Source organism: Flavobacterium algicola, from assembly GCF_022399565.1.
Lineage (GTDB): Bacteria > Bacteroidota > Bacteroidia > Flavobacteriales > Flavobacteriaceae > Flavobacterium > Flavobacterium algicola.
This window is the reverse complement of the sequence record NZ_JAJTUT010000001.1, coordinates 1-57,671: the sequence shown is the minus strand read 5'-3', so window position 1 is coordinate 57,671 and position 57,671 is coordinate 1. Positions and strand designations below refer to the sequence as shown.

Here is a 57,671-nt window from a genome sequence, read left to right as displayed (position 1 = left end):
GGTAATAAAATAACTTTCGACTGTGTATTCAATGCCATACATGGTACACCTGGCGAAGACGGGCTCATGCAAGCTTATTTTGAATTGATTAATATGCCACAAACAGCATGTGATTATTATCAAGCGGCTCTAACTTTTAATAAAAGAGATTTACTATCTGTCTTAAAACCATACGGAATCAAAACGGCTATTTCCTATTATCTAAATTTGGGAGATGCGATCAATACTGACGAAATAATTAAAAAAGTTGGTCTGCCTTGTTTTGTAAAACCAAACAAAGCCGGTTCTAGTTTTGGTATCTCCAAAGTGAAAACACTTGAAGAATTGCCAATCGCAATTGAAACAGCATATAAAGAGGATAACGAAATCATTATTGAAAGCTTCCTTGATGGTACAGAAGTATCGGTAGGGGTTATTAAATACAAAGGAGAGGTTACCGTTTTACCTATGACCGAGATTGTATCCGAGAACGACTTCTTTGATTATGAAGCAAAATACCTTGGCAAGTCACAAGAGATAACGCCAGCAAGAATTTCAGACGAAATGACTGCAAAAGTAGGAGCTATAGCCAAACGTGCGTATGAAGTTTTGAAAATGAAGGGCTTCTCTCGTTCTGAATTTATAATTGTAGGCGATGAACCTTTTATGTTAGAGATGAACACTATTCCAGGAATGACAAACGAGAGTTTACTACCCCAACAAGCAACGGTAGCCGGTATTTCATTACAAGATTTATTTGGTAACGCAATTGAAGAGGCTCTAGTATAATTGCAGTTTATTATTTACCGACTAGTGCAGTTCCAATTTATTTTAGAGAAAAAGTAACTGCTCTATCTAGTTAAGTAGTACTGCGTTTTAATTCATCACTAAAATTTATATTCGAGTCGGATTATTGTAACTATAAAACAGCTTTTCATGGAGATATTCGAATGGAAGAGAGTACTATTAAATGATTTACCGCCTGCATTTTTGCTAGAAGTTTTGTTTCGGTCGGTAGTTATGTTTTCAGTCTTGCTTTTGGCATTAAAAATAGCAGGAAAAAGAGGTGTCAAACAACTTTCTGTTTTTGAGACAGTCATCATCATTAGTTTAGGTTCTGCAGCAGGCGATCCTATGTTGTATGATGATGTTGGTTTGCTACCGGCAATTGTCGTAGTGCTAGTTATTATTATCTTTTATAAATGCATTACTTGGCTTACAGGTGTTAGTCCTAGATTTGAGCAATTTATGGAAGGTAAAACACAATGTATTATCGAAGAAGGAGAATTTTCATTAGAGAGTTTTAAAAAGGAAACGCTTGCTCAAGATGAATTTTTCCTAGAATTAAGAATGAAATCCATCGAACATTTAGGACAAATCAAAAATGCTTATATAGAGACAAACGGTGAAATTAGTGCATTTTACTATCCAGATGATGAAGTGAAATATGGCTTACCTGTGTTGCCTCAATTGTACAATAAAAAATCAGAGGTTGTAAGCGAAACAGGAAAGTATGCTTGCTCTTTTTGCGGAAACATTCAAGAGGTAACCACAAACGGTGCTACCTGCGAGAATTGCGAGAAAAAAGAATGGGTACGAGCCATAAAAACGATTAGAAAGTCATAAAATCGCATTTTCCAATTAAACTTTTACCTTTGTAAAATATACATCAATACTTTCAATAATGAGAAAAGCTATATTCCCAGGTTCTTTTGATCCAATTACACTCGGTCACGAAGACATTATCAAGAGAGCTCTGCCGCTTTTTGACGAAATTGTAATCGCTATAGGTATCAATGCCGAAAAGAAATACATGTTCTCACTCGAAGAAAGAAAGAGATTTATCGAAGAAATATTTAAGGACGAACCAAAAATATCGGTAATTACCTATGAAGGTTTGACAATCGAGTTATGCCAAAAAATAAATGCTAATTTCATATTGAGAGGTTTGCGTAATCCTGCCGATTTCGAATTTGAAAAGGCTATCGCGCATACCAACAGGTATTTGTCAAAAATAGAGACAGTTTTTCTGTTAACTGCCGCAAGCACATCTTACATCAGTTCAAGTATTGTGCGTGATGTTATACGTAATAAAGGAGAATATCAAAAGCTAGTACCTTCGGCGGTAGTCGTAACAAACAAATAATATTAGAATATAGAAAAATAGCTGTCTAAAACTTAGAAACTAAAATTCTTAGTACATTAGCAACTTAAAACATAACAATGAGCATCGATAGAGAATTAATTAAACGCAGTGGATCAAAATGTGAACTTTGTACTAGTACAGAAAATTTGAAAGTATATACTGTTTTACCAACTCAAAAAGGAGGACTAGACGAGAGTATATATGCATGTACTACTTGTATTGATCAAATCGAAACTCCCGGAAATGAAGATTTAAATCACTGGAGATGTCTTAATGATAGTATGTGGAGCGAGCATACTCCTGTACAAGTTGTGGCATGGAGAATGTTAAGCCGTTTGCGCTCTGCAGGCTGGCCTCAAGAATTATTAGAGCAGATGTATTTTGACGAAGACACTCTTGCGTGGGCGCAGGCAACTGGTGAAGGAGAAGAAGATGAAAACAAAATTATACATCGTGATAGTAATGGTGTTATCCTAGAACACGGAGATTCTGTAGTGCTTATTAAAGATTTAAAAGTCAAAGGTTCTAGTATGGTTGCCAAACAAGGAACGGCTGTTAGAAATATTCGTTTGGATCATGAAAATGCAGAATATATTGAAGGAAAAGTAGATGGACAAACTATTGTAATTATCACGCAATACGTAAAGAAAACCTAGTCAAAACTTTTTGGCTCTGTATAGGGACATATAAGATTGTAAAAAAAAGCGTTGGTAGAAATTTTCTACCAACGCTTTTTGCTTTTACAGTGCCTTTAATCGTAACAATGTTTCTAAGAAATAATAATCTCCATAAACAATGGGCTCATCAATCTCATCTTTTTTAGGCCAGTTTCCTGTACTATGGTCTAATATAAATGGACCCTTTTTGGTAATCGGAATCACATAATTAGGACTATTGAGTGTGGTGATTACTTTTTTTGCATAGTCCAAATACATTTTGTTTTTGGTATAGGTATATAATTCTACTAATCCTGAACTTACAGTGGTGGCAGCTGATACATCTCTAGGCGCATTTGGAATTGATGGATCTTTGAAGTCCCAATACGGAATTCCGTCAGCTGGCATATTTTTATTTGTAATAAAATAATTAGCCGTCGCTTCGGCTTGTTTTAAATAGGCCACATCTTTTGTATAACGATACGCCATTGTGTATCCGTAAATTGCCCAAGCTTGACCGCGAGCCCATGACGATTCATCACTAAATCCTTGATGTGTAACTTTAGACTTAGCATTACCAGCTTGTGGATCATAGTCTACAACGTGATAACAGCTATTGTCTTCTCTAAAATGATTTTTAAGTGTCGTATTTGCATGTTGAATGGCAATGTCACGGTACTTTGCATCGTTAGTAATAATAGAAGCTTCAAATAATAATTCGAGATTTAGCATATTATCGATAATAACGGGAAAGCTCCATATGTCTTTATTAAAATCCCAAGAGCGAATCGCATGTACCTTTGAGCTATAGCGAGTTATTAGTGTATTGGCACTTTCGACAATTACCTTATCGTAAGCTGCTTTTTTTTCGGGAGCTAGTGACGCGCCTTTACCATAACTTGAATACACTTTAAATCCCATGTCATGTGTATTCCCATTGTGCTTTTCTTTTTCGATAAAACTGGTCCAAAGCATTGCTTTTTCTTTAAAGGCTATGTTTTGTGTCAATTCATATAATTGCCACAAATTACCTGCAAAAAATCCGCTGGTCCAGTCTTTTGATTGAACTTTATGAATTTTACCTGTCTGGAGGGACATACTTCTAGGTATTGACATAGAATCGACAGTTTGCTCTAGTAAATAGGAGTATCTTGATTCGTACAGTTTAACCTCTTCGATATTTTTGACTTTGCACGAACAGAGTACAGCAAAAATGGCGACAAAATAAATCTTTTTCATATTATAAATTTTATTAGACATTAATTCAAATAGGAGAGAAGTTAGACTAATGTAAACCTTAAAGATACCTTATTGTGAATTAATATCTACTTAATCAGAAGGTTAATGATAAGTGTCTAAATAGCAATGAGCCCGATAGGGTTTCGGGCTCATCTCTAATTAGCTATTATAAATCAGTAATTTGAACATATTTAGGAACAAGGGCTTTCATAACGATCCATGCGGTTAAGTAGGCGATGGCGCAAATGACAAACATAATGGTATATCCGGTTTGAATATGACCAAGAGCATCATAATAATCAAATAGAGCTCCACCTAATTTTGATACTAAAACACCACCAATTCCTCCTGCCATTCCACCAATCCCAATGATAGAAGCAATCGCTTTTTTAGGAAACATATCAGATACAGTTGTAAATATGTTGGCAGACCAAGCCTGGTGAGCTGATGCTCCAACACCAATTAGAACTACGGGTATCCAATAAGTTAGATAACCTAATGGTTGTGCAAGAAGTACAACTAGAGGGAATAAGGCAATGACAAACATCGCTTTCATTCGACCTTCATAAGGATTGTATCCTTTATTTATGTAATACATAGGGAAATAACCTCCATAAATACTACCAATCATTGTCATACTATATAGCACGGTTAGAGGTAAAGTAATATCTGTCTTTACCAATCCAAATTGTGCTTCTAGATATTTGGGCAACCAAAAAAGAAAGAACCACCAAATACCATCGGTCATGAATTTACCAAAAATAAATGCCCATGTTTGTTTGTATTTTAATAATTTAATCCAAGATATTTTTTCCTTTGGTAAACTGTTATCTGTTGCTGTTTCAGCTATTTCACCATCTAGAATATAATTTAGTTCAGCTGCAGATAATCGCTTTTGTTTTTCTGGTTTTTCATATAAAAAATGCCAGAAAAACATCCAAACAAATCCGATAGCACCGATGATGATGAAAGCACTTTCCCATCCCCAATTGTCAGCAATCCACGGCACTGTTAACGGAGCTAAAATTGCCCCGACATTTGTACCAGAATTAAAAATACCGGTAGCTAGAGAACGTTCTTTTTTTGGGAAATATTCTGCAGTTGCTTTTATGGCAGCCGGAAAATTTCCAGATTCACCAAATGCTAAGAAGGATCTAGAGAACATAAAACCTACAATAGATACTGGGACAGCGCCTATTCCTACCCAAACAAATATGTTATTTAAGGAGGTTCCGATCGGAATAGCGTAGGCATGCATGATAGCACCTATAGACCAAAGCGCAATGGCAATCGAATAACCTGCTTTTGTACCTATCTTATCAATTAACCTACCAGCAAAAAGCATCGAAATAGCATATACAAATTGAAATATGGCAGTAATATTAGCGTAATCTGTGTTGGACCAACCAAATTTTTCAGACAGACTGGGCGCTAATAAGCTTAATACTTGTCTGTCTAAATAATTGACTGTAGTGGCGAAGAAAATTAATGCACAAATTGTCCAGCGATATTTTCCAATCGTTTCATTTTTGGTATTCATAGTTTTTTTGGGTTAGTTAGTGGTTTAATAGTTTGACAAATGAATAGTCTACTCTTTTTGGAAAGTAAAATAATCAACTGCATTTTTGCTGCATATTCTAGTAACTAAATCACCTATGAGATTCATATCATTGGGTAATTCTCCTTTTTCAACTTCTTCGCCTAAAACATTACAAAGAATACGGCGGAAATATTCGTGACGAGGAAAAGATAAGAAGCTTCTAGAATCAGTTAGCATTCCGACAAATCGGCTTAATAAGCCAAAGTTTGAAAGTACATCGAGTTGTTTTTGCATTCCATCTTTTTGGTCCAAGAACCACCAAGCAGCTCCGTACTGCATTTTACTGGGAGTGGAACCATCGTTGAAATTGGCCACCATCGCAGCAATCATTTCGTTATCACGAGGATTGAGGTTGTATACGATAGTTTTAGTCAATGCATTTTCGATACTAAGACGACCAAAAAAACGACTCATGTTATCTGACATAACTTGATCACCAATAGAATCAAATCCTTGGTCAGGACCGATTAGTTCCATCATTTTAGCATTATTATTTCGAATAGCACCCACATGAAACTGCTGTACCCATGATTTGCTATGGTTTAAGGTTGCAATTTTGTTTAATAGTGCCGATTTGTATTTTTCGATCTCCAAATTAGTTAAAGGAGCCAACTGTATTCCTTTTTTGAAAATAGCATCTACTTCTTCAAGGGTGAAATCTGCGCCATAGTAATTAGAATGTCCATGGTCTGATATGCGACAACCAACTTCATGAAAATAATCATGACGTTCTTCAATAGCCTTAGTTAGTGCAGCATAATCCAAAATCGAATAGCCAACTACGCCTTCTAATTTCTGAATCCATTCTACAAAAGGTCTACCTTTCTCGATTTCAGTGGCTTTGTCTGGTCGAAAAGTGGGTAAGACAGCGATTTCAAAACCTTCTTCTTTTAATTGCTTATGATAGTGTAAATCGTCTGTTGGATCATCCGTCGTGCCCACCATCTTGACATTCATCTTTCTCAATAAAGATCGCACACTAAAAGCAGGACTCGTCAATAATTTATTGCAGGTATGAAAAATCTTTTCGGCAGATTCTGCATTTAGCAATTGGGTAATTCCAAAATAATTTTTAAGCTCCAAATGCGTCCAGTGGTACAATGGATTTCTTAAAGTATAAGGAATTGTTTCTGCATATTTAATGAATTTCTCCAAATCGGTAGCGTCTCCAGTTATGTACTTTTCATCAATGCCGTTGGCACGCATGGCTCTGTATTTGTAATGATCGCCTTCTACCCAAAGTTGAGTGATGTTTTCAAACTGTCTGTCTTCGGCAATATCTTTTGGGGATAGGTGCGAATGGTAATCATAGATGGGTTGCGTTTTAGCGTACTCATGGTATAACTTTTTTGCAACGTCATTATGTAGTAAAAAATCTTCGGTAATGAACGTTTGTGACATAATTGTAGTTTTTTAAAGGCTTCTTTTTATTCCCATTTCAAGACCGCGCAATTCAGCAAGACCACGTAAGCGTCCAATCCCTGAATATCCTGGATTTGTTTTCTTTTTTAAATCATCCAACATTTGATGGCCATGATCAGGACGCATTGGTAAATTAGTACCGTTTTTTTTCTCAACTTCTAAAATAGCTTTCACTACTTCATACATATCCACATTACCTTCTAAATGATTTGCTTCATAAAAATTTCCATCTGCGTCTCTTTGTGTGCTGCGTAGATGAATAAAATTCATTTTGTCTCCATGTCGTCTTATCATTCCAGGCAAATCATTATCTGCTCGCACACCATAAGAGCCTGTGCACATTGTAAAACCATTTGAAGGTGAGTCGTAAGCTCTCATTAATTCGATTAAATCTAACTCGGTGCTAACAACTCTAGGTAAACCTAAAATAGCGTACGGTGGATCATCAGGATGAATTGCCATTAAAACTTTATTTTCTTCAGCAACTGGAATAATTTCTTTGAGGAAAAAAAATAAATTTTCTTTTAATTTCTCGCTGTTGATTCCGTTGTAAGCAGCAAGTGTGATTAAGAAATCTTCGACTGTATACGCTTCTTCAGCACCTGGCAGACCAGCTAATATGTTTTGCTGTAATTTCTTTTTTTCATCTTCTGTTGCTCCTTCAAAATAAGCGGTTGCCGCTTTTATTTGTGCACTAGAATAATTTTCTTCAGCTCCAGGACGTTTCAATATAAACAATTCAAATGCAGCAAATTGAGTTTTGTCAAAGCGTAAGGCTTTTGAACCGTCTGGCATTTCATAAGAAAGGTCGGTACGTGACCAATCTAAGACAGGCATAAAGTTGTAACATACACGGTAGATTCCGCATTGTGCTAGATTTTTAATACTTTGCTTATAATTTTCTATATATTCTAAATAGTTTCCTGTTTGTTTTTTGATGTCTTCGTGTACAGGAATACTTTCTATAACAGATAATGTCAATCCGGCAGCTTCAACTTCGTTTTTACGCTTCATGATTTCCGCAACTTCCCAAACTTGACCATTAGGAATGTGGTGTAATGCAGTAACAATTCCAGTAGCTCCCATTTGTGCTACATCTGATAAAGAAACGGGATCATTTGGTCCGAACCATCTTAATGTTTGTTCCATTTTGTATGTTTTTATTTTTTTTCTTAAAAATTTTAAAAGATGTGGATTAGATGCTTTTTGCTCCAAAACCACCATCTACATGAACAACTACTCCGGTAACAAATTTTGAAGCATCGCTACACAACCAAATTAAAGTTCCGTTGAGGTCATCTGGATTTCCAAAACGTCCCATAGGTGTATGTGCAATGATAGTTTCTCCACGAGTTGTTAAGTCACCTTCGTCTGTTAATAAAAGTTTTCGATTTTGTTCTCCTATAAAAAATCCTGGTGCAATAGCATTTACACGAATTCCTTCTCCATATTTTGTGGCCATTTCTACTGCCATCCATCTAGTGAAATTATCGATTGCCGCCTTTGAAGCCGAATAACCAACAACTCGTGTCAAAGGACGATCTGCTGCGGCCGAAGAAATATTTATAATAACACCATTTTTTTGTATCGCAAATAACTCTGCAAAAACTTTAGAAGGTAAAAACGTACCCATTACATTCAAATTCAGTACTTTTTGTAAATCCTCCTGCTTTGCATTAAAGAAATCTTGTTCGGGCATAATTGTAGCTCCGGGCATGTTTCCGCCAGCGGCATTGATTAAGATGTCTAGCTTACCATATTTTTCTATAATAAAGTTTTTAGCTTTTTCTAAGTCGCTTTCATTTAAAACATCAGTTGCGATAGAAAATGCTTGCCCTCCATTGGCCTCAATAGTAGCAACCATTTCTTCAAGTTTTTCGAGAGTTCTTCCCATTACACCAACTATAGCTCCATTTTGTGCTAAGGCCAATGCCATATTTCCGCCCAAAGTTCCACCGCCTCCGGTAACTAGTGCAATTTTTCCGCTAAGGTCAAATGATGTATTCATATTGATTTATTTTGATTTGTAATGATCGAGATAGGATGTTAAGGTACTTATAAATTAAAACTCTATCGAGCTGAAAATTAAAGTGTAGTTTGATGTGTGTGCGTACACGGTTATTGCAAATATATATAAAAAGATAGATAAAATTAAGATTGTCGTATAAATAATATTGATATTTTATAAATTTTTACACGATTCCTATAAAATAAAATTTGGATAGTTTTTACAACTTTGTATACGGATTAACACACTAAAAATAAAATAATTATGGAAAATTTAAAAGACGAAAACATGGGGACAAATAATAGACTACCGATGTTAACTGGAATGTTTGAAGATCGCGAAAGTACAGAAAGGGCTTATAATGCACTTCATGAGCGCGGATACGCAAAAGACGATATTAATTTGATGATGTCGGATGACACACGCAACAAACATTATTCCGATGTAAATGATACGTCTGAATTAGGTACTAAAGCTGCAGAAACAGCTGGAACAGGTTCAGCGATAGGTGGTACTATTGGTGCAATTGTAGGGGTTATAGCGGCTTTGGGAACAAGTATCATAATTCCAGGATTAGGATTGGTGATAGCAGGACCAATTGCTGCGGGACTTGCAGGAGCAGGAGCAGGAGGTATTACAGGTGGACTTATTGGAGCACTAGTAGGATCAGGAATTCCTGAAGATCGTGCCAAAATATATGAGTCTGGTATCAATGACGGACATGTTGTTTTGGGAGTACACCCAAGAAATGACGATGATGCCGGATACCTAGAAGAAAATTGGAAAAGTAATCGCGGAACTAACATTTATAGATAGTTCAATTGAAAAGTTTAAAAAGGTAAACTCCCTATTGTTTTTTAACGATAGGGAGTTTTTAATTAATAGGATTTTAGAGAAATAAAAAAAATGGTAGTAGTAGAAACGACTTTTGCGATTTTCTTACTTTAAAGTATATTTTTAACTGTTTCTAAACATTTAAATTTTTTATTTCAAAGATTTTTTTTTATTTTTATTTGAGATAATATTTAAAATTAATTTTGATAATCAAGATTCCACTTTTAGTAAAGAGTAGATGTTATGAAGTACAATACGATATTACATATTGACGACGATTTGGACGATTGTGAATTTTTTAAGGAGGCATTACAATCCATTTGTGAAGCCTCTTATTTGGCTATTAATAATCCATGTGAAGCCTTAGAAAAATTGAAAAATAACAAACTAAAGCCAGATCTAATTCTATTAGATATTAATATGCCTCAAATGGATGGTTGCTCACTTTTAAAAGCAATTAGAAATAATCTCGCAACAGTCAATATACCCATAATTATATTTTCTACATCTCCCAACGAATCAAAGAATTTAACCTCCGACTTAGACGTTATGTATTACATAACTAAACCATATAATTTTGATGACTTAAAAAAAGTAATTAGAAAAATTTTGGGTTTATAATTTCATTTACATTTTCTTCATAACAATCATCAATAGTAGTTCCTCAACTTCTTCTGTATGTACTACGGAAATTTAAAATTTTGAATATTAGTTATTTGTTTTAAATATAGGCAGTAATTATATAATTATTAGTTTTTAAAATATAAGTAATCAAACTGTTGAAATCTTTAAATTTGTTTTATCAGTTGATGAATTATTTTTATAATCCTATCAATTAGATGCAATCTAAACATGACTATTAATTTTATAATCACTACTACTATGTTTAAAAAAGGTCAAAAAGTAAAACGAGAATTTAGTAATCAAATCATGGAAGTAGTGGACATTGAACCCGAGTTTATCGAAAATGTCATTACACAATGGGAGGATGAACAAGGAACTATATGTACAGGGAAATTTATGGATTCAGAGTTAAGGCTTGAGGAATAGAAGAGGCTATCAGAAAATCAATATCATTATTAATGTAATTAAGTTAGTATGAAAATAGCAATCGAAATAATTATAGCATCTATTGTAGCTACTTCGACCATGACATTATTTAGTTATATGATATCCGTATTAACAGGTAAATTGTTTAAGGAACCAGTTTTATTGCAATTTATTTTTTTAGTATTTGGTTTGCAATTTACGCCAAAAATCAAGGTGATTGCAAGTTGGTTGCTCCATTATGCTATCGGTTTGTTTTTTGTTTTAGGTTATTATTTACCTGTATGGTTAGAATGGGATTGGTATAATATTACTCTGACTTCAGGATTGATTTTTGGAGTTATAATTGGAACTGTTGGTATGTTGGGTTGGAAAATAATGTTCACACTTTCAAAAGAAAAACCACCAACTGACTTAGAGGGCTATTACTTGCAACTTTTTATAGCACATGTGATTTTCGGAATATCGACCTTCCTTGTCCATGCCATCTTAACTTAAAATATTTACATAATTTTAAAAAGCAATAAGCCAAGTTTATTTGTGGCAATTAATGATATAAAAATAATTAATATGAGAGCAATTTGGACAGGAGCAATTAGTTTTGGACTTATTAATATTCCAATAAAAATTTATTCGGCTATTGATAGTAGTACCTTAGATTTGGATATGCTTGATAAAGAAGATCATGCAAATATAAAGTTTAAACGTGTCAATGAGCATACGGGCAAAGAAGTTGCCTATTCAGATATTGTTAAAGGTTTTAAAATTGATGACAAGTATGTAGTATTGGATGATGAAGATTTTGAAGCAGCCGATGCAATTAAAAGTAAAACAATCGATATTTTGAGCTTTACTCTTGAAGATGATATTGATAGTTTGTATTACGAGCAACCCTATTATCTAGAGCCAGATAAAGGAGCAGCCAAAGCATATGCCTTATTACGTGATGCCATGCAAAAGAGCGGAAAAGTTGGGGTTACAAGTTTTGTAATGCGAAGTAAAGAAGCTCTTGCTATATTGAAACCATACAAAAATGTAATTGTACTCAATAAAATAAGATTTGAACAGGAAATTAGAGATACCAAAGATTTAAAACTTCCGGCTGTTTCTAAGAAAACAACAGCAAAGGAATTGGATATGGCCAATAAATTGATAGAACAATTAACAGAGAAATTTGATATTTCTGCTTATAAAGATGAATACTCTAAGAAGTTAATGCAAATAATAAAAGCCAAAGGTAAGGGCACCAAAACTAAAAAGCCCGAGTTAAAAGTAGTGCACAAACAAAAAGATGATTTGATGGAAATGTTGAAAGCAAGTTTAGAAAATAAAAAATCCTCCTAGGCATTATATTTTTCTATAATACTTTTCATGTCAATACCATCCCCTAAAACGGGTTTCCAAATATCCCCTTTTTTCTCAAAGCGTTTCAAAACGTTTTTTATCGTAAAATTACTAGGTCTTAACGTATTGTTTAATTCACTCCATTCTAATGGAGTGGATACTGTTGCTCTAACATGTGGGCGAACAGAATACGGAGCGGCTATAGTTTGACCTTTTCTATTTTGAAGATAATCAATATAAATTTTATGATTTCGCTTCTTTATACTTCTATTTAAAGTAGTGATATCAGGTAGGCCAGACTGCACTTCGCGAGCCACTATATTTGCAAATATTTTTACAGATTCGTAACTATACTTTCCTGCTAGTGGCACATACACATGCATTCCAGATGCTCCAGATGTTTTACAATAACTTTCGACTTCCAGATTATCTAAGACCTCTCTAACTTTTAATGCTGTTTCTATTACTTCTTGAAAATTGTCATTATCGGGATCAATATCAATAACCATCCAATCCGGCTTATCTAGGTTTTGAATAGTTGAATTCCAAGGATTGAAATCGATACAACCTAGATTCACCATATAAATTAATGTTTCTTTATCATTGCAGATCAAATAATCTATTTCACTTTTGTTAGAATCAGAAACTATTTTTTGTGTAGCTAGCCAAGAAGGTACTTTATCGGTATCAATATCTTTTTGATAAAAATTGGGACTGTCAATTCCGTTTGGAAATCTATTTAGAGATTCAGGACGATCTTTCAAGTAGGGAAGGATAAGTTCAGTAATTTCACTATAATAATGAATAATCTCTCCCTTACTAATCCCTTGCTCTGGAAAATATATTTTATTTAAATTGGTCAATTTCAAAACTTGTCCGCCAATTTTTACTTCTAGATTGGTATTGCCTTTCTGGAATTTATCTTTCTTTGTCGATTCTAACTGATTTTCAATATTATCTGTTTGGTCTTCAGTTGTAATATCTTTTAAATTTTTATCCGTTCGAATTCCTAGAAAAACAGGATGACGAAGTCTTTTATTATTTGTCCATTGAGAAAATTTGACAGAACAAACAAAATGTGGAACCAACCACTGAATTTCTTCACGAATAGAAATTTTTTCTGGTAAGGGAGATTTGTCGGTAAAATAAGGCTGAAACGTATTGAATAAATCTTTTAGGCTTTGTTGAGTGAAACCACTTCCACATTTCCCAATGTATTTTAAATTAGTATTTGAATATTGTGCCAAAAGTAGTGCCCCAAAAGTATCAGTTACATTTTTGGATTTTGTAATACCAACTATAACTGCTTCATCTTGTAAGTGATTTTTAATCTTTAGCCAATCTGCAGTTCGTTTTCCTGTGAGGTAAGTACTAGTAGCTTTTTTGGCCATGATACCTTCTTCTTTTAACTCGGTACTTTTCTCAAAGAAAGCAATACCCTTTTCCTCAATATGTTTCGAATAGAAAGTTTTTGACAATTTATTTTGCTCAAGTAGTAATTGCAACAGCTCTTTTCGTTCTATTAATTTTAAATTTCGAAGATCATTATGATCTAGATTTAGTAGATCAAAGACATAGTATTTGAGCTCGCCTTTTCCTGTTTTGATATAATTTTGCAGCATCTGGAAGTTAGACTGTCCATTCTCATCTTCAATTACAACTTCTCCATCTATAATGACTGAATGGTTGATGTTCTTTAAATCGTCTGTGATCGGTTGAAAATCTTTCGAAAGCAATTGTTGATTTCTACTAAAAAGATTAATCTCATTCTTATCTATTACCGCAATCGTGCGATAGCCATCATATTTTTTTTCGAAAATCCATTCTTTATTGTCAAATGCTGTTGTAGCTGTGGTGGCCAATATGGGGCTTTGAAACGCAATTTCCATTGGTTCATTTTCAGAAGTTAAATCTATGCTAGTTAGAGATTTTTCATTTTTAGCAAGTTGGTCAAGCGTTAAACCTGATAATACTGAAGTATCATTTTTTAGAATTTCTTCTGTAGAAGCAAAAGAATCTTCTTTCTTAATTAATAACCACGCATTTTCTTGTTTTCCTTTTAACTTAATTAATGAAAATTCCCCATTAAGTTTCTCTCCATGCAATGTAAAGCTAAGGTGCCCTTTTTTAAAACCATTTAAAATGAGTTTCTCGTTTTCTTCACTATTTTCATTTTCGATTGGAGAATAAGTACCCTTGTCCCATACAATCACGTGACCCGCACCATAATTGCCTTTTGGAATAGCTCCTTCAAAATTTTTGTAATCATAAGGGTGATCTTCTACTAAAATAGCCAAATGCTTTATGTCTGGATTTAAAGATGGACCTTTTGGAATTGCCCAACTTTTTAGAACACCATCCATTTCCAGTCGAAAATCGTAATGTAAGTGAGAAGCTGCATGCTTTTGAACTACAAAAACAAGCTCCTTTTTTGAACTTTTAATTTTTCCTTTAGGCTCTTTAGTTTGATCAAAATCGCGCTTTTCGTTGTATTTTTTTAAACTCATCTAAGGATTAATTAAATGATTGATCAATAATTTTGAAGTCGTACTGCTTGCTCTTTTTAGAGTAATTCAAATTTAAGAATTAGTGTTTAGAAAAAAGCTAATAGGTTTGATTTTTAGCCTATAATTGGCATTTCGCTTGAAATTAAATTTTATAAATGTTGTATTTTGTAAGGTGCTTTTTGAGCAAATGCATTAATAACTTGTACCGAGTATTGGTTGGAGGTGTAGCGCGTAAGATATTCTTTTACTTCTGATATTGATGTTATAGCAACATCAGATGGTAAATAACCCATGCCGTAAAAGTGCCCTTTTTCTACCCAAATACAACTTTTTTCCTCTGCTGTTCGTCCTTTATCTATAACTGCAAAACTAGGTTGATTGGTAAGATAATGTTCCAATGCTGCTTGCACTTTATCATTGTGTTCTACGAAGTCAGGAAAAGCGTCTGCTACAACATCAAATAAAAACTCACCTTGATTTGTATTGCCATAAATACAAAATCGCTGATCAATTTCAAATTTTTGAGATAATTCTTGAAGCATAATTATTCCTTCGTACAAAGAATTGAATGATTCTACACTATTTTGATTTTTAGCCACTTTTGCAATTGCCATATAGCGGTATCCATTCCTAGCTTCATACTCAAAAAGTCCAAATTTAGGTTCAAAACGTTTTAGTGCTTTGTTATAAGTGGGCCATAATTTTTTAATTTCAGACTCCTCTAATAATAAAGCCATCAATTCTGTCGCACAAATTTCAAATGATATACTGTGTATGTCTCTCAAAAAATGTTGCCTTTGAGGCGTGATCTTATGACCTGTAAAATGAGAAGCCACTCTTTTTTTTAGGTTAACGGCTTTACCAATATAAATTACCTTTTTTAGTTCATTGTAAAAATAATAGACACCAGGTTTCTCTGGTAATTGATTAAAATCATCTGGCGGAAGGTTGGGCGGTAATCTTTGATCGGGAGCTGTCTTTTTAATCATTTTGGGTATCTCTCCCTCCGTATCCCATTCGAGTAATCGAGAAAACAGTATGGCGGTTGCATCGGCATCTCCACCGGCTCGATGGCGATTGTCTAAAGTGATTCCTAGTGATTCACAAAGTCTTCCTAAACTATACGAAGCAATTCCGGGTCTAATTTTTCTTGCTGCACGTACGGTACATAATTTTTTGGCCGTCCATTTTAATCCTTCTACTTCTAATTGATGACGAACAAAGGAATAATCAAAATTAACATTGTGTGCTACAAAGACACGATCGGTTAATAATTCTAGTATTTTATCAGAGAGAAGCTCAAACGTAGGAGCGTTTTCAACCATTTCATTAGTAATACCCGTCAGTGCAAATATGGCTGCTGGAATATTTTTTTGCGGATTTACCAATGATTCCCAGCGATCAATTACTTTATCTCCGTCATGTATTATAATGGCGATTTCGGTAATGCGACTGTGTGTAGCATTACCACCTGTGGTTTCGATATCTACTATAGCGTATTCTTGCTTTTTCATTATGATTTTGAAAAATGTATTTTTAAATTTTTAGGTTGATAAACCGATACTGTTTTTTACTTCTGATATGTCTTTTTTTAATTCAAAAAACATATTCTTTATAGAAGTACTTTCTAATTCTTCGGTTTTTTTATCACTTCTAGCAATACTGCATTGGTATTCCCAAATTTCTAGAATATCAGATGCTTTGACTTCATAAGGTGGATAGAAATAATTATCAGAAGCTACTGCCAAAGCATTTTTCTTGTTTTTATTCAATCGTTTGTAGACCATTCCTTCGCTTCGAGTAATCAAAATATAAGTTTTACCATCTAGCACTTCCCCCAATCGTTCTACATAACGGCCTACAATAATATCACCATCTTGATGAGGTGGCATAGAATCGCCTTCTACAGGAAAACCACGGTATTTTCCGTTTCCTAAAAAAGGCAATGATATTTGCTGTAATTGTTCAATATATTCAGGATCAGAATAACCACTTAAGTAACCTGCTTTTACTTTTTGAGTAACAATTTCGATTCGATTTTCACCCATTTGGTCTACTTGGATCGGTAAGATAAGTCGGTTGTTTTCGAGCTTTAATAAATCCTCGACCTCAATTTTTCGTACATCTACAGACAAGAGCAAGTCAATGCTAATTTGATAATACTGAGCGATTTTCTTCAAAATCTCATAAGGAGCTTCCGAGGTTCCATCTTCATATTTTACATAGCGTCCCCTTGTGATCATGAGGCTATTGGCTACTTTTTCCTGAGAAATATTGTGTTTCGTTCGCAGGGCTCTGATGTTGTCTGAAAATAAGGACATAACGACTTTGTTATAATTTGTAACAACAAATATACTAAAAAATGTTATTATCTGTACTAATTTTGTAAAAGAAAAAATGGTTTACCGCGAAGTCGCAAAGGCGCTAGGATTTAGTATTACTTAGGTTCAAATGACAAAGTTTTTTAAATCGAAAATGCTTAGAGCTTTTGTTAAAAAGGCTTAAAATTTACTCTGTGATTTTGTGGTAAGAAAAAATAAAATGAAATGAAACGCTCAATTGTACATATGGATTTGGACACTTTTTTTGTGTCTTGTGAACGATTGAATAACTCTCAACTCGAAGGGATTCCGTTGATTATTGGTGGAGGAGATCGTGGGGTAGTAGCTTCTTGCTCATATGAGGCAAGGCGTTTTGGAGTGCGCTCGGCCATGCCTACAGCTATGGCACTCAAACTATGCCCACAAGCAAAAGTGATCAAAGGAGATATGGAGCGTTATTCGCAATTGTCGCATGCCGTCACCGAAGTGATTCAGGAAAAATCACCTATTACAGAAAAGGCTAGTATTGATGAGTTTTATTTGGATATCACCGGTATGGATCGTTTTTATGGTTGTTACCAATGGACCAACGAACTGGCAAAACGAGTAGTAAAAGAAACGGGTTTACCTATAAGTTTTGCATTATCGGTTAATAAAACGGTTTCTAAAATTGGCACAGGAGAGGGTAAACCCAAAGGACATTTGGATATTCCCGAAGATCAGGTACGTGCTTTTTTAAATCCATTGTCGATTCAAAAAATACCGATGGTAGGGAGTGTAACCCTTCAAACATTGTCTCGCATTGGCATTCGAACCATACAAACCCTTTCTGAAATGCCTGCAGAAGTTTTGCAACGCATGATTGGTAAAAATGGGGTAGAAATTTGGAGAAAAGCCAACGGAATCGATAATAATCCTGTAGAGCCATATACAGAACGCAAGTCGATTGCTACCGAGCATACTTTTGTACAAGACACAATTGATATTGCGCACCTCAAATCAATCTTATGCGGAATGGTAGAGAAACTAGCTTTTCAATTGCGGTCGGAAGAGTGGCTGACTTCTACCGTGGTAGTAAAAATAAGGTATGCCAATTTTGATACCGAGACCAAGCAATGCAAAATTGCGTATACATCTGCAGATCATTTGCTCACACAAAAAGTGTTGGGTTTGTTTGATGCACTTTATCAGCGTAGAATGCGGTTGCGTCTAGTAGGAATTCGTTTTAGTGGCTTGGTACGAGGAACTTATCAAATTGATCTTTTTGAGGATACGCAAGAAATGCTATCACTTTATGCAGCCATGGACAAAATGAAAAGCCGCTACGGTTTTGATGCCGTAATGCGGTGCGCTGGTGCCGCTTTGAAACCCAATACGAAGGACGTAATTCTAAAACGTAATTTTTAATTTGTTATGTAAAGAGATTAAAATTTAGACACAGATTTCACAGATTTTTTAAAATTGCTTTTTTAGTTTGATGTGCAGGATTCTGTTTGATTAAATTCATAGAATAAATTAGTAAGCAGATTTTTTTTTCGGTTATCTGCTAAAAATTAGCGGGAAATGTAAACAACATTCGTTTAAGAATTAAATTTCATTAAAAAAGGAGAATTTAAAATAATGTTTGTTTTGTCAGGCAGAGCTTGTCGAAGCCCTTTGTGATTAAAAACTAGAACTGATGGTCGAAATTCAAGAAATAAATTTCATTAAAAAAGGAGAATTTAAAATAACGTTTGCCCTATCAGGCAGAGCTTGTCGAAGCCCTTTGTGATTAAAAACTAGAACTGATTGTCGAAATTCAAGAAATAAATTTCATTAAAAAAGAGAATCTAAAATAACGTTTGCTTTGTCCGGCAGAGCTTGTCGAAGCCCTTTGTAATTAAAAACTAGAACTGATGGTCGAAATTCAAGAAATAAATTTCATTAAAAAAAGGAGAATTTAAAATAACGTTTGCCTTGTCAGGCAGAGCTTGTCGAAGCCTTTTATGGTGAAAAACTAGAACTGATGGTCGAAATTCAAAAAATAAATTTCATTAAAAAAGAGAATTTAAAATAACGTTTGCCTTGTCAGGCTGAGCTTGTCGAAGCCCTTTGTAATTAAAAACAAGAACTTATGGTCGAAAACCTGAGCCCAACGAAATATTTTAAAAAGTGATTTTTTTTTCGAATTTACCTGAGAAATCGATGTTAAGCGAAAATACTAATCTCATTCTGTAGCTATTTAGAACAAAATAAAAAATTATCATGTATCTCAACTGTCACTCTTTTCATTCCTTACGCTATGGTACTATACCATTAGACGATCTTATAGCAAAAGCTGTTCAGTCAGAGGTTCAAGCTATGGCGTTGACAGATATCAATACTGTGACAGGTATTTATGATTTTATTATCGAATGCAAAAAGGTAAATATTAAACCCTTAGTAGGTATTGATTTTCGTTCAGACAACGAATTTCGATACGTTGGTTTGGCAAAAAATGCCAGCGGACTAGCAGAGATGAATCGTTTTTTGACCAAACATAATTTCGATAAGACACCTCTGCCTCTTGAAGCTCCTGCATTTGAATCGGTGATTGTAATTTACGCTTTCGCGAAAGCACCAATAGCACTCAAAGCGAATGAATATATAGGTATTCGTCCCGAAGAAGTAGGACAATTATTTGGTTATAAAGGAAATTTAGACAAAATGGTGGTGCTGCAACCTGTGACTTTTCGAACCAAAAAAGAATACCAACTTCATAAAATTCTAAGAGCGATTGATAATAATGTTTTGTTGTCAAAATTGAAACCATCCGATATCGCTACGGCCACAGAAGTAATGGTTTCAGAGGAACGATTACGAGTGGTTTACAAAGAGTATCCACAATTGCTTGCCAATACGCAAATGATTATTGATAGTTGCGACTTTGAATATAATTTTGAAACGCCAAAAAATAAAAAACATTATACCAATTCTTCCGAAAGTGATATTGCTCTACTTACTACTTTGGCGCTACAAGGTATGGAATGGCGGTACGGAAAAGCTAATAAAGTTGCTTTGGCACGGGTACAAAAAGAGTTAAAGGTTATTGATGAATTGCAATTTAGCGGTTACTTTTTGATCACTTGGGACATCATTAGGTATAGCAATAGTCGCGGTTTTTTGCATATTGGTAGAGGAAGTGGTGCCAATTCTATTATTGCTTATTGTTTGGGTATTACAGATATTTGCCCAATAGAACTCGATTTGTATTTTGAGCGTTTCTTGAATGTTAATCGAAAGAGCCCACCTGATTTTGATATTGATTGGAGTTGGCAAGAGCGAGATGTAATTTTGGAATATATTTTCAATCGTTATGGGTATGAAAATGTAGCTTTTTGTGGTACCAATGTAGAGTTCAAATACCGCTCAATATTTAGAGAGGTAGGTAAAGTTTTTGGATTACCTAAAGAGGAATTAGACCATCTGGCCAAAAACCCGATGAACTTACAGCAAAGCAATAGTATCGTAAAAGAGGTGCAGGAGTACGGCATGCTACTAGAAAAATACCCCAACCAGCGCAGCATGCATTCTTGTGGAATCATTATTTCAGAAGAACCTATTACCAATTATACACCATTAGAAATGCCTCCAAAAGGTTTTCCTATCGTACTTTTTGATATGCATGTCGCAGAAGCAATTGGTTTTGAAAAATTTGATATCTTGAGTCAGCGTGGTATTGGGCACATTGATGATACGGTAAAATTGGTAGCCAAAAATAGAGGGATCCAAATTAACATTCGAGATATTTCTCTATCAAAAAACGAAGCAAAAGCCAATACCTTTTTGGCAGTAGGAAAAACAATAGGCTGTTTTTATATCGAAAGTCCCGCAATGCGTGGATTATTACGTCGATTGAAATGTGATAACTTTAAAACGCTGGTAGCAGCATCATCCATCATTCGACCGGGGGTAGCAAAGTCTGGTATGATGAAGGAATATATTTTCCGACATAATAATCCCAGTCAGTTTGAATATTTTCATAAAGTGTTTGAAGAGCAATTGGGCGAAACTTATGGTATTATGGTGTATCAAGAAGATGTGATCAAAATAGCTTTGCACTACGGAGGGTTGCCTGCGGCAGATGGCGATATTTTGCGAAGAGCCATGAGTGGTAAAGGGAGGTCATTGAGTGCTTTGCAAAAAGTAAAAGATCATTTTTTTGCAAGTTGTGCTCAACAAGGGCATTCAGAAACGTTAAGTCAAGAAATTTACCGACAAATAGAATCGTTTGCAGGTTATTCTTTTTGCAAGGCACATTCGGCATCTTATGCGGTAGAGAGTTACCAAAGTTTGTATTTAAAAGTATATTACCCTATTGAATTTATGGTTGCCGTAATTAACAACCAAGGAGGATTTTATAGAACAGAAGTTTATGTACACGAAGCGAGAATGTCGGGCGCTAAAATTCACAACCCATGTGTAAATAAGAGCGAAATCACTACGACCTTATTTGACAATGATGTCTACTTGGGATTTATGCATTTGCAAGGTTTACCCGAGAAGTTAGCTGTAGCAATAGTAACTGAAAGAGAGAATAATGGTCCTTATCTTTCATTAGAAAATTTTTGTAATCGAATAAAAGTAGGTTTAGAAAGTCTTAAATTATTGATTTTTATTGGTGCCTTTCGAGAAACAGAAAAAACTAAAAATCAATTGCTTATTCTGGCAAGTTTGTTGTTTAATTCTGCACCGGCCGATCATCAAACGTTATTATTGCAGGAGTCGGTCAAGGAGTACCAATTACCCAAACTAGAACGTTCTTGTTTTGAAGATGCTTTTGACGAAATTGAACTTTTGGGATTTCCTACCTCATTCACACCTTTTGAATTATTACAAACTTACTTTCGAGGGGATGTTATGGCAAATAATTTGACACAGTATCATAAAAAGCAAGTGCGTATGTTGGGTTACCTTATTTCGAGAAAACAAGTTCCTACTGCTAGAGGGACTATGTTCTTTGGTACTTGGGTAGATGTCGAAGGAACTTATTTTGATACGGCCCATTTTCCAGATAATTTGCAGCAATATCCTTTTCAAGGAGGAGGCTGTTATTTGCTTCTAGGAACTGTTGAGGTCGATTATCACTTTCCGACAATGACAATCTTAAAAATGGCCAAACTGCCTTTTATCCCTGATCCAAGATATTCAGATGCCAAAGACCATCAATTTATAACGCAACAGCGTATTAAAGAAGACGTGAGCAGTACAAGTCGTAAACCTTATCCGCAGGCCCACGAGATTAATCTACCGAGAAATAAAATGGTTAATTAATGTTCTTTACTGCGTTTTTAGAATTTTCGAAAAATAAAAAGCTAATATAATCAGTATACTATGGCTATACCTTGATAATGTTTATAGAAAATAGGCCAAGATAATACCTAAAACAATCATAGACACTTTGGCTATGTTGAATTTGTGTCCCTCGCTGCTCTCAAAAATAATGGTAGAGGAAATGTGAAATAGAATCCCAATTACTACAGCTGTCAATTCGATATGGTAATTGCTCAAAAGGGGAACGTAATCCGACACGAAAGTTCCAAGTGGCGTCATTATAGCAAAAGTAAGCATGAAGGCAAAAATGGCTTTTTTATTCAAATGAGAATTAATAAAAAAGGTTGTCAAGATAATTGCGATTGGTAAATGGTGAATAGCAATTCCGATGGCTAGATTATCATGATGATGGCCCACAGGAAAACCTTCTAGAAAAGCATGTATACAAAGACTTACAAACAATAACCACGGAATATGAGTCATATTTGGTTTCCCATGTACATGTCCGTGCTCGGCACCTTTGGAAAAAAATTCTAAAATGATTTGAAATAAAATTCCCATCATAATAAAAATTCCAATATTGCTATTGTGGCTCTCATACACATCTGGTAACAGGTGCATAACCGTTAATGCAAGTAAAAAAGAACCGCTAAAGGCGAGTAATAGTTTTAGGTTAGTTTTATTTTTTGGTTTTATAACCAAGGCAATAATGTAACCGAGGAGTACCGAGAGTAAGGGTAAAATGTAATTCATGGCGAATTGTAAAACGGTAATACTATTATAATGTGTCTGTTAAGAGACTAAGCATGGCTAAAAAAAAGCACAGATTTTCACAATTCAATTTTTAAAATTTTACTAATAAACGGTTTGATTTGTGAAAATGTGTGTTCTAATTATTTGAAAATCATAATGAGGCGTTCGCTGTCTTCTTTGTGGAATTTTTTTAGTTTGTAGTCTCCAAAAATATCCAAAAGATAAATTCCAGCCTCGTCCATCATGGTTTGAAAATCTTGTAAAGTCAATGCTTTTACTTTTTCGGTATAGTGAAATTTTTGACCGTTGTCTTCAAAGTCAATGTCTTTGTGGATATGTCCATCGGCAACGTAGCGTTTTAAGTGAAAGTCAATTCCGTCTACTGTTTTTACTTCCTCGGGAACTAAGGTATTGATTACTTGATTCACGTTCATGAAGTCAATCACAGCAAAACCATATTCAGACAAGCTGTCTTTGATTGCTTTTAAGGTTGTTAAGTTATCCTCATCATTTTCAAAATAGCCAAAACTTGTGAATAGATTAAAAATGGCATCGTATTTTTCTTCGAATGGTTCACGCATATCGTGCACCTTAAAGTGCAAACTGTCGTTGCAATTTTTAGAAGCTTCGAGAATGCTGTTTTCGGATAAATCGGCACCCAACACATCAAATCCTAATTGATTTAAATAAATAGAGTGACGACCTTTACCACAAGCTAAGTCTAAAACCTTTGCTTTTTCTGGTAAGTTAAGGTAATGCGTTATATTATCCATGAAAAGTTGAGCTTCACGGTAATTGCGTTCTTTGTATAGTATGTGATAATAGGGTGTATCAAACCAAGAGCTAAACCATGTCTGCGTTGGTTGTTCTATATTTGAGTTGGAAGGTTGCTGTTCTTTGGACATTTAATTCTTTTCTATTTATTCTATCCGGCAAATTTAGTGTATTTTTGCTGAAAAATAGCGCATTTTAATCTCGAAAAGGATTATAGGCGAATTGATAATTTGACTACAGTAAGCATACTATTTTTGCAAAAGCTGTTTGATACAAAGCATGATGATAGAAAATAACTTTAAAATGATTGCCAAAACCTTTTTTGGTTTTGAAGAAATATTAGCCAAAGAATTGACACAGTTGGGTGCTCAAGAAGTAGAACAAGGTGTGCGAATGGTAAGCTTTATGGGGGATAAGGGTTTTATGTATAAAGCCAACTTGTCTTTGCGTACCGCTTTGAAAATCTTAAAACCAATCTATTCTTTTAGAGCCAATAATGAGCAAGCATTGTACAAAGGTGTAGCCAGTATTAACTGGTCAAGATACATCAATGCCAACCAAACATTTGTAATTGATGCTACGGTGCATTCGACCAATTTTAATCATACAGAGTTTGTTTCTCAAAAATGTAAGGATGCGATTGTGGATCAATTTAGAGAGCGTACAGGACAACGTCCTAGTATTGATAAGGTTCATCCTGATTTAAGAATCAATATTCATATTGATAGAGACCAAGTTTCGGTTGCATTAGATACTTCTGGTAACTCACTGCACCAACGTGGGTATAGAACAGCTACAAATATTGCACCTATAAATGAAGTATTGGCAGCAGGAGTTTTAATCCTTGCAGGTTGGGATGGGCAAACAGATTTTCTTGACCCAATGTGTGGTTCAGGAACTTTCTTGGCCGAAGCTGCTATGATCGCTTGTAATATTCCAGCGAATATAAACCGTAAAGAATTTGCTTTCGAAAAATGGAAAGATTGGGACAACGAATTATTTGATAAAATCGTAGATAGTTTATTGAGCAAAGTGCGTGAGTTTCACCATACCATAAAAGGATACGATAAAGCACCATCTGCTGTATCAAAAGCCAAGGATAATATCAAAAATGCAAACTTAGAGGAGTATATCACAATCCAAGAAGAAAATTTCTTTGATACTGAGAAAACGACCGAAGGAAAATTACACATTGTTTTTAATCCACCTTATGATGAGCGTTTGGATATTCACATGGAGGAATTTTATAAAAACATAGGAGATACTTTAAAAAAGAATTACCCAGGAACCAATGCGTGGTTTATTACAGGTAATCTAGAAGCATTGAAGTATGTAGGATTAAAACCTTCTCGTAAAATTAAATTATTTAATGCGAGTATCGAATCTCGTTTGGTAAAATATGAAATGTACGAAGGAAGTAAACGTACAAAATTTCAAGAAGTAAAGGAGTAAATTGATTTTAGTGCTTTTAGATTTTTGGTTTATCGATTTTACGATAATCATCTAGATGACTTAAAATTAGAATAACTTAAAAAATAAAATATAATGACAAAATTACAAATAAGAGCTTTTTTATACCAATTAGGTTGCTTTGCAATCTTATTTTTATCTGTACGTTATTTGGTCGCAATGTATACAAATCTCACAGGGTTTTGGATACCAATGGTAGCTTTTGCAGTAGGGACTATAGTTTCTCCAAAATTCAAAGCATTGATGACCAAAGACGGTGAAAAATTATTTATGAAATGGATTTTCATGAAGGAAGTTCGTGAGATTGAATAAACTATGTTTTGTTTATAGTTTCTTCTTAACAATTATAATTTTTTTCGAAAATAATATTTCATTCCGCTCAGCGATTTGAGATTGTACAATATTAAAATACCCCAAAAAATAAATTTTATTTTTTGGGGTATTTTGATTTAGTTTTATCTTGAATTATCATCTATCACCATAGATTAGTTCATAATAAAAAGTATTTAGATTCGAAAGAAAATATTAATTAGATTAGTAAGAATGATTTTCTAACGGTAAAGGTCTTAGATTATTTGAACAAATCATCCATACCAGGAATCATTGGCATGTCCATTTTGGCAACAGAATCTAGTTCAGCTTCGTTTACTTTTGTCGCTTTTTCGATTGCTTTGTTAAGTACCATAATAATATAGTCTTCAAGTTGCTCTTTGTCTTCCAACAATTCATCTGCAATAGTAACAGAAGTTAATTTTCTATTTGCAGTAAGAGTAACTTTAAACAAACCATCAGTACTTTGTTCGTCAACTAGAACAGTATTCAAACGTTTTTTTGTCTCTTCTATTTTATTTTGGGTTTCTTTTAATTTACCCATCATTCCCATTAAATCCATTTTTATTTATTTTAGCAGTTATTATAGCGAAATTAATATATTCATACCAATACACAATGTTAAATTAGGTTAAAACCGCATGTGAATAGGTTGGCTTATGTTATTTTTGCACCTGATCTTATCAAAAAATTCGAAATCATACCAATGATAAATACCGCTACTGCACCTGTTGCAAAAATAATTCCAACTCAATTAGAAAAGTTTAATGATATAAGGATTGATGATTATTTTTGGTTAAACAACCGGGAAAACCCTGAAGTTATTGATTACCTTAATAAAGAGAATGAATACTATCAGAAAATGACTGCTCATACAAAGGAGTTTCAGAATGAATTGTATGAGGAAATGAAAAGTCGTATAAAAGAAGACGATGAATCGGTTCCTTATTTATATAATGGATATTACTATATCACACGATTTGAAATTGGTAAAGGTTATCCCATTTATGCACGTAAAAAAGGAAGTCTAACTGCTCCAGAAGAGATTTTATTTGATTGTAATGAGTTAGCCAATGGTCAGCCTTATTTCAAATTAGGAGGCATGAGCATTAGCCCAGATAATTCATTAGTATTATTTAGTACCGATGTTATTGGGAGAAGAATTTATACAATTCAAGTTAAACATCTTGGATCCAACGAAATATTTGCAGATAAAATTGAAAAAGTAACAGGATCAGCGGTTTGGGCAAACGATAACCAAACGTTGTTTTACTCCTCGCAAGACGAAGTTACCTTACGTTCAGATAAAATTTTTAAACATAAGTTAGGAACTTCTCAAGAAGATGACGTCTTGATTTATTTTGAAAAAGATGATACTTTTAGTGTCGATATTGCCAAATCAAAATCACGAAAATACCTGACTATTGAATGCGGAAGCACAATGACTACAGAGTACCGAATTTTGAATGCTGACAATCCTGATGGAAAATTTAAAATGTTTCAGAAAAGGAAAAGAGGAGTAGAGTACAGTGTTAATCACTATAAGGATAGTTTTTATATCATGACAAATAAAGACGATGCCGAAAACTTCAAACTAATGAAAACCCCCGAAAATGCTACTACGGCAGAAAATTGGGTTGAAATTATTGGTCATCGAGAAGATGTTCTATTAGAAGATATCGAAATTTTTGCTAATTATTTAGTCTTAGAAGAACGTACCGGAGGATTAAACAAAATTCGAATCATGTCTTGGGACGGTAAGGAAGAATATTATTTACCTTTTGGTAGCGAGACGTATACTGCATATACATCCACAAATGTAGATTTTGAAACCGAAATTTTAAGATACAGTTACCAATCTTTGGCGACACCATCGTCGATTATTGATTTCAATATGCGTACGCAAGAAAAAGTAGTTCAAAAAGAACAACAAGTACTTGGCGGTACTTTCGATAAAGACAATTATAAAGAGGAACGCGTTTGGGTCACTGCGACAGATGGAACCAAAGTTCCCGTTTCAATGGTGTATAGAAAAGAATTAAAGAAAGATGGGAAGAATCCACTTTTGCTATATGCATATGGTTCTTATGGCCATTCTATGGATGCTCATTTTTCATCAACAAGATTATCATTATTAGACAGAGGTTTTATTTATGCCATCGCACACATACGTGGTGGTGAGGATTTGGGAAGGCAGTGGTATGAAGATGGAAAATTACTGCATAAAAAAAATACTTTTACCGATTTTATTGATTGTTCCAAATACGTGATTGAACACAAGTATACAAGTCCAGCCCATCTATATGCAGAAGGAGGTTCGGCAGGTGGATTGCTTATGGGTGTAATTATCAATGAAGCTCCCGAGTTGTACAACGGTGTAATTGCTCAAGTACCTTTTGTTGACGTAATGACCACCATGTTGGACGACAGTATTCCCTTAACAACAGGGGAATATGATGAATGGGGAAATCCAAATGTCAAAAAATACTATAATTATATGCGTTCGTATTCTCCTTATGATAATATAAAGGTACAAGCATATCCCAATATGTATGTGTCAACAGGATTACACGATTCTCAAGTGCAATATTGGGAGCCCGCCAAATGGGTAGCAAAATTGCGTGTTGCAAAAAGCGATAACACAGTTTTGTATCTTGATACCAATATGGATGCTGGTCACGGTGGCGCTTCTGGACGTTTTGAAGCCCTTAAAGAATTAGCAAAGGAATTCAGTTTTTTAATTGATTTGGAAAAAATTAAACACTAATCAAATTTTTTTGTTAAATTTGCAATGTATCATTGTTAAATAAAATTAACGTTGATTAACTATTTTTTTATGAAAGAAGAAATAAATGCTTATAATAATGTTTTAGAATTAATAGGGAACACACCTCTTATTAAGCTAAATAAGGTCACCGAAAACATGGAAGGAAACTTCTATGCTAAGGTAGAAGCTTTTAATCCGGGACATTCTTCAAAGGATAGGATCGCTTTATATATTATTGAAGAAGCAGAGAAAAAAGGAATATTATCACCTGGTGACACCATTATTGAAACGACCTCTGGTAATACAGGTTTTAGTTTGGCAATGGTGAGTATTATCAAAGGATACAGCTGTATTCTTGCGGTAAGCTCAAAATCATCCAAGGATAAAATTGATATGCTTCGCAGTTTGGGAGCAAAAGTTTACGTTTGTCCAGCTCACGTCGCTGCAAATGATGAACGCTCTTATTACAGCGTTGCCAAAAGATTACACGAAGAGACAAAAGGTTCTGTGTATATTAATCAGTACTTTAATCAATTGAATATTGATGCACATTACAAATCTACAGGTCCAGAGATATGGAAACAGACCAATGGTTTGATCACACACCTTGTTGCTTGTAGTGGTACTGGAGGAACAATCTCTGGAACAGCAAAATACTTAAAGGAACAAAATCCTAATATTAAAATTCTAGGAGTAGATGCTTTTGGTTCGGTATTGAAAAAATACCATGAAACTAAAGAATTTGATACCGAAGAAATTTATCCTTACCGTATTGAAGGTTTGGGTAAAAATTTAATTCCAAGTGCTACAGACTTTGATGTAATTGACAAATTCATGAAAGTAACTGATGAGGAAAGTGCACATTCAGCAAGAGAAATTACAAGAAAAGAAGGAATGTTTGTAGGTTATACTTCGGGAGCAGTCTTGCAAGCGATCAAACAATATTCAGACGAAGGTGAATTTGATGCTAATAGTAATGTAATTGCTATATTCCCAGATCACGGTTCACGATACATGAGTAAGGTCTTTAGCGACGATTGGATGAACGAACAAGGGTTCTTTGATAGCATCAATGAAGAAGAATCACAAAAAATTGAAATGATCAAATAAGAATTACTTATTTACAACTATAAAACTTCAGAGCAATCTGGAGTTTTTTTTTGCATCAAACTGAAATTAGATTTTTCATTTGCAGCAGAGATAAAATGTTTTTTACTACTACAATTCTCGCTATCTATTACAACTATTTTTTTGCTATAACAATACAACATAATTTCTCCCGACGCTTTGGAATGAAGGGGTTAGCAGGAATTATGTACTTATTAATATGTCTAGTCCAAGATCATAGTAATGTCTAGATGTACTCAAAGAGAAGTATTAGACTAAATCTTCAACTTAGCAATAATTACATTTGCGAAATGATAATTTCTAGAATCGAAAAGAATCCAATTCCCCACATATAGGGATGTATTTTATCAGTGTTTTTAGTGAAGATGCAAAGGAGCACATAACTAGAGAATCCATAAGCAATTCCCGAACTAATGCTGTAGGTAAGAGGCATAAGCAATAAGGTTAAAAATACGGGAACACCCAAATACAACTCGCTAAAGTCAATTTTTACCAAATGCTTTGCCATATAGATTCCGACCAAAATTAAGGCTGGAGCGGTAGCATAGGCAGGGACAGTGCCAATAAGTGGTGCAAAAAACATCGCTAGTAAAAAGAAGAACGCTGTAAATACCGAACTCAATCCGGTGCGAGCACCATTAGCTATACCTGCTGCCGATTCAATATACGTTACAGTACTACTAGTTCCTAAAATTCCGCTAAACATCGTTGCTACGGCATCAGCTTCTAATACCTTTTTGACGTGAGGCATTTTTCCATCTTCATCAACCAGTCCCGCTTCCATAGAGCATGCCATTGCAGTACCAATAGAATCAAATAGATTAACAAACAAGAAGGAAAATATAGGAGCAATAAAGGATATCTTTAAAACCGAAAGAACTTCCATCTGGCCTAAGATAGGCATGATCGACGGAGGTGTGCTTATAAAGTTTGTAGGAAGTGAGATGTTGGGATCAAAAATAAAGCCTAAAACTGTAGCAAGCACTATTCCTAATAAGATCGAACCTTTCACTTTATAATGTTCTAGCATTACAGTCACAAAAAATGCAATCAAACCAATTACCAATGCTGGTGTGAAATGCCCGAGACCTACTAGTGTAGCATCATTCGCAACAATCAAGCCCATTTGTTTAAAACCAATAAAGGCGATAAACAAACCAATTCCAGATCCAATAGCGACTCGCAGTGATTCGGGTATGGCATCAATAATTTTATGGCGTAGTCCCAAAACAGAGATAATTATAAAAACCACCCCTGATAGAAAAACGACTCCAAGTGCTTGCTGCCAAGTAGCACCATCTTTTAATACCAATGTAAAAGCAAACATAGCATTTAGTCCCATTCCGGGAGCCATAGCAAAAGGTACATTTGCCCAAAATCCAACGATTAGTGTACCAATAATTGCAGCTAGACAGGTAACTGTAATTAAGGCACTTTTATCCATGCCCGTAGTCGACAAAATATTAGGATTCACAAAGATGATGTAGGCCATGGTCAAAAATGTAACCATACCACCAATAGCTTCTTGCTTTATATTTGTATTTCGTTCTTTGAGGTTAAAAATTTTTTCTAACATTTTGATTTGTTTGAATTTATCTTTTACGAATTTTGTTTTGCAGATGAATAAGCGGAATCATGTCGATAACTAACAGTCAGACATATTTACCGTAATTGCTAAGCCACCTTCTGAAGTTTCTTTGTATTTATTATTCATGTCTTTTGCAGTTTCCCACATCGTACTGATTACTTTGTCTAATGGTACTTTGGCATTCTTTGAGTCAGTAGACAGTGCTAGTTCGGCCGCATTTATTGCTTTTATAGCGCCCATAGTGTTGCGTTCAATACAAGGTATTTGTACCAAGCCACCTACGGGATCACATGTTAAACCCAAATGATGTTCCATCGCAATTTCGGCAGCCATCAAAACTTGTTCAACGGTTCCGCCCAGAAGTTCGCAAAGTGCCGCAGCGGCCATTGATGATGAAACACCAATTTCAGCTTGGCAGCCGCCCATCGCAGCAGATATTGTAGAACCCTTTTTGAAAATGCTTCCAATTTCTCCGGCAACCAGTAAGAACTGCTTAATTTCTTTGGGACCAGCTTTATGATTTTCGATAACTAAATAATACATTAATACGGCAGGAATCACACCAGCGCTGCCATTTGTAGGAGCCGTAACGATTCTTCCAAGCGCAGCATTAACTTCGTTAACAGCAAGTGCGAAGCAACTTACCCATTTCAAAATTTGACGAAATTTCACTTCCGTTTTGCGTATTTCTACCAGCCAGCTTTCAGGATCTTTGTAATTAGATAGTCCAATCAAACCTTGGTGCATATCAAATGCTCTTCTACGTACGTTGAGCCCTCCAGGCAATACGCCCTCAGAATGACAACCAATATAAATTGATTCCAGCATTGTGTTCCAAATACGCATGAGTTCTTGGTCTATTACCTCCTCTGTGCGCATTGATTTTTCATTCTCATAAACGATTTCGGAGATCGTTTTATTTTCATTTTTGCAATAGGCCAGTAATTCGGCAGCATTGTCAATCATAAAAGGAAAAGCACATTTAATTTTAATTTTTTCTTTAGCATTTATTCTAGCTTCCTTCACTACAAAACCCCCTCCAATAGAGTAATAGGTTTCTGAAAAAATTGTTCCAAGTGCATCGGTAGCTGTAAATGTTAACCCGTTGGGATGAAATGGTAAAAACTTTTTATTAAAGATAATATCGTCTTCGATCTTGAAGGGAATCGAAAAATGATTTCCTAATTGTAGCGTGTTTGTCGATTTTATTGCTGAGATAATAGTGTCAATATTTTCTATAGGAATCGTCTCGGGATCTTGACCGCTTAACCCTAGCATGGTGGCTAAGTCTGTAGCGTGCCCCTTACCGGTAAGTGATAATGATCCGTACAAATCGACTTTGATTCTAGAAATAGTATCTAAATTTTGATCTTTTATTTCTTCTAAAAAACGTTCTGCAGCTCTCCATGGTCCCAAAGTATGTGAACTTGATGGACCAACACCAATTTTTAACATGTCAAAAACCGAAATACACTCTTCCATATCTAAAATTATTTAGCTATGACAAATATAACGGAATTAATCACCAAGGCTACGATTGCAGTATAAATATAAGCAGATTATAACTATAGCTACAATCTGCTTTTAAGTCCTTTCTTTTTGAGTAAAATAAGGTGTATTTTGATTGTTTTAAGCTTAATTTATTTAAGCTTTGTTCAACTAAAACGAGTAGTTAGTTTTGACTGCAAATTTGAAAAATTAATTCCAGTCTAAGAATTTTGATGTACTTTGAACCTTTAATTTAGGAGGAGTTGCATTTAACTTTTGAGATGAAATTACAGTCTCATATTTTATTAAGTATGAAACTGCCATTTTCTTACTATTGAAATGTTCTTTAGCATATTCATGACATCTCTGAGGAGAATATTTCTCAGTATTTAAAATTGCTTCACTAAGTTCGTCTTTATTATTAGACAAGAAACCAACTTCTTCTGATACTAATTCTGGTAGAGAACCGTAAGGTGTTCCAAAAACTGGACAGCCGTTATATAAGCTTTCAATAATAGCTAACCCAAAGGGTTCGTGCCATCTTACTGGAAATATTAAGCCTTTCGATCCATTTAATAAATTGTATTTTTTTTCTCCACCTACTTTTCCAGAAAAACTGATTCGTGGTGAGAAAGTCAATCTAATACCCATATTTATATTGAAACGGACACCACCCAGAACTTTCAATTTCTCTTTTTTGGTGCTTTTAATAACATCAATTGCTCCCACGACATTTTTGACTCTCCATGCCGCATTACCCAAAAAATGGTAATAATTTCTTTTCACGTCAAAATTGGGCGCTGCATATTCATTCCAATCCAGTCCATTATGAACATAGGAATCTGAATTATAACGAAATGCGTGATTTTGAGAAACAAAAACACTGTTTATATCAAATTCTTCCAAAGAATTTGTATTACCATGTACCGTGATGATATAGGGTAACTTAAAACTTTCTATGTCTTTTGGTCTAAAATTAAAATGTACGACATCGTAATCGTCTTTAATCTGTTCCAAAATTGGTAGTTCATGATTGATATGAATTACAGAAGCAAAATCACAATGAGAATTTTCATTAACTAAGAACGTCACTTGATGCCCCATTTTTGTAAGTTCATGCCCTAAGGACCATATAACTCTTTCGGTACCTCCATATAAGAAAACAGGAATAACACTTTTATCGACTATTAATATTCGCATATAGTTCTTTTTATGATTCTCAACTTTAATCGGACACAAATTAACACTAAAAAATTTGCAATAGGACTATGTTCTAAAAACTTTATAACGTAAAAAACTTATATTTAATATTTTCTTAATTTAGTACGAAGATTTTGTAATGATAAATTACGCATACAGTTGGAATACACAAAAACAGCTTAAATAATTTAAAAACTCTTTTAAAAGTTAATAGAGAATTAGCAAAATTAGATTAGATTTAGAAATGTTATTTTTCTTTCGCTTCTTTTCGCTCTTCTCTTCTTTCTTGTCTTTTCTGTTTTCTTATTTCTTTTTTTGTAGTAGGATTAGCGTTTGAATAAGCGTCTTTAAACGTAATTTCATCATCTGTTTCTCTCTTAAATGCTTGAACCCATCCATTTTCGAAGATACTAAACACTGTAGACCAAGTGCTCGTTTTAACATTCTTCAAATCTCCTTCAATCGGAATTTTTAAGGCTAAAGTGTCTGTTTTTTGATTCTTTAAAACAAATTTAAAGAAGCCTATAAAACCTTCCCACATTTTTTCTAGAATGCTATCTTCTTTACCAATTAATTTGGTTTTTGTAAGTAGCGGTTTTAAGTAACCTTTTAAATACCCATCGGCGATTGCTATTTCGCTGTAGAGTTCAAATTTACCTTTTTCGAAGTCGATACCAACATAATGGTTGGTTAAGTCATTTAGAGCTGTTGCATCAGAACTTTTTAATGAAAAGCTAAGATCCATGTCTGGAATTTCTTTAATTAAATTTATATTTCCATCTAGTGCTAATTGACCATTTCCAAATGACGTACCTGTTGCGTGGAAAGGGGAAGGCAAAGTTTTACCATTTTCGACAACGTTCCTAAGATTATCTGCTGTCATTTCGAAATTTGTCACTTGCAAATCAATATTAGGATCTGCTTGTAATTGTACAAATGCTAATTTTCCGCTATGAATTTCAAAGTGGTTTATATTAATCGGAATAATATCTGTTAGTGCTTTTGTCCAATCGTCGACGCCAGCATCTTTGCTAGATTGTTTTTGATCTTCAAAAATATAGATCACTTCAGGATTATTCATAATGATTTCGCTCACAATTTTACCTTTGAAGATCGATTTCCATTCAATCGAAATGTCACTTTGAGGGAAATTTAAAAAAGGAACTTGAGTTTTGGCACTAACTTTATTAAGATATAATCCTTTTATAACATAAGCACCACGATAAAGTGCAATGTCGATTTCTTGTACTTGTCCATAATAGCCTGGAATGTTCGCCAAGGTTTTATTGATCTGGTTTTTTACCAAAGTAGGTAAGTATAATCGAAAGGCGATGAGAAGTACGACAAGGGCTATTGGGATTGCATATCTTTTTTTACGGTATATTTTTTTTGAATGTGAAACAGCCATATCTTTTTTTACAAAATTAAGTCGTCTGCTAGATTAAAGTTTATATTCTAATCTGAAAAAATTACATGATTAAAGTATGATTGTGCGTAAGGGATGGGAACGGCATCCTTTATGGTGGCGATAGCAAACCATAAAGATACAGTGGACAGCCCGCCCCCCGACCTAAAGTTTCGGTTATAAGGAGGGGGTACGCCCTAATGATAAATTACTAATAGATGTGATATTTATTCCAATTCTTTTTTCAAAAATTTAGCAGTATAGCTTTTTTTGTTTTTAGCAACTTCTTCTGGAGTTCCTTTTGCAACTAGGGTTCCGCCGCCTTTTCCACCTTCTGGACCGATATCAATAATATGATCGGCCAGTTTAATGACATCCATATTGTGCTCGATGATCAATATGGTATTCCCTTTATCTACTAGCGTGTTTATCACACCCATCAGCACGCGAATGTCTTCAAAATGGAGTCCTGTGGTAGGTTCATCAAGAATATAAAAAGTATTTCCAGTATCTTTTTTGGACAACTCACCCGCAAGTTTAATTCGTTGTGCTTCACCACCAGAAAGAGTTGTACTTTGTTGTCCTAGAGTGATATAGCCCAAACCTACATCCTGAATAGTTTTTACCTTTCGGTATATTTTCGGTATGTTCTCAAAAAACGGAACAGCTTCGTCTACGGTCATATTCAACACATCGGAAATGGATTTTCCTTTGTATCTAATTTCAAGTGTTTCACGGTTAAAACGCTTGCCTTGGCAGGTTTCACATTCTACATATACATCGGGTAGAAAATTCATTTCGATAGTACGCACACCAGATCCTTGACAAGTTTCACAGCGTCCTCCTTTGACGTTGAAACTAAAACGCCCCGCTTTGTATCCTCGAATCATACTTTCGGATGTCATGGTAAAAAGTTTACGAATCTCGGTGAAAACTTCGGTATACGTCGCTGGATTGGAACGCGGTGTGCGGCCAATCGGACTTTGGTCAATAGCGATTACTTTATCAATATGTTCAAGACCTTCAATCTTTTTATAAGATTGCGGTTTTTTGACACCATTAAAATAAAAGGCATTCAAAATAGGGTAGAGGGTCTCGTTGATTAAAGTCGATTTTCCGCTACCTGATACACCTGTTACGCAGATTAATTTACCAAGAGGCAAATCGATTGTAACATTTTTAAGGTTATTACCTGTTGCCCCAGTTAACTTTAGAGACTTGCCATTTCCTTTACGGCGTTTTGCGGGAATGTCAAATTTTAGATTACCGTTCAAATACTGTGCGGTAATAGTTTGAGAGGCCAATGTTTCTTGATAAGAACCGGTGCTTATAATTTCGCCACCAAATTTTCCTGCTTTAGGACCAATGTCGATTACATAATCAGCACGCTCCATCATGTCTTTATCGTGTTCTACAACAATAACAGAATTTCCTATATCTCGTAGCTGTTCAAGGGAACGAATTAGTTTTTCATTATCGCGTTGGTGCAAACCAATACTCGGTTCATCTAAAATATATAAGACCCCCACTAGTTGCGATCCAATTTGAGTTGCCAAGCGAATACGCTGTGCCTCACCACCAGAAAGAGATTTAGAACTGCGACTTAACGCTAAATAATCTAGACCCACATTCATCAAGAAGTGTAGGCGGTCTTTGATTTCTTTTAAAACCTCACCTGCAATTGCCATTTGCTTCTCTGACAAATGAGAGGCTAAATCTTCAAACCAATTGGTTAAGTCAGAGATGTCCATGTTGACCAACTCTGTGATGTTTTTTTCGTTTACTCTAAAATATTGAGATTCTTTTTTTAATCGCGATCCTTCACAAACTGGACAGTCAATTTCGTCCATAAATTCCTTTGCCCAACGCTTGATGGAGGTAGAACCGCTCTCGTCGTGTTGATTTTTGATAAAATGGGCAATTCCTTCAAACTCGATCTTGTAGTCACGCGTAACGCCTAGATCTTTGGAAGGAACACTAAATTTTTCTTTTCCTCCATTCAGTATCATTTGCATACCTTCAGCAGAAATAGAGTCGATGGGATCGGTAATTTTGAAATCAAAACGCTCTCCAATAATTTCTAATTGCTTAAAAATCCAAGAAGACTTGTATTCGCCTAATGGTAAAAATCCACCTGCTTTGATGGATAACTTTGGATTGGGAAGTATCTTTTTAATGTTGATTTCGTTAACAGTACCCAAACCTTTACAATGGTCACAAGCACCTTTTGGGGAGTTAAACGAAAATAAATTGGGCTCTGGATTTTGATACGATATTCCAGAAGTAGGACACATTAAATTTCGACTAAAATAGCGAACCTCTTGACTGTCTTGATCCAAAACCATCAATACATTTTCACCATGATTCATGGCGGTATTGATGCTTTCGCTAACTCTTTTTGAAGTATCTTCTGTAGTGTCTACAGCCATTCTATCGACTACAATTTCGATATCGTGTGTTTTGTATCGATCTAATTTCATCCCGGGTGTAATGTCGAGTACGTCACCATTAACACGTACTTTTAAAAAACCTTGCTTAGCAATCTGCTGAAACAGTTCGCCATAATGTCCTTTTCTGGCCTTAATCACTGGGGCTAGAATGTTGATGCGCTTGCCATTATAATCAGTTATAATTAATTCCTTGATTTGTTCATCGGAATAACTGACCATCTTCTCACCTGAATTGTAACTGTAAGCATCTGCCGCACGTGCATAAAGCAATCGTAAGAAGTCATAAATCTCTGTAATCGTTCCTACTGTAGAGCGAGGACTCTTGCTGGTAGTTTTTTGCTCGATAGCGATAACCGGAGAAAGTCCGTCAATTTTATCCACATCGGGGCGCTCCAGTCCACCTAGAAACTGACGTGCATATGCAGAAAAAGTTTCTACATAACGACGTTGTCCTTCGGCATAAATAGTGTCAAAAGCGAGTGATGATTTTCCCGAACCTGAAAGTCCTGTAATAACTACAAGCTTTTCACGAGGAATGGAAATATCTATATTTTTGAGGTTGTGTACACGAGCCCCTATTACTTCAATAGTATTGTTGTTGTCTAGCATAATTTTTGCAAAAACACAAAGTTAATCTTTTGATTTATTCTTTGCATGCAACAGTTTAGAAGTTTATGTTAAAATGACAGGTTTATAATCGATTTTAACCATTTTTTAGACTAGAAAATTAAAAGGGTTCTAATGGATTCTATTCCGCTAGAGACGGTTAGAGACGTTTTGATCTCAAAAGGAAAAACGTCAGCCTTAGAAGGTTTTTATCAAATGTATAGGGTACTTGTTTGACAAGTTTTATTGTTTGCGTCCAGGTTTTGCGCATAAAAAAAACGCTAATTTGTGGTTAGCGTTTTTGGTGGAGAAATTAGTTTTCTTTTGATTGGATGTTTTAATCCATGCCAGCACTTAATGCGCTAAAGGTACCAACAAACCATAGAATAGGTTTCCATAAAATTACAAAACCTAAAATGGTTAGCAACGAGAATACAGTCCAAAAGCCAAAACCTGCTTCCATTGTAAAATCATGAAAATTGTTGTTTAAAAAAAATCGAATATTATATTTTTAGTGTTAGTGACTTTTGTCTACACTCAAACCAAGTCTTTCCATAAGTCTAACATTCTGCTATCAATCATTGAGAACTTATTGTAAATACAATTTTAAGTTAGACAAAATTTATGTTTTTCGAACAATAAGCACGAGATTTCACTTTCTAACTTTTAAAAATGCCTAATGAAGAAGATAGCTTTTTAAAAAAAGAAATATGTAGATATGGGCTGCTGAGGTCCCAAAACTACTCTATTGTCATCGATTTTAATTTAGTACGATATGCTTCTAGAGCCTCGGCTTTGGAGATAAAGCCATAATATTTTTGATCCTTGATTACAGGGAGGAAAGTTGTTTTAGCTTTTTCAAATTTATCCATTACAATCTCCATACTATTAAATGGATAAATAATATCAAGAGGTTGGCTCATGATGTCTTTGACCATGGTATATTTAACACGATAACGATTAAAAATAATTTCTCGTATTTGGTTGAAATGAACTACTCCTAATAAATGGCCCTCTTTATCAACTACAGCAAATACTACTTGATTGGAATGCGAAATTAAATCAACTAACTTTTCTAAATTTTCCTCTGGAGAAAGTGTTAGAAAATCTGTTTGTATGATAGAATTCGTTTCTAAGGTAGAAAGTACATTATGATCTTTATTACTGGTGAACGCATGTCCTTTTTTTGCTAATTCTTTAACATCCATTGAGTGTTTTTCAAAACGTTTTGAAATAGCATAACTTATAGAAGCAACAATCATTAGCGGAAGCATTAAACTATAACCACTAGTAATCTCAGCAATTAGGAAAATAGCTGTAAGCGGTGCATGAAACAAACCACTAAGAATTCCTGCCATACCCACCATCGTAAAATTACTTATAGGTAAATGCGTTAGCCCAGTAAGATTTATAGCTTTCGAAAATACATAGCCCACATACGAACCTACGAAAAGGGAAGGTGCAAAATTTCCTCCGTTTCCACCAGCTCCTAATGTTATAGAAGTAGCAAAAACTTTTATCATCATTGTAGCTGCAACAAAGAGTAATACGACCCAATTATTATTTCTAAAAGAACTAAACAATGTGTTCTCTAACAAGTCTTTCGCGTCATTATTAGCTAGTGAACGTATGCTCTCATAACCTTCACCGAAGAGTGTAGGAAAAACAAAAATTAAAACAGCTAAGATGGAAGCTCCTAATAATGCTTTCTTGTAGGGATTCATTCTCAGGTGTGAGAAGAAATGTTCTGTTTTTTGAAAATTTCGAGTAAAATAAATAGAAGTAAAACCAGTTATAATTCCGAGTAATACGTAAAACGGAATATTATGGTAGTTGAAATCTGGTTGTTGCTTGACGTTAAGTAAAATAGTTTCATCTAGCGTAATTACAGATACTAAGGCTCCTGTTGCAGCAGCAATCATAATAGGAGTGAAGGCCGAAATACTTACATCGACTAGTAAGAATTCAATCGCAAACAGTACTCCTGCAATAGGCGCGTTAAAGGCAGCTGCAATTCCTGCTGCTACACCACAACCTATTAATAAAGTTCTATCCTTATAGCTTAATTTATAATTCTGAGCATAATTAGACCCAAAAGCGGCGCCTGTTACTACAATTGGGCTCTCTAAACCTGCCGAACCACCCAAACCAACAGTTAGGGAACTCGTTACTATTTGAGCGTACATTTGTTTGCGCGGAATTATACTTGCTTTTTTTGCAACCGAAAATAAAATTTGAGAAGTTCCTTTTTCTATTGTTCCCCCTAATAATCGGTTGATTACAAAAACGGTCAAAATCAAACCGGCAATTGGCAAAATACTATTGATAAAACTCAATTTTAGCGTGCCGTTGATATAAGTTGCAAATCTAAAAACGGAATGCGCAAAAGTTTTTAAAACAATTACTGCAAATGCGGAACTGATGCCTACTAATACACTCGAAAGGAAAATAAATTGTTTCTCAGTCAATATTGATTGTGATAAAGCAATTATACTTTCTAATTTAGAAATATATTTTTTCAACATTTTGATTTTATTTTTGATTGCAAAAGTACTATTAATTTAAGCAAATCTTGTCTTTTGGAAGGCTTCTTTTAGAGTTTTAGGAGGTAAGTTATTAACGAAAACGAATTCTCTACTACTTTGTAAATATTTAGTTTAATTTGCGACTTTCGATATTGATATTATCTTCATTTTCGAAAAACTAAAATTATACTTTCGAATAAATTATGTCTGATATTGAGTGTATTATCAATTAAATCATACTTTTTTTAAAAACCACTAGCAGCATTATCTCTCCTTTTATCTGCACCTGCTTCGAGTTTTTTATTGGGTAAAACTAAAATAGCATTTACTTGCCCAATAATTTCTTTACTTTTCTCATTGACTTTGTAACCTTTGTGGCTAATTGTGTCTAATGTTTTCTTATCAAATGAATTTGGCTCAAAGTTAATTTCGTCTGGTAACCATTGGTGGTGAAAACGCGGTGCATCCACAGCTTCTTGCATACTCATATTAAATTCATATACATTTAAAATTGTTTGCAAAACAGATGTGATAATTGTAGAACCTCCAGGTGTACCCACTACCATAAATAGTTTATTGTCTTTATCTACTATTGTTGGCGTCATAGAACTCAGCATTCTCTTTTGAGGATCAATACTATTTGCTTCTGTTCCTGTAAGTCCATATAAATTTGGCACTCCAGGTTTCGCACTAAAATCATCCATCTGATTGTTTAGAAAAAAGCCCAATTCATCACAATATATTTTAGAGCCATAATTATCATTTAATGTTGTCGTAACCGAAACGGCATTACCTTGAGGGTCAACTATTGAGTAGTGTGTGGTCTCTGTGCTTTCGTAACCAGCTATTTTTCCTTTAGAAATATCAGAAGATTTAGAAGCTCTCTCAAATGTAAAATCACTCATTCTATTCTTAATATAAAGGGAGTCCATCAATTCTTTTACAGGAATTTTTACAAAATCGGGATCACCAAGATAAGAATTTCTATCGGCATAAGCTCTTCTTTCGGCTTCTGTAATCAGTTGAATAGTTTCGACACTATTATGTCCCATTTCTGCCAGATCATAAGGTTCTATCATTTTCATAATTTGAGATAGGCATATTCCTCCACTACTTGGCGGTGACATAGATGTGATTTTTAAATTTTTATAATTAAAAGTAATTGGTGAGCGCCATTTTGCTTCGTAACTATTTAGATCTTTGATTGTCATAAGACCCCCTTTGGCACTTAGAAAAGCGATTAACTTTTCTGCCGTTTGACCTTTGTAAAATTCATCTCGACCATTATCTGCTATTCTTTGAAAAGTGTTGGCTAATGCTACATGTTTGATGGTGTCACCAACTTTATAGTCCTGCGAAAACAAACTATTTTGACCATTTACTTTTATAAATGTAGCCCTGTATGCTGCTAAACTTTCTGCCTGATTTTGCGATATAACAATTCCTCTTCTTGCAAGTGCAATTACCGGAGCCATAATTTGCTTAAGAGGCAAGGTTCCATATTTATTGTGTACGGCAAATAAACCCGCTAGGGTACCAGGTACTCCAGATGCAAATGCAGATGCAGTACTCTTACCTTTGATAACATTTCCGTCATGATCTAGAAACATATCTCTCGTGGCTGCCAATGGAGCTTTTTCGCGGTAATCTAAAGCACCTGTCTCTCCATTTGCCTTTCTATAAACCATAAAACCACCTCCGCCAATATTTCCTGCCTGAGGATAGGAGACAGCCAAAGCTAATTCTGTTGCAACCATCGCGTCAAATGCATTACCACCCTGCTTGAGTATTGATGCACCGATTTCTGATGCTTCTTCTCGAGCCGAGACTACCATAGCATGATCATGAACAGCTCCTGTTGGTATAACAATATCTTTTGTGAGTTTACAGCTTAAAATAGTTACTGAAAGTAGAAGTAGTATTTTTTTTACCATGTGAATTTGATGTAGTAGTTTTTAATCCATTTATTGTTGTAACGCTAATTGTTGGTTTACATGTACTCTTAATTCTTCAAAAAATAAAGTAAATTCCTCTTCAAATTCACTATAAAATTCCTCAAGTTCTTCTGTTGAAAAGCGCATTTGAGATTTATTCTTTGTTCTAGAATCCATCTGTCTCAATATTTCTTTAATACCATCTATTGTCTGGTAACTAAGTAACCAGTTTTGTTTTATCATATAAGGCATTAGATTCAAAGTTCTTTCAGATAAAACTTCTCTGTTTTGTTCTAATGATTTATAGAAATTATCGATGAACTCTGCTAAATTCTCATCACTATATTTCTCCCAATTTTTTGCTAGAAAGTGGTCGTACAAAACATCGACGATAACTCCAGCATAATGATGGTAACGCTCGTGAAGTTTTTTAGTGCTTTTTCGAAAAATAATATTCGCATCTGTAAAAGTATCAATTGCTCTGTGTAATATGATACCTTTTTGAATGTCGCTAGGATAGCTTTCAAATTGTTTTCCTCTAATGCCATCAGCCATAAAGTTTCCAATTTTGATAAAGTCGTTGTTTCCGGAGAGGTAGATGTGTGCTAAAAAATTCATTCGACTAATTTAGGAATTCTAAATCACTTATTTTAATGCTTCAATTATTATATTTGTACAAAAAATAAGAAATAATCAATATTTTAAAAATATAGGAATGACATTAATAAAATCGATTTCAGGAATTCGTGGTACTATTGGAGGAAATGTAGGAGATAATTTAACGCCTGTAGATGCTGTGAAATTTGCATCTGCTTATGGTACGTGGTTAAAGAACTATTCTGGTAAAGACAAATTAACTGTAGTAGTTGGTCGTGACGCGCGTATTTCTGGACCAATGATTCATAATTTGGTGGTAAATACTTTGATAGGATTAGGAATCGATGTTGTTGATTTGGGATTGTCTACAACGCCTACTGTAGAAATTGCTGTACCGCTTGAAAAGGCAGATGGTGGAATCATTCTTACGGCTTCACATAATCCAAAGCAGTGGAATGCTTTGAAATTATTAAATGAAAAAGGGGAGTTTTTAAACGGAATTGAAGGAGAAAAAATTCTTCAGATTGCAGAGGATGAGGCTTTTGATTTTTCAGATGTGGATAATTTAGGAACTATTACCAATAATGACGCATATATGGATATTCATATCGATGAAGTGCTGAATTTATCACTTGTTGATGTTGATGTAGTCAAAGCAGCAAAATTTAAAGTAGTTGTCGATGGAGTAAATTCATCAGGTGGAATTATAGTCCCAAAACTGCTAGATTTAATGGGGGTTGAAGTTGTTAAACTATATTGTGATCCTACAGGTGAATTTCCTCATAATCCAGAACCTTTAAAAGAACATTTGGGTGATATCTGCGATTTGGTCGTGAAAGAAAAAGCAGATCTTGGTATTGTCGTTGATCCAGATGTAGATCGTTTGGCTTTTATCTCTGAAGATGGAGAAATGTTTGGAGAAGAATATACATTGGTAGCTTGCGCTGATTATGTTTTAAGTAAAACACCAGGAAATACGGTATCTAATATGTCTTCTTCGCGTGCGCTAAGAGATGTAACAAATCTACACAACGGAAACTATGAAGCAAGTGCAGTAGGAGAGGTAAATGTGGTTGACCTAATGAAAAAAAATAATGCCATTATTGGTGGTGAAGGAAACGGTGGTATTATCTATCCAGAATCTCACTATGGTAGAGATAGTATGGTAGGTATAGCTTTATTCTTAACTCATTTGGCAAATAAGAAAATGACTGTTTCTGCATTGCGTGCTTCGTATCCAGAATATTACATGAGTAAGAACAAGATTGAATTAACACCTCAAATTGATGTTGATGCTATATTAGTAGCTATGACAGCCAAGTATAAAGACGAAGAGATTACTACAATAGATGGTGTGAAAATTGATTTTGCAGAAGAATGGGTGCATTTAAGAAAATCAAATACAGAACCAATCATACGTATTTATACTGAAGCATCTTCGCAAGCAAAGGCAGATACATTAGCTTTGAGAATTATTGACGAAATAAAATTGGTTGCCGGAATTTAATTTCTTTAACAGTACAAAAAAGCCCTTTCAAATAATTTTTTTTGAAAGGGCTTTTTTTATTTTTCATCAATTTAATCAACGACTGGTCTTATATGCTTCCAACGTTTGTGTGTCCAAAAATATAATTCTGGTGCTTCGATTATTTGTTTTTCTACCTCAAGTAAAAAATCATTGGTAATTTGATACTCTTCTGTTTCTCTAGGGGATTTTGCAATGGGGATAAAAGTAGCTTCGTAATAGCCTCTTTTAACTTTTCTTACTCTGATAAATTCTACTCCTAAATTGTATTTTTTAGCAATCGACTCAGCACCTGTGTGTACGGGAACAGTAACTCCCATAAAAGGATTCCAGTGAAATGTTTTACTTAATTGCGGACGCTGATCACTTGCTAATCCGTATACGCAGGCGATATTTTCTTTTTGATTTTTGATGATGTAAGGAATTGTTTCTCTTGTAACGACCAATTCTGTTCCATATTTTGATCTTATATTTCGAACCAGACGATCAAAGTATTTATTATTTACTTGCTTGTAGACACCAATACCTTTAAGAGAAGTTTGATCATTTATTGTTAACAGCCATTCCCAACTCGCATAATGAGAGGCTAGTAGCACCATACTCTTATTCTCCTTTTCATATTCTCTAAAGATCTCAATATTAGTAACAACAAATCTTTTTCTCATCTCTTTTGGAGACATAGTCATAGTTTTTACCATCTCAAGAAACATATCACACAAATGGCGATACGATTTCTTTTCTATCGAAAGGCGTTCTTCTGTTGACAGATGCGGAAGTGTTAAAGCTAAATTATCTCTTACCGTCTTTTTGCGGTAGCCAATGAGGTAATAAATGATTAGGTATACACAGTCTGACAGCAAATATAAAACTCGAAAGGGGAGAATAGAAATGAACCATAGAAAGGGATAGGCGATGATATAAACCAAAAATTGCATGCGGTATTTTTTTAAGCAAAGATACGCAAAAATGAATAGTTTATAAACTTTGTACGATTCGCTCCTCTGTTAAAGTTTTACTACATTTACAAATCACAAAAATACTTTTTATGAATACTTTTTTGATTGCGATAATTCTTGCAAATGTTTTGATGAGTTTTAAGGGTTTTAACGATCCTGTTTTTTTTGGTAAATACCAGTTTCATATGGGGCGATTTTTATCAGGTGAACAAATAAGAATTGTGTCTTCGGCTTTTTTACATGCAGATATTAGCCATTTGGCTTTTAACATGCTTACGTTATACTTTTTTGCTCCAGTAGTAATCGGTTATTTGGGTGCAATGTCATTTTTGATGGTTTATTTTGCTAGTTTAATAGTTGGGGGTTTGCTGACTGTTTATTTTCATAAGAACGATTACAACTATAGTGCAATAGGAGCATCTGGTGCAGTTACAGGTATTTTATATTCGGCAATATTGCTAAGACCCGATATGATGTTGGGGCTTTTCTTTATAGTTCCTATACCAGCTTATATTTTTGGAATTTTATATTTGTTGTATTCTATTTATGGTATGAGAGCCAAAAATGATAATATCGGTCATACAGCGCATTTTGGTGGAGCCATTGGAGGGTATTTAATCACTTTATTAATTAACCCAAATCTTCTGGTAGATCACTTACTTATGGTTGTATTGTTGACCATTCCCTTGGTGATACTTTTTGTTATGGCAAAAATGGGGAAATTATAATTGGCACAAATTTTGAAAACGTTCACTTGAATAATTAATAAATAATAATAGTATGAAAAAATCATTGATAGTTTTATCCGTATTGTTCCTTTCTGTATTAAATGCACAAGAGATAAAGCAAGTACCTCAAATAAGTGTCTCAGGAGAAGGCAAAGTAAAAGTAGCTCCAGATCAGGCCTTAATTATCGCGACAGTTGAAACAAAAGGAACTGAAGCTAAAGAAGTAAAAAAACAAAATGATATACAAGTTGAGGCTGTACTTAAATTAATAAAAAAAATGAATCTAAGTGCTGCTGATTTTAAAACGCAACGTGTAGCGCTAAATCCTCAGTACGATTATGCTAAGAAAAAACATAATTACAATGCGACTCAGACGATAGAAATAATTCTAAGAGATTTGTCAAAGTATGATGAGCTAATGGAAGGCTTGGTCGAAAAGGGAATTAACAGAATTGATAATGTTAGTTTTCAATCATCAAAAATGGCACAATATGAGTCAGAAGCGAGAAAATTGGCTATTCAGGAAGCCAAGTTAAAAGCGGAAGATTATGTTTCTGTTGTGGGACAAAAAGTAGGTCGTGCTATTACGATTACAGATAATTCTCAAGGGTATACACCACAACCTTTGTACATGCGAATTAAGACTGCAGCGATGAGTGATAGTGAATCTGCTCCACGAGAAACTTTGGCTGCTGGTGAAATCGAAATTACTGCTAATGTAAATGTTAGCTTTTTACTGAATTAAATCTTAGTTGGTCAAAGATTACAATAAATTATAAAACGACAATAAAAAAGTAGTGAATGTAGATTCACTACTTTTTTTTGTTCTAGAAATTCTACGTCTTAGTTAGCTAAAGAAGTGATTTTTTTTTCGAAAGTTAAAATTATAAAATACTATCATAAACGATCATCATTGTTATCTTTGTTTTAATTGATGCCATCTTTATCTAAAAAATTTAAGATATACAATGCAATTTCACTTGTTTTCTCTTCTGCAGCAAAGTGTCCCGCTTCAAGTAAATGTAGTTCTGCGTTTGGTAAATCTCTTAAATAAGCTTGAGCTCCTTTGTAATTAAACTTTAAATCTTTTTTACCCCAAACAATCAACGTTTTTGGTTGATTTATGTTCAGCATCTCTTGCCATTGTGGGTAGTTATTTAAATTGGTGTTGTAATCTTGAAAGAGCTGTACTTGAATTTCCCTATCTTTTTTAGTCGAAAGAAAAGCCAAATCATGAATCCAAGCATCTGGACTTTGTATATTGATACTATCTAAGTCGGCTAAATATTGCTTTCTTATTATCGCATTTTCACTAGTTAAGCTATAAAGAAAGTCATGTTTTATTTGTGTTGTATCTGTTTGTGCTGTTTTAAAAAATTCAACGCGATTTGGTGTAAGACCATCCAAATAGGCATTGGCATTTTGTACAATTAGGGCGCTTACACGCTTAGGGTTCTTCGCCATCATGCGGTATCCTACGGGAGCGCCAAAATCTTGCATGTACATAATGTATGAACCAATTTGTAAGGTGCTGAGTAACTTTTCATTATAATCGGCTAATAAATCAAAAGTGTATTTTGTAACCTCGGGATCTAAATGACTGCTGTAACCCGAGCCCACATTGTCGGGCGCTATCACATGATAATGTGTGGCCAACATCGGAATCAAATTGCGATACGAATGAGAAGAGGAAGGATAACCATGTAACAATACAATAGTCGGTTTGGTTTTATCACCAGCTTCTCTATAAAATAATTTTAGACTATCTACTGTTGCGTAGTTATAAGTAGTAGGTGGCGGTAAAAAATAGGATTTTTTACCTTCAATATTATCTGAGAGCTTAACACCATTACAAGCCACTAAAGACAATAATAAAGAGAGGCTGAGAAATATTTTTATTTTAGATTTTACAGTGTTTTTTTTGTTCAAAATAAGAGTGTTGATTAAAATAGATAAGAGATTTGTTTTCGAATAAAAAAAGCCATAACCGACTGTACTCTGGTTATGGCTAATTATAATAGTTTTAATTTCTACCGGCAAGCACTCCGCCATCGGTATCCCAAACAGCACCGGTTACCCATGAAGCTTTATCAGATAGTAAAAACAAAATACTATTAGCGATATCCTCAGGTACTCCAAAACGTCCAATAGGATGAAAGTCGTTAAATCCAACCAAGGCTTTGTCTGCTTCTTCTTTTCCTCCAAAAACGCCATGATAAACAGGCGTATTGACTAGGGCAGGAGATACCGCATTTACACGAATGTTATCTGCCGCCAACTCCATAGCCAAATGTTGTGTTAACGAATGTAATCCTGCTTTCTGCATCGAATAAGCTGATGAAGGTGTTGCTTTGATTGCTTGTTTGGCCCACATTGAACCAACATTTACAATAGACCCACCTTGAGTTTCTTTCATTTTCTTAGCAACACTTTGCGTAATAAAAAAGAAACCTCTGTTTAAATCCATATACGAATTATAATCTTCCATTGTATGATCTAAAAATGGTTTAGGTCCAAAAATTCCAGAAGCATTTACTAAATAATCCAAATTTTCTAAGGCTTCAATTTTAGCTATTAAAGCACTAACATCAGTAGTGTCTGAAATGTTTGCAGTGTGCTTGATTAGGTTGGGTGCATCGACTATTTTAGCTGTATTGCGACCTACAACATGCACTGTCGCGCCTCCTTGTAATAATGCCATTGCAGTAGCTTGTCCAATTCCGCTTGTTCCACCAATTACCAAAGCTACTTTGTTTTCAAATTCTTTCATTGTATTTATATTTAATTATTAATTTAAGACAGACAAGTCTGTCTATTTATTGCTAAATTTTTTTAACTGATTATTTTTTCACACAAGTTTTTAGACTCAACAATAGGCCAGTCCTGTTGATGCAAGTGGCTTTCGCCTACAGCACTTTCATAAAGCAAATAAATTTGTCTGGCTAGAGATTTTACTTGTTCATTTTTGACACTTTCTAGGTTATTACTAATTAATTCTTCAATAACTGTAATAAAATCATTTTTCTGCGATTGAATTTCATTTCTGATAAGTTCGTTCTCTTTCGGAATTTCAGATACCGTTTTGATACACCAGCACCCGTTAAAATCTTTGTCTTGATAAAACAATTGTAAGAAATCGAAGATAGCTAGCAATTGTTCTTTCCCTTTTGGTTTTGAGGTAGTAAAACGTTTAAAGTCTTGTAAAAAACTAATGTTCTTAAATTGAAGATACGAAAGACATATTTCTTCTTTCGATTTAAAATGACTGTATAATGTCGCTTTGGCAATTCCTGCTTCTGCAATAATCTGATTGATACCCGTAGAGTTATAGCCATTTTTATAAAATAAAAAGGAGGCTGTTTCTATAATTCTTTCTCTTACGTCATTATGTTTCATAGTGCAAATATATGAAAATTATTTAAAAACAGACAAGTCTGTCTGTTTTTTTTGTATTTATATATTTTATAATTAATTTACTCAAAAATAGTTAGCAAACTATGTAGATTGAGTATTAAGTTAGCTCATTAAAAGTGTTGTGTATTTTTGAAACTATCAAATAACTGCATTCTAATCAAGATATATTTATAATCACCGGATGTAATTTATAATGGTTTCACAGGATTAGCTAATTTATTGGCAATGATACTAATTATAAAAATTTGAAAACCATGAAAAATCATTATCGGTAATAAAACGATTCCCATAGTGGCTGCATTTTGGAATAAAATTTTAGAGAATATAGTTCCGTGAACTAGTGATTTTTTGGTTCCACAAAATTGTGCAGTTATTCTATCTTCTCGATTAAAACCAAGTTTAGTACTTATAATCCCAGTAACGAAATAAACAAGGTAAAACAAAATTATAACACATATAATTATCACTACAAGATTGGAAGCTTCTAATGAGTTAAATACATTTTCATCAAAGGATGTGGCGAAGCTTTTATAAATGATTAGTAAGATAACCGATTTATCAAATGTCGATAGATAACTACCGTATTTACTAGCTAATTTGCCTAAGTAGCGGTGTAGAAAAAGTCCTAGTATGACCGGAAGTAGCACCTCCGTTAGCAACTTGATGTATATTGTACCTAGATCAAAATTTGAATTGGAGTTATTTAAAAACATTCCCATCCACAATGGTGTAACCGCAATTCCGATTAATCCCGAGATACTAGCGTTAAAAATTGCCGCAGGAATATTTCCTTTAGCAATAGATACCATTACTACAGAAGAAGAAACAGTAGAAGGTAATGACGCTAGGAAGAAAAAAGCCAACCAAATAGTTTTATTATGCTCTGTTTGTATAAATGGTAAAAAGAGTAGCACAATTAACGGAAATACTAAAAATGTAGAAACTTGCACCAACAGATGAAGCTTCCAGTTTTTTAATCCAGCTTTAATTTTTTCGGGACTTAGTTTTAACCCGTAAAAAAAGAATATTAGTGAGATTCCAAGACTTGCAATTAAATCCAAATTGAATGGGCTCGATTTGCTTCCGAAACTAGGAAATAAATAGGCTACGAGCACGATTGTAATTATTGCGATTATGAACTTATCAATTTTAAACTTCATTTTTCTATATTTTGTATGCTAAATAATATTTTTTGTGATTCACCTAGTTCTAAATTAATACAACTAAAAGGAAATATCAATCGGGAAATTTTGAATTATCAAAGAGGATGTCAAACTTATCACCGAGCTTTTTCTTAAGGCGTTGTTTTGATTTTTTTACGGCGTCTGGAGTAACACCAAGTAGTTCTGCAATCTCATTGTTATTGAAATCAAGTTTGTGGAGTAATAATATCCTCTTGTTAGAATCTGTAATTTCAGGATAATTTATATGTATGAATTGGTAGAATTCCGGATATTCTTTTTGAAATTCTTTTTTAAAATTTATCCACTTCTCATCCGTCATTAAATGCGATTGCAATAGTGTTTCTATATTTCCTTTGCTTCTTTCGAGATAATAGGACGGCGACTTCTGTCTGTTTACCATTTCGACATTTAACTTATTAATTTGAACATTTTTTTCCTTCAAATTAATAAGTTGGTCATTCAAAGTTTCGTATGTCTCATGTAATTTTTGCTCTGTTTGCAATTTTTGAGATGCAAAATCCTGAGCTCTTTTTTCATATGTTAAAAGTTTGGTTTTTTGCTTTTTTCGATATAGAAAAAAAACAATAATGGAAAATACTAAAATCAAGATAATAAGAAAAGCATATAAATTCTTCATTGTTGATGCCTCTTCAATTTTCTGGTCAGATTGTATTAAATTTTTCTGAAATTTGTTTTTCTGAATTACCCAATTCGCTTTAATAATGGCTATATCACCATCTTTGTTATTGACAGAATCTTCGAGATCTAACATTCTTCTTCTTAAAAGTAATTCATTTTCGGTTTTATTATAATGCTTTAATATGGCCAATTTTAGCTTTATAATATCGAGCTCAGATTTCTCAAAATAGCGTTTAGAATGTATTATGCCTTCTATAGTTTTAAGAACTATTTCAGCCTCTTGATAATTGTTGTCAGTAATAAATGACTTTGCTAATAAAATGGAAGCATATATAGTGTTTTGGTCACTTTTGTTTTTTTGAGAAATAGCTATGTCTTTCTGCAAAAGCGAAATAGCAGATTTATAATCTCCGTTCTCTTTTTTTATCAGTGCTAAGTTTCCCGTCGCTTTCGCAAATCGAATATCATCTTTAATTTTTTGAGCCATTAGGGCTGTTTCTTGAAAGTACTTTGCTGCTTTACTTAAATTTTCAGCATAGTAATAATTTAGGCCTATTGCGTCTAGAATTGCTGCATATTCTGAAGTGTTCTTGGTGGTATGTGCTTTGGCAAGTGTTAAATAATACAATGAGGTGTCATAATCGCCCAAAGTTTGTAAAATCCATCCAATTTTTTTAAAAGATTCGCCTGCTAAATATAATTCGTCTGCAGGAATTTTTTCAATTTGTCCAATTACTTGTAATAACATCGGTGCCATGTTAAGATAATCTCGGTAACAGTAAAGATAATTTACATAGTTAAGCTTCGTCCATATTTCCATAGACGGCTGTTTTAAGGAAACTGCAGTTTTTATTGACTGCTTATAATGAGTGTAACTTTTTGTATTTAATTCACTGTAAAAATCAGCATAACCATTAGCAAGCAAACCATCATATATAGCTGTATAATTTTTTGAAATAGATAAAGGCTTCAAATAATGTTTTAACGCCAAAGTATCAGATCCAAATGGATGTTCTTGACAAAGAATTTTTTCAATATTTTGGACAGTATTCTCTGAAGAAGAAATTTTTATGGTAAAGCTTTGTGATTTTAACGGTAAAACAAATAAGGCTAAAAACACAACAAACATTTTTCTCAAAAGCATTCTTATATTTTTGTAGGTTTTTAAAAGGGACATTCAAAAGTAAGTAAAAAACTCCTGCAACTTACATAAAAAGCTGATATCACTGACTAAAAGCTCATGACTGATAAAAATTATTGCTTATTTACCCGCGTTTTTTTATCGCAAAATAGTGAGCTGCTACCTTTAAATTTTAAACAATAAAGAACTTGATGTAACTTCTTTTATGATTTTATCAACATCTCAAACATGGGGATATTAAGATCTTTTTTCTTTTACAATATTTTACTATCAAGTATCGGCATTAGATTTTAGTAACAATATATAATAATCACGCTTGTAATTAAAGCTACTAAGTGTTGATTTATATGTGCTTATCTCTGGAGTTGTCCCTAATTTGTCCCCTCTCTAATTTTCGATTAAGAAAAATAGCAGAGTACTTTTATACTCTCATTATTATGCCCCAAGCAGTATAGAGATTAAAATACATATTACGTTCATTTTAGATTTAACTCTCTTTTTCCAAAACCTATGAAATTACACAACTCCTTTTGTCCGCAATTTATACTTTATCATTCCTATGCAGTATTTGCAACTAGAAATAACAAATTATTTGATATAAGTACTGTTAAATCATAAAAAAAGAACAGTTGCAGATTATTTACAAAATCTTTTCACGCCAAATTATCACTAAGCCGAAAAGGAGGCATTTGTGGATTCGTAATCCTATTTAAGTCTAAAAAAATTAGCAATCATTAATAATAATTATAAAACTTTAAAAATTATGACTTACAGAGACAATGATGTTTACTTTTCCTTATGTAAGGGATATTCATTAATTAGCGGTTCCTATACAATAGACAGTTTTTCTGTTACTGATGGACAAGACCCAGATAAACATATTCATAATGGGCTAAAAGTTGCTTTTGGCAGCGATGGTAAAATGTCCTTTAGCATAGGACGTAAAGGTTCTGAAAAAGTTGCGAAATGGTTTAATAATTCTATTTCCAGCTCAAAAAACACATTTAATCATCAGGCTGGAGAATTGAACTTTGCTTTTTTAGGCACTCTTAAATTGACACTTACAGGCGCCAAGCTCGCCGGAAGGACAAAATCAGTTACTTTTTCAAATATCTCAATTGCACAAGGGCACAGCGGTGCTAGTAATAATTGGTGGTTTGGTGGTAGAACCTGCAATCATTGTCAAAATAACACTGTGAAAGGGGAAGGTTTAAACTCGAACGGGGAGCTGGTTTATTTTAATTTTCTAAGAGGTGATAATGATGTGAATTCAATAGATATTACCTCACTAAAATTTGTGGATACGGCAAGATGGATGAGTAAATTAAATGATGCGACCCGACTGGATCAAATTATGATGCCAGGAAGTCATGATGCTGGTATGTCTGAATTGCATCATTGTCTGCCCGCCAAAGACGTAGTAGGTGGTCTTACGCAAACCCAAAGCGGTCCAATTAAGCAACAACTTGAAAACGGTTCAAGATACTTTGATATTCGTGTTGATTATGATTACGACGAGCTGGTTACCTATCATCGTGCAGATAAATTTAACTTAATTGGATTTGGAGCAAATGGACAAAATTTAGTGTCCATTCTTGATCAAACCAGAGATTTTTTGAAAGTGTACTCTAATGAAACTGTGATTTTGAAGTTTTCTCATATTAGAAGTTTATGTGGTCATGAACCTGCAAACACCAAACAAAAAATTGATAGACTGTTGGAGAAATATAAGGATTCCATTTATGAACGAGTCGACGAAAAAATTAATCAAGCTGACGTAAAACCGGATGAAATTAATCTAGCTAAAGCTCCTTTAGGAGTTCTAAGAGGTAAGATGATTTTAGTTTTCGACTATAAAGAACATATTAAAAGTTCAACCGGTAGGTTTAGGTATAATGATGGTGACTCTGCGTTACCTAATTTAACAGTATATGACAAATACAGCGATACTAGCAATTACAACGAAATGTGTAAAGACCAGTTGATTAAATGGAAAGAGAATGGTGGGTTGGGGAAAGGTTTTCTTTTTTTATTATCCTGGACACTTACAACTGGAAATCCTCTTTTGACAATTAGGGGATTGGCGACTGAAGCAAACAACAATCTCCCAAATGTATTACACAACGAAATTGTGACCAAAAAATCTAGCAAACCTAATATAGTTTACATTGATTACTTAGAAAGTGCTACAGCGCAAAGTATTATCATGTATAATTTTGACTAATACCTCATACCCTCATTTGTATAAATGAAAAGTAATGATTGCTACTTTTATATGAAAAAATAGGCGAACTACTAGTAAAGTCTGAGAGCTTGGTGCATATTAAATGTGCGTCTTTCAGATATTTTCACTTTTAAATCGTCTATTTTTCATATTTAAAATAGATGGAAGTTGATAATACAGCATGCATCTAGAAATGAAAATGGCTACACTTCACACAGCAACAAATAGCAAGAGTTGGGGCGAAATAAAAACTTAATAGTTGACTTTGCATTGTACAAGTTAGAAATAGAAAAAAGTCGACTTGAAGCTGTTTGTAAAAAGGTACATAACAGTAAGAATATTTATTTGAACACCTTGGCTCGTTATTAAATAGGTGTGTACAATTTTAATCTATTGATTATGTTGTGTATAAGTCTGTAAATGTCCCTAATTTGTCCCCCTTTTAATTCTCAATTAAGAAAAAATTCAAAGTAATTTTATAGTCTTATAGTTATATCCCCAAAACTTACAGAGTTTAAAAACACATATGATAGCTGTTTTTATATATACTCATTTTCTTTTCAAAGCCTATGAAATTACTTTACTCCTTTAGATTAAAATTTATAACCTATCTTTTTCTGATAGGTATGCCGGCGCTGTTATTTGCAAATAAGAAGTTGGTGACCAATACCATTATTTATGTACCTACCTCAAAAACAACAAATAGTAACGATCTCCCCCCAGATCCAGCTGCTTTTGTGATGATTTTCAGAACTACTAATCCAAATGAAAGTATAACAATTCCAACTAGTCCCGATTACGCTTATAATTACCAAATAGACTGGGACGATGATGGAGTTTATGAAGTCACGGGAGCAACTACAAGTAAAACACATATATTTCCTACAGTAGGAGATGCACTACTTTGTGCCGCTCCAGAAATAAATATAAAAGGCAATAATATTGCTATTGTTAGCGGTGATCTCATACCTCAAGGTATTGATCATACAGATTTTGGCGCTGTTGATGTTGCTACAGGTACCAATGTAAAAACTTTCACCATAGAAAACACAGGTGCTGGAGCTCTAAATTTAACAGGAACACCACTTGTAGCGATAAGCGGTGCCAACGCTGCCGATTTTACGGTAACCGCGTTACCTGCTTCGACAGTCGCAGCAACCACCGGAACAACTACTTTTCAAATCACCTTTAATCCTTCAGCAGATGAAATGCGTACGGCTACAGTAACTATCGCTAATAATGATACTGATGAAAACCCCTATACATTTGCGATACAAGGTTATGGTGGGCGCCCTTTTATAACCACTTGGAGAACCTTTGTCTATGGAACATCAAACGGAGTTTCGATAATCATCCCAACAACAGGAACAGGTTATAATTACGATATTGACTGGGAAAATGATGGTATTTATGATGAATTTGGAGTAACAGGCAACGCAACTCATGCTTACGGTAAGGCAGATACGTATCAAGTAGCGATTCGTGGTGATTTCCCAAGAATTTATTTTGCGAATCTAGATGATAGACGTAAAATATGGAGAGTTGACCAATGGGGGACTAATAAGTGGCTAAGTATGGAATGGGCTTTCGCGGGATGTGAATATTTGATTGGTACTGCCACTGATACTCCTGATTTAAGTTTGGTTACTAGTATGGCTGCCATGTTTTCTGGAGCGACCTCTTTCAATCAAGATATTAGTAACTGGGATGTTAGTAAGGTTACGAATATGGGCGTTATGTTTATAGGGGCAACAGCTTTCAATCAAGATATTGGTTCTTGGAATGTGGGGAATGTTACCAATATGAATTCTATGTTTTCATATGCAAGCGCTTTCAATCAAAATCTTGGTTCTTGGAATGTAGCGAATGTTACCAATATGGGTTCTATGTTTACTAGGGCAAGTTCTTTCAATCAAAGTTTAGCAGTTTGGGGAACTAAATTCAATACGAATGTAGATCTAGGTAATATGCTGGATTATTCAGGTTTAGACCTCGCTAATTATGATGCTACACTCACAGGGTTTAATGCGGGAACAGTGACAGGTAGAACGTTAGGTGCCGCAGGACTTAAATATTGTGCATCTAAATCAGATCGAGATAATCTAGTTAAAACAATAGCTAATGGAGGAAAAGGCTGGACAATTAAAGGAGATGCCTTAGGGGTTTGTACCGCTTCGGAAATAAATATTAAAGGAAATACTATCGATATTGTTAATGGCGACTCCATACCTCGAGGTCTTGATAATACAGATTTTGGTGCTGTTGCTGTTGCTACTGGTACCAATGTAAAAACTTTTACCATAGAAAACACAGGTAGTAGCATTCTAAATTTAACAGGAACGCCACTTGTAGTGATAAGCGGTGCCAACGCTGCCGATTTTACAGTAACAACACTACCCACTTCGCCAGTAGCCGCAACCACAGGGACAACCACTTTTCAAATCACCTTT

At 34.3% G+C, this 57,671-nt stretch carries 45 protein-coding genes (1 of these 45 running past the window's edge); 19 read left to right on the top strand and 26 right to left on the bottom strand.

The window, feature by feature from the left end:
• The 4 genes from LXH21_RS00220 to LXH21_RS00205 all read left to right on the top strand — a co-directional run.
• Positions 1-768 carry the 3' portion of a D-alanine--D-alanine ligase gene (locus tag LXH21_RS00220; protein WP_239861795.1) on the top strand. The gene continues 204 nt to the left of window position 1, outside the view, so 768 of the gene's 972 nt are visible here — the last part of the coding sequence; its start codon lies off the left edge, out of view; it ends in the stop codon at positions 766-768.
• A gap of 147 nt (positions 769-915) precedes the next feature.
• The gene (locus LXH21_RS00215; protein ID WP_239861794.1) at positions 916-1,605 is read left to right on the top strand and encodes a DUF421 domain-containing protein; all 690 of its coding nucleotides are present in this window, start codon (positions 916-918) and stop codon (positions 1,603-1,605) included.
• 58 nt (positions 1,606-1,663) lie between these two features.
• Positions 1,664-2,125, top strand: coding sequence for a pantetheine-phosphate adenylyltransferase (gene coaD / locus LXH21_RS00210; RefSeq protein ID WP_239861793.1), 462 nt, complete (start codon positions 1,664-1,666; stop codon positions 2,123-2,125).
• Between the two features lie 77 nt (positions 2,126-2,202).
• Positions 2,203-2,781, top strand: a complete 579-nt coding sequence (locus tag LXH21_RS00205; protein ID WP_239861792.1) for a PhnA domain-containing protein — start codon at positions 2,203-2,205, stop codon at positions 2,779-2,781.
• Between the two features lie 84 nt (positions 2,782-2,865).
• On the opposite strand, the gene LXH21_RS00200 is transcribed toward LXH21_RS00205, so the two are convergent.
• The 5 genes from LXH21_RS00200 to LXH21_RS00180 all read right to left on the bottom strand — a co-directional run bounded on the left by LXH21_RS00200 (position 2,866) and on the right by LXH21_RS00180 (position 9,050).
• Positions 2,866-4,020, bottom strand: coding sequence for a glycoside hydrolase family 88 protein (locus LXH21_RS00200; protein WP_239861791.1), 1,155 nt, complete (start codon positions 4,018-4,020; stop codon positions 2,866-2,868).
• 166 nt (positions 4,021-4,186) lie between these two features.
• Positions 4,187-5,560 carry an MFS transporter gene (locus tag LXH21_RS00195; protein WP_239861790.1) on the bottom strand — a complete coding sequence of 458 codons (1,374 nt, stop codon included), beginning with the start codon at positions 5,558-5,560 and terminating at the stop codon, positions 4,187-4,189.
• A gap of 48 nt (positions 5,561-5,608) precedes the next feature.
• The gene (uxaC, locus tag LXH21_RS00190) at positions 5,609-7,021 is read right to left on the bottom strand and encodes a glucuronate isomerase (protein ID WP_239861789.1); all 1,413 of its coding nucleotides are present in this window, start codon (positions 7,019-7,021) and stop codon (positions 5,609-5,611) included.
• A gap of 12 nt (positions 7,022-7,033) precedes the next feature.
• The gene (uxuA, locus tag LXH21_RS00185; RefSeq protein ID WP_239861788.1) at positions 7,034-8,191 is read right to left on the bottom strand and encodes a mannonate dehydratase; all 1,158 of its coding nucleotides are present in this window, start codon (positions 8,189-8,191) and stop codon (positions 7,034-7,036) included.
• A 46-nt stretch (positions 8,192-8,237) separates the two neighbouring features.
• Positions 8,238-9,050: an SDR family oxidoreductase gene (locus LXH21_RS00180; RefSeq protein WP_239861787.1), complete on the bottom strand. Its 813-nt coding sequence runs from the start codon at positions 9,048-9,050 to the stop codon at positions 8,238-8,240.
• A 264-nt stretch (positions 9,051-9,314) separates the two neighbouring features.
• On the opposite strand from LXH21_RS00180, the gene LXH21_RS00175 reads away from it, so the two are divergent.
• The 4 genes from LXH21_RS00175 (at position 9,315) to ku (ending at position 12,275) form a co-directional block, all read left to right on the top strand.
• The gene (locus LXH21_RS00175) at positions 9,315-9,866 is read left to right on the top strand and encodes a hypothetical protein (protein WP_239861786.1); all 552 of its coding nucleotides are present in this window, start codon (positions 9,315-9,317) and stop codon (positions 9,864-9,866) included.
• 261 nt (positions 9,867-10,127) lie between these two features.
• A complete protein-coding gene (locus LXH21_RS00170) occupies positions 10,128-10,505 on the top strand; it encodes a response regulator (protein ID WP_239861785.1) in 378 nt (125 codons plus the stop codon).
• A 477-nt stretch (positions 10,506-10,982) separates the two neighbouring features.
• Entirely contained in the window at positions 10,983-11,429 is a 447-nt protein-coding gene (locus LXH21_RS00165) for a hypothetical protein (protein WP_239861784.1), read from the top strand.
• Positions 11,430-11,501: 72 nt separating this feature from the next.
• Positions 11,502-12,275, top strand: a complete 774-nt coding sequence (gene ku / locus LXH21_RS00160) for a non-homologous end joining protein Ku (RefSeq protein ID WP_239861783.1) — start codon at positions 11,502-11,504, stop codon at positions 12,273-12,275.
• Here the strand turns inward: ku and ligD are convergent.
• The 3 genes from ligD to LXH21_RS00145 form a co-directional block, all read right to left on the bottom strand.
• Positions 12,272-14,782, bottom strand: a complete 2,511-nt coding sequence (gene ligD, locus LXH21_RS00155; RefSeq protein ID WP_239861782.1) for a DNA ligase D — start codon at positions 14,780-14,782, stop codon at positions 12,272-12,274. The genes ku and ligD overlap by 4 nt on opposite strands.
• A gap of 149 nt (positions 14,783-14,931) precedes the next feature.
• A complete protein-coding gene (locus LXH21_RS00150; protein ID WP_239861781.1) occupies positions 14,932-16,296 on the bottom strand; it encodes an exonuclease domain-containing protein in 1,365 nt (454 codons plus the stop codon).
• Between the two features lie 30 nt (positions 16,297-16,326).
• Positions 16,327-17,103, bottom strand: a complete 777-nt coding sequence (locus tag LXH21_RS00145) for an XRE family transcriptional regulator (protein ID WP_239861780.1) — start codon at positions 17,101-17,103, stop codon at positions 16,327-16,329.
• Positions 17,104-17,328: 225 nt separating this feature from the next.
• Here LXH21_RS00145 and dinB point away from each other — a divergent pair, with 225 nt between their 5' ends.
• Positions 17,329-18,510 carry a DNA polymerase IV gene (gene dinB, locus LXH21_RS00140; RefSeq protein ID WP_239861779.1) on the top strand — a complete coding sequence of 394 codons (1,182 nt, stop codon included), beginning with the start codon at positions 17,329-17,331 and terminating at the stop codon, positions 18,508-18,510.
• A gap of 837 nt (positions 18,511-19,347) precedes the next feature.
• A complete protein-coding gene (locus tag LXH21_RS00135) occupies positions 19,348-22,395 on the top strand; it encodes a DNA polymerase III subunit alpha (RefSeq protein WP_239861778.1) in 3,048 nt (1,015 codons plus the stop codon).
• 81 nt (positions 22,396-22,476) lie between these two features.
• Here the strand turns inward: LXH21_RS00135 and LXH21_RS00130 are convergent, their stop codons facing one another.
• Both LXH21_RS00130 and LXH21_RS00125 read right to left on the bottom strand, forming a co-directional pair.
• On the bottom strand, positions 22,477-23,148 hold the full coding sequence (locus LXH21_RS00130) for a ZIP family metal transporter (protein WP_239861777.1): 672 nt from the start codon (positions 23,146-23,148) through the stop codon (positions 22,477-22,479).
• A 140-nt stretch (positions 23,149-23,288) separates the two neighbouring features.
• On the bottom strand, positions 23,289-24,053 hold the full coding sequence (locus LXH21_RS00125; protein WP_239861776.1) for a class I SAM-dependent methyltransferase: 765 nt from the start codon (positions 24,051-24,053) through the stop codon (positions 23,289-23,291).
• A gap of 154 nt (positions 24,054-24,207) precedes the next feature.
• Here LXH21_RS00125 and LXH21_RS00120 point away from each other — a divergent pair, with 154 nt between their 5' ends.
• Both LXH21_RS00120 and LXH21_RS00115 read left to right on the top strand, forming a co-directional pair.
• On the top strand, positions 24,208-25,374 hold the full coding sequence (locus tag LXH21_RS00120) for a THUMP domain-containing class I SAM-dependent RNA methyltransferase (RefSeq protein WP_239863609.1): 1,167 nt from the start codon (positions 24,208-24,210) through the stop codon (positions 25,372-25,374).
• A gap of 93 nt (positions 25,375-25,467) precedes the next feature.
• Complete coding sequence (locus tag LXH21_RS00115; protein WP_239861775.1) at positions 25,468-25,704, top strand: hypothetical protein; 237 nt, start codon at positions 25,468-25,470, stop codon at positions 25,702-25,704.
• A gap of 259 nt (positions 25,705-25,963) precedes the next feature.
• On the opposite strand, the gene LXH21_RS00110 is transcribed toward LXH21_RS00115, so the two are convergent.
• Positions 25,964-26,284, bottom strand: coding sequence for a YbaB/EbfC family nucleoid-associated protein (locus tag LXH21_RS00110; RefSeq protein ID WP_239861774.1), 321 nt, complete (start codon positions 26,282-26,284; stop codon positions 25,964-25,966).
• 144 nt (positions 26,285-26,428) lie between these two features.
• On the opposite strand from LXH21_RS00110, the gene LXH21_RS00105 reads away from it, so the two are divergent.
• Together LXH21_RS00105 and LXH21_RS00100 are read left to right on the top strand one after the other, a co-directional pair.
• Complete coding sequence (locus LXH21_RS00105; RefSeq protein WP_239861773.1) at positions 26,429-28,489, top strand: S9 family peptidase; 2,061 nt, start codon at positions 26,429-26,431, stop codon at positions 28,487-28,489.
• 69 nt (positions 28,490-28,558) lie between these two features.
• Positions 28,559-29,599 (top strand): PLP-dependent cysteine synthase family protein, encoded by a 1,041-nt coding sequence (locus LXH21_RS00100; RefSeq protein ID WP_239861772.1) that lies wholly within the window; start codon positions 28,559-28,561, stop codon positions 29,597-29,599.
• A gap of 295 nt (positions 29,600-29,894) precedes the next feature.
• Here LXH21_RS00100 and LXH21_RS00095 read toward each other — a convergent pair whose 3' ends face one another.
• The 9 genes from LXH21_RS00095 to LXH21_RS00060 all read right to left on the bottom strand — a co-directional run bounded on the left by LXH21_RS00095 (position 29,895) and on the right by LXH21_RS00060 (position 43,431).
• A complete protein-coding gene (locus LXH21_RS00095) occupies positions 29,895-31,193 on the bottom strand; it encodes an NCS2 family permease (protein WP_239861771.1) in 1,299 nt (432 codons plus the stop codon).
• Between the two features lie 69 nt (positions 31,194-31,262).
• Positions 31,263-32,687 carry an L-serine ammonia-lyase gene (locus LXH21_RS00090; protein WP_239861770.1) on the bottom strand — a complete coding sequence of 475 codons (1,425 nt, stop codon included), beginning with the start codon at positions 32,685-32,687 and terminating at the stop codon, positions 31,263-31,265.
• Between the two features lie 216 nt (positions 32,688-32,903).
• Entirely contained in the window at positions 32,904-33,893 is a 990-nt protein-coding gene (locus tag LXH21_RS00085) for a glycosyltransferase (protein ID WP_239861769.1), read from the bottom strand.
• A 247-nt stretch (positions 33,894-34,140) separates the two neighbouring features.
• Positions 34,141-35,301 (bottom strand): DUF748 domain-containing protein, encoded by a 1,161-nt coding sequence (locus tag LXH21_RS00080; protein WP_239861768.1) that lies wholly within the window; start codon positions 35,299-35,301, stop codon positions 34,141-34,143.
• Positions 35,302-35,525: 224 nt separating this feature from the next.
• Positions 35,526-38,357, bottom strand: coding sequence for an excinuclease ABC subunit UvrA (gene uvrA / locus LXH21_RS00075; RefSeq protein WP_239861767.1), 2,832 nt, complete (start codon positions 38,355-38,357; stop codon positions 35,526-35,528).
• Positions 38,358-38,691: 334 nt separating this feature from the next.
• Positions 38,692-38,817 carry a hypothetical protein gene (locus LXH21_RS17235; protein ID WP_262916159.1) on the bottom strand — a complete coding sequence of 42 codons (126 nt, stop codon included), beginning with the start codon at positions 38,815-38,817 and terminating at the stop codon, positions 38,692-38,694.
• Between the two features lie 277 nt (positions 38,818-39,094).
• Entirely contained in the window at positions 39,095-40,879 is a 1,785-nt protein-coding gene (locus LXH21_RS00070) for a chloride channel protein (RefSeq protein WP_239861766.1), read from the bottom strand.
• 245 nt (positions 40,880-41,124) lie between these two features.
• Positions 41,125-42,813: a gamma-glutamyltransferase gene (gene ggt, locus LXH21_RS00065; protein ID WP_239861765.1), complete on the bottom strand. Its 1,689-nt coding sequence runs from the start codon at positions 42,811-42,813 to the stop codon at positions 41,125-41,127.
• Positions 42,814-42,843: 30 nt separating this feature from the next.
• Positions 42,844-43,431 (bottom strand): acyl carrier protein phosphodiesterase, encoded by a 588-nt coding sequence (locus tag LXH21_RS00060; RefSeq protein ID WP_239861764.1) that lies wholly within the window; start codon positions 43,429-43,431, stop codon positions 42,844-42,846.
• A 97-nt stretch (positions 43,432-43,528) separates the two neighbouring features.
• On the opposite strand from LXH21_RS00060, the gene glmM reads away from it, so the two are divergent.
• A complete protein-coding gene (gene glmM / locus LXH21_RS00055; protein WP_239861763.1) occupies positions 43,529-44,917 on the top strand; it encodes a phosphoglucosamine mutase in 1,389 nt (462 codons plus the stop codon).
• A 71-nt stretch (positions 44,918-44,988) separates the two neighbouring features.
• Here glmM and LXH21_RS00050 read toward each other — a convergent pair whose 3' ends face one another.
• Positions 44,989-45,870, bottom strand: a complete 882-nt coding sequence (locus LXH21_RS00050; RefSeq protein ID WP_239861762.1) for a lysophospholipid acyltransferase family protein — start codon at positions 45,868-45,870, stop codon at positions 44,989-44,991.
• 110 nt (positions 45,871-45,980) lie between these two features.
• On the opposite strand from LXH21_RS00050, the gene LXH21_RS00045 reads away from it, so the two are divergent.
• Together LXH21_RS00045 and LXH21_RS00040 are read left to right on the top strand one after the other, a co-directional pair.
• Positions 45,981-46,619: a rhomboid family intramembrane serine protease gene (locus LXH21_RS00045; RefSeq protein ID WP_239861761.1), complete on the top strand. Its 639-nt coding sequence runs from the start codon at positions 45,981-45,983 to the stop codon at positions 46,617-46,619.
• Between the two features lie 52 nt (positions 46,620-46,671).
• Entirely contained in the window at positions 46,672-47,364 is a 693-nt protein-coding gene (locus LXH21_RS00040; protein WP_239861760.1) for an SIMPL domain-containing protein, read from the top strand.
• 182 nt (positions 47,365-47,546) lie between these two features.
• Here the strand turns inward: LXH21_RS00040 and LXH21_RS00035 are convergent, their stop codons facing one another.
• From LXH21_RS00035 to LXH21_RS00015, 5 genes are all read right to left on the bottom strand, one after another.
• Positions 47,547-48,548, bottom strand: a complete 1,002-nt coding sequence (locus tag LXH21_RS00035; protein WP_239861759.1) for an alpha/beta fold hydrolase — start codon at positions 48,546-48,548, stop codon at positions 47,547-47,549.
• Between the two features lie 94 nt (positions 48,549-48,642).
• Positions 48,643-49,389, bottom strand: coding sequence for an SDR family NAD(P)-dependent oxidoreductase (locus LXH21_RS00030; RefSeq protein WP_239861758.1), 747 nt, complete (start codon positions 49,387-49,389; stop codon positions 48,643-48,645).
• Between the two features lie 62 nt (positions 49,390-49,451).
• Complete coding sequence (locus LXH21_RS00025) at positions 49,452-50,015, bottom strand: TetR/AcrR family transcriptional regulator (RefSeq protein ID WP_239861757.1); 564 nt, start codon at positions 50,013-50,015, stop codon at positions 49,452-49,454.
• A gap of 206 nt (positions 50,016-50,221) precedes the next feature.
• The gene (locus LXH21_RS00020; protein ID WP_239861756.1) at positions 50,222-51,193 is read right to left on the bottom strand and encodes a bile acid:sodium symporter family protein; all 972 of its coding nucleotides are present in this window, start codon (positions 51,191-51,193) and stop codon (positions 50,222-50,224) included.
• Between the two features lie 76 nt (positions 51,194-51,269).
• Entirely contained in the window at positions 51,270-53,000 is a 1,731-nt protein-coding gene (locus tag LXH21_RS00015; RefSeq protein WP_239861755.1) for a tetratricopeptide repeat protein, read from the bottom strand.
• Between the two features lie 760 nt (positions 53,001-53,760).
• Between LXH21_RS00015 and LXH21_RS00010 the strand changes: the two genes are divergently transcribed.
• On the top strand, positions 53,761-55,221 hold the full coding sequence (locus LXH21_RS00010; RefSeq protein WP_239861754.1) for a PI-PLC domain-containing protein: 1,461 nt from the start codon (positions 53,761-53,763) through the stop codon (positions 55,219-55,221).
• Between the two features lie 569 nt (positions 55,222-55,790).
• Positions 55,791-57,671, top strand: a 1,881-nt coding sequence (locus LXH21_RS00005) for a BspA family leucine-rich repeat surface protein (RefSeq protein WP_239861753.1), incomplete at its 3' end; no start/stop codon positions are given.

Coding starts and splice junctions, on each gene's coding strand:
- LXH21_RS00215 (WP_239861794.1), top strand. CDS start 916: ATGGAGATATTCGAATGGAAGAGAGTACTATTAAATGATTTACCGCCT.
- coaD (WP_239861793.1), top strand. CDS start 1,664: ATGAGAAAAGCTATATTCCCAGGTTCTTTTGATCCAATTACACTCGGT.
- LXH21_RS00205 (WP_239861792.1), top strand. CDS start 2,203: ATGAGCATCGATAGAGAATTAATTAAACGCAGTGGATCAAAATGTGAA.
- LXH21_RS00200 (WP_239861791.1), bottom strand. CDS start 4,020: ATGAAAAAGATTTATTTTGTCGCCATTTTTGCTGTACTCTGTTCGTGC.
- LXH21_RS00195 (WP_239861790.1), bottom strand. CDS start 5,560: ATGAATACCAAAAATGAAACGATTGGAAAATATCGCTGGACAATTTGT.
- uxaC (WP_239861789.1), bottom strand. CDS start 7,021: ATGTCACAAACGTTCATTACCGAAGATTTTTTACTACATAATGACGTT.
- uxuA (WP_239861788.1), bottom strand. CDS start 8,191: ATGGAACAAACATTAAGATGGTTCGGACCAAATGATCCCGTTTCTTTA.
- LXH21_RS00180 (WP_239861787.1), bottom strand. CDS start 9,050: ATGAATACATCATTTGACCTTAGCGGAAAAATTGCACTAGTTACCGGA.
- LXH21_RS00175 (WP_239861786.1), top strand. CDS start 9,315: ATGGAAAATTTAAAAGACGAAAACATGGGGACAAATAATAGACTACCG.
- LXH21_RS00170 (WP_239861785.1), top strand. CDS start 10,128: ATGAAGTACAATACGATATTACATATTGACGACGATTTGGACGATTGT.
- LXH21_RS00165 (WP_239861784.1), top strand. CDS start 10,983: ATGAAAATAGCAATCGAAATAATTATAGCATCTATTGTAGCTACTTCG.
- ku (WP_239861783.1), top strand. CDS start 11,502: ATGAGAGCAATTTGGACAGGAGCAATTAGTTTTGGACTTATTAATATT.
- ligD (WP_239861782.1), bottom strand. CDS start 14,782: ATGAGTTTAAAAAAATACAACGAAAAGCGCGATTTTGATCAAACTAAA.
- LXH21_RS00150 (WP_239861781.1), bottom strand. CDS start 16,296: ATGAAAAAGCAAGAATACGCTATAGTAGATATCGAAACCACAGGTGGT.
- LXH21_RS00145 (WP_239861780.1), bottom strand. CDS start 17,103: ATGTCCTTATTTTCAGACAACATCAGAGCCCTGCGAACGAAACACAAT.
- dinB (WP_239861779.1), top strand. CDS start 17,329: ATGAAACGCTCAATTGTACATATGGATTTGGACACTTTTTTTGTGTCT.
- LXH21_RS00135 (WP_239861778.1), top strand. CDS start 19,348: ATGTATCTCAACTGTCACTCTTTTCATTCCTTACGCTATGGTACTATA.
- LXH21_RS00130 (WP_239861777.1), bottom strand. CDS start 23,148: ATGAATTACATTTTACCCTTACTCTCGGTACTCCTCGGTTACATTATT.
- LXH21_RS00125 (WP_239861776.1), bottom strand. CDS start 24,053: ATGTCCAAAGAACAGCAACCTTCCAACTCAAATATAGAACAACCAACG.
- LXH21_RS00115 (WP_239861775.1), top strand. CDS start 25,468: ATGACAAAATTACAAATAAGAGCTTTTTTATACCAATTAGGTTGCTTT.
- LXH21_RS00110 (WP_239861774.1), bottom strand. CDS start 26,284: ATGGATTTAATGGGAATGATGGGTAAATTAAAAGAAACCCAAAATAAA.
- LXH21_RS00105 (WP_239861773.1), top strand. CDS start 26,429: ATGATAAATACCGCTACTGCACCTGTTGCAAAAATAATTCCAACTCAA.
- LXH21_RS00100 (WP_239861772.1), top strand. CDS start 28,559: ATGAAAGAAGAAATAAATGCTTATAATAATGTTTTAGAATTAATAGGG.
- LXH21_RS00095 (WP_239861771.1), bottom strand. CDS start 31,193: ATGTTAGAAAAAATTTTTAACCTCAAAGAACGAAATACAAATATAAAG.
- LXH21_RS00090 (WP_239861770.1), bottom strand. CDS start 32,687: ATGGAAGAGTGTATTTCGGTTTTTGACATGTTAAAAATTGGTGTTGGT.
- LXH21_RS00085 (WP_239861769.1), bottom strand. CDS start 33,893: ATGCGAATATTAATAGTCGATAAAAGTGTTATTCCTGTTTTCTTATAT.
- LXH21_RS00080 (WP_239861768.1), bottom strand. CDS start 35,301: ATGGCTGTTTCACATTCAAAAAAAATATACCGTAAAAAAAGATATGCA.
- uvrA (WP_239861767.1), bottom strand. CDS start 38,357: ATGCTAGACAACAACAATACTATTGAAGTAATAGGGGCTCGTGTACAC.
- LXH21_RS17235 (WP_262916159.1), bottom strand. CDS start 38,817: ATGGAAGCAGGTTTTGGCTTTTGGACTGTATTCTCGTTGCTAACCATT.
- LXH21_RS00070 (WP_239861766.1), bottom strand. CDS start 40,879: ATGTTGAAAAAATATATTTCTAAATTAGAAAGTATAATTGCTTTATCA.
- ggt (WP_239861765.1), bottom strand. CDS start 42,813: ATGGTAAAAAAAATACTACTTCTACTTTCAGTAACTATTTTAAGCTGT.
- LXH21_RS00060 (WP_239861764.1), bottom strand. CDS start 43,431: ATGAATTTTTTAGCACACATCTACCTCTCCGGAAACAACGACTTTATC.
- glmM (WP_239861763.1), top strand. CDS start 43,529: ATGACATTAATAAAATCGATTTCAGGAATTCGTGGTACTATTGGAGGA.
- LXH21_RS00050 (WP_239861762.1), bottom strand. CDS start 45,870: ATGCAATTTTTGGTTTATATCATCGCCTATCCCTTTCTATGGTTCATT.
- LXH21_RS00045 (WP_239861761.1), top strand. CDS start 45,981: ATGAATACTTTTTTGATTGCGATAATTCTTGCAAATGTTTTGATGAGT.
- LXH21_RS00040 (WP_239861760.1), top strand. CDS start 46,672: ATGAAAAAATCATTGATAGTTTTATCCGTATTGTTCCTTTCTGTATTA.
- LXH21_RS00030 (WP_239861758.1), bottom strand. CDS start 49,389: ATGAAAGAATTTGAAAACAAAGTAGCTTTGGTAATTGGTGGAACAAGC.
- LXH21_RS00025 (WP_239861757.1), bottom strand. CDS start 50,015: ATGAAACATAATGACGTAAGAGAAAGAATTATAGAAACAGCCTCCTTT.
- LXH21_RS00020 (WP_239861756.1), bottom strand. CDS start 51,193: ATGAAGTTTAAAATTGATAAGTTCATAATCGCAATAATTACAATCGTG.
- LXH21_RS00015 (WP_239861755.1), bottom strand. CDS start 53,000: ATGCTTTTGAGAAAAATGTTTGTTGTGTTTTTAGCCTTATTTGTTTTA.
- LXH21_RS00010 (WP_239861754.1), top strand. CDS start 53,761: ATGACTTACAGAGACAATGATGTTTACTTTTCCTTATGTAAGGGATAT.